This is a genomic window from Prevotella sp. 885 (assembly GCF_002265625.1).
In the GTDB taxonomy this organism is placed as follows: domain Bacteria; phylum Bacteroidota; class Bacteroidia; order Bacteroidales; family Bacteroidaceae; genus Prevotella.
The window spans coordinates 1-57,671 of record NZ_NOVE01000004.1 but is presented as its reverse complement, the minus strand read 5'-3'; the positions used below and the strand labels follow the sequence as shown (position 1 = coordinate 57,671).

At 51.5% G+C, this 57,671-nt stretch carries 38 protein-coding genes, 1 tRNA gene and 2 pseudogenes (1 of these 41 running past the window's edge); 14 read left to right on the top strand and 27 right to left on the bottom strand.

Annotated features, from left to right (window positions below; all coding sequences use genetic code 11):
- Positions 1-169, top strand: the end of a protein-coding gene (locus tag CHL74_RS02875; protein ID WP_094879618.1) for an ATP-binding protein. 1,121 nt of this gene lie to the left of the window's left edge; 169 of the gene's 1,290 nt are visible here — the last part of the coding sequence; the start codon falls outside the window, past its left edge; the stop codon is at positions 167-169.
- A 486-nt stretch (positions 170-655) separates the two neighbouring features.
- Here CHL74_RS02875 and CHL74_RS02870 read toward each other — a convergent pair whose 3' ends face one another.
- The 5 genes and pseudogenes from CHL74_RS02870 to CHL74_RS02850 all read right to left on the bottom strand — a co-directional run bounded on the left by CHL74_RS02870 (position 656) and on the right by CHL74_RS02850 (position 9,102).
- Complete coding sequence (locus CHL74_RS02870) at positions 656-3,130, bottom strand: TonB-dependent receptor domain-containing protein (RefSeq protein ID WP_094879617.1); 2,475 nt, start codon at positions 3,128-3,130, stop codon at positions 656-658.
- Positions 3,131-3,512: 382 nt separating this feature from the next.
- Positions 3,513-4,805, bottom strand: a complete 1,293-nt coding sequence (locus tag CHL74_RS02865) for an L-cysteine desulfidase family protein (RefSeq protein ID WP_094879616.1) — start codon at positions 4,803-4,805, stop codon at positions 3,513-3,515.
- Between the two features lie 233 nt (positions 4,806-5,038).
- Positions 5,039-7,056 (bottom strand): annotated as a pseudogene (locus tag CHL74_RS02860) (cytochrome c biogenesis protein CcdA).
- 45 nt (positions 7,057-7,101) lie between these two features.
- A tRNA-Arg gene (locus CHL74_RS02855) sits at positions 7,102-7,173 on the bottom strand.
- A 123-nt stretch (positions 7,174-7,296) separates the two neighbouring features.
- Positions 7,297-9,102 (bottom strand): RluA family pseudouridine synthase, encoded by a 1,806-nt coding sequence (locus tag CHL74_RS02850; protein ID WP_094879615.1) that lies wholly within the window; start codon positions 9,100-9,102, stop codon positions 7,297-7,299.
- A 198-nt stretch (positions 9,103-9,300) separates the two neighbouring features.
- Here CHL74_RS02850 and pyrE point away from each other — a divergent pair, with 198 nt between their 5' ends.
- The 3 genes from pyrE (at position 9,301) to CHL74_RS02835 (ending at position 11,103) form a co-directional block, all read left to right on the top strand.
- Positions 9,301-9,933: an orotate phosphoribosyltransferase gene (gene pyrE / locus CHL74_RS02845; RefSeq protein ID WP_094879614.1), complete on the top strand. Its 633-nt coding sequence runs from the start codon at positions 9,301-9,303 to the stop codon at positions 9,931-9,933.
- Positions 9,934-9,956: 23 nt separating this feature from the next.
- A complete protein-coding gene (locus tag CHL74_RS02840; protein ID WP_094879613.1) occupies positions 9,957-10,409 on the top strand; it encodes a polyketide cyclase in 453 nt (150 codons plus the stop codon).
- A gap of 76 nt (positions 10,410-10,485) precedes the next feature.
- A complete protein-coding gene (locus CHL74_RS02835) occupies positions 10,486-11,103 on the top strand; it encodes a hypothetical protein (RefSeq protein WP_141241215.1) in 618 nt (205 codons plus the stop codon).
- 267 nt (positions 11,104-11,370) lie between these two features.
- Here CHL74_RS02835 and CHL74_RS02830 read toward each other — a convergent pair whose 3' ends face one another.
- Positions 11,371-13,296 (bottom strand): DEAD/DEAH box helicase, encoded by a 1,926-nt coding sequence (locus CHL74_RS02830; protein ID WP_094879611.1) that lies wholly within the window; start codon positions 13,294-13,296, stop codon positions 11,371-11,373.
- A gap of 14 nt (positions 13,297-13,310) precedes the next feature.
- Complete coding sequence (locus tag CHL74_RS02825) at positions 13,311-14,183, bottom strand: PfkB family carbohydrate kinase (protein ID WP_094879610.1); 873 nt, start codon at positions 14,181-14,183, stop codon at positions 13,311-13,313.
- 159 nt (positions 14,184-14,342) lie between these two features.
- On the opposite strand from CHL74_RS02825, the gene CHL74_RS02820 reads away from it, so the two are divergent.
- The 3 genes from CHL74_RS02820 to CHL74_RS02810 all read left to right on the top strand — a co-directional run bounded on the left by CHL74_RS02820 (position 14,343) and on the right by CHL74_RS02810 (position 16,904).
- The gene (locus CHL74_RS02820) at positions 14,343-15,275 is read left to right on the top strand and encodes a carbohydrate kinase family protein (protein ID WP_094879609.1); all 933 of its coding nucleotides are present in this window, start codon (positions 14,343-14,345) and stop codon (positions 15,273-15,275) included.
- A 38-nt stretch (positions 15,276-15,313) separates the two neighbouring features.
- Positions 15,314-16,507, top strand: a complete 1,194-nt coding sequence (locus tag CHL74_RS02815; RefSeq protein ID WP_094879608.1) for an FprA family A-type flavoprotein — start codon at positions 15,314-15,316, stop codon at positions 16,505-16,507.
- Positions 16,508-16,583: 76 nt separating this feature from the next.
- Positions 16,584-16,904 (top strand): nucleotidyltransferase domain-containing protein, encoded by a 321-nt coding sequence (locus CHL74_RS02810; RefSeq protein ID WP_094879607.1) that lies wholly within the window; start codon positions 16,584-16,586, stop codon positions 16,902-16,904.
- Between the two features lie 550 nt (positions 16,905-17,454).
- Here the strand turns inward: CHL74_RS02810 and CHL74_RS02805 are convergent.
- The 3 genes from CHL74_RS02805 to CHL74_RS02795 all read right to left on the bottom strand — a co-directional run bounded on the left by CHL74_RS02805 (position 17,455) and on the right by CHL74_RS02795 (position 21,517).
- Positions 17,455-19,287, bottom strand: a complete 1,833-nt coding sequence (locus CHL74_RS02805) for a phosphoethanolamine transferase (protein ID WP_094879606.1) — start codon at positions 19,285-19,287, stop codon at positions 17,455-17,457.
- A 21-nt stretch (positions 19,288-19,308) separates the two neighbouring features.
- Entirely contained in the window at positions 19,309-20,352 is a 1,044-nt protein-coding gene (locus tag CHL74_RS02800; RefSeq protein ID WP_254923204.1) for a BamA/TamA family outer membrane protein, read from the bottom strand.
- Positions 20,353-20,551: 199 nt separating this feature from the next.
- Positions 20,552-21,517 carry a PCMD domain-containing protein gene (locus CHL74_RS02795; protein WP_441339032.1) on the bottom strand — a complete coding sequence of 322 codons (966 nt, stop codon included), beginning with the start codon at positions 21,515-21,517 and terminating at the stop codon, positions 20,552-20,554.
- Between the two features lie 262 nt (positions 21,518-21,779).
- Between CHL74_RS02795 and CHL74_RS02790 the strand changes: the two genes are divergently transcribed.
- On the top strand, positions 21,780-23,039 hold the full coding sequence (locus CHL74_RS02790) for a M16 family metallopeptidase (protein ID WP_094879604.1): 1,260 nt from the start codon (positions 21,780-21,782) through the stop codon (positions 23,037-23,039).
- Between the two features lie 66 nt (positions 23,040-23,105).
- On the opposite strand, the gene CHL74_RS02785 is transcribed toward CHL74_RS02790, so the two are convergent.
- Positions 23,106-27,527 carry a choice-of-anchor J domain-containing protein gene (locus tag CHL74_RS02785; RefSeq protein WP_141241214.1) on the bottom strand — a complete coding sequence of 1,474 codons (4,422 nt, stop codon included), beginning with the start codon at positions 27,525-27,527 and terminating at the stop codon, positions 23,106-23,108.
- A 187-nt stretch (positions 27,528-27,714) separates the two neighbouring features.
- Here CHL74_RS02785 and CHL74_RS02780 point away from each other — a divergent pair, with 187 nt between their 5' ends.
- A complete protein-coding gene (locus CHL74_RS02780) occupies positions 27,715-28,629 on the top strand; it encodes an Rpn family recombination-promoting nuclease/putative transposase (protein WP_094879602.1) in 915 nt (304 codons plus the stop codon).
- 110 nt (positions 28,630-28,739) lie between these two features.
- On the opposite strand, the gene CHL74_RS02775 is transcribed toward CHL74_RS02780, so the two are convergent.
- From CHL74_RS02775 to CHL74_RS02755, 5 genes are all read right to left on the bottom strand, one after another.
- Positions 28,740-29,291: a DUF3332 domain-containing protein gene (locus CHL74_RS02775; protein WP_094879601.1), complete on the bottom strand. Its 552-nt coding sequence runs from the start codon at positions 29,289-29,291 to the stop codon at positions 28,740-28,742.
- A gap of 149 nt (positions 29,292-29,440) precedes the next feature.
- The gene (locus tag CHL74_RS02770) at positions 29,441-30,736 is read right to left on the bottom strand and encodes a DUF2851 family protein (protein WP_094879600.1); all 1,296 of its coding nucleotides are present in this window, start codon (positions 30,734-30,736) and stop codon (positions 29,441-29,443) included.
- A gap of 29 nt (positions 30,737-30,765) precedes the next feature.
- Positions 30,766-31,800, bottom strand: coding sequence for a Holliday junction branch migration DNA helicase RuvB (gene ruvB / locus CHL74_RS02765; RefSeq protein WP_094879599.1), 1,035 nt, complete (start codon positions 31,798-31,800; stop codon positions 30,766-30,768).
- Between the two features lie 7 nt (positions 31,801-31,807).
- Positions 31,808-32,041: a DUF2442 domain-containing protein gene (locus tag CHL74_RS02760; protein WP_094879598.1), complete on the bottom strand. Its 234-nt coding sequence runs from the start codon at positions 32,039-32,041 to the stop codon at positions 31,808-31,810.
- Positions 32,031-32,285: a DUF4160 domain-containing protein gene (locus CHL74_RS02755; RefSeq protein WP_094879597.1), complete on the bottom strand. Its 255-nt coding sequence runs from the start codon at positions 32,283-32,285 to the stop codon at positions 32,031-32,033. The genes CHL74_RS02760 and CHL74_RS02755 overlap by 11 nt, the downstream gene beginning before the upstream one ends.
- Before the next feature lie 153 nt (positions 32,286-32,438).
- Between CHL74_RS02755 and CHL74_RS02750 the strand changes: the two genes are divergently transcribed.
- From CHL74_RS02750 to CHL74_RS02740, 3 genes are all read left to right on the top strand, one after another.
- The gene (locus CHL74_RS02750; RefSeq protein ID WP_094879596.1) at positions 32,439-33,989 is read left to right on the top strand and encodes a YifB family Mg chelatase-like AAA ATPase; all 1,551 of its coding nucleotides are present in this window, start codon (positions 32,439-32,441) and stop codon (positions 33,987-33,989) included.
- 36 nt (positions 33,990-34,025) lie between these two features.
- Positions 34,026-35,012 (top strand): virulence protein RhuM/Fic/DOC family protein, encoded by a 987-nt coding sequence (rhuM, locus tag CHL74_RS02745; RefSeq protein WP_094879595.1) that lies wholly within the window; start codon positions 34,026-34,028, stop codon positions 35,010-35,012.
- 249 nt (positions 35,013-35,261) lie between these two features.
- Positions 35,262-38,426 carry a glycoside hydrolase family 2 TIM barrel-domain containing protein gene (locus CHL74_RS02740; protein WP_094879594.1) on the top strand — a complete coding sequence of 1,055 codons (3,165 nt, stop codon included), beginning with the start codon at positions 35,262-35,264 and terminating at the stop codon, positions 38,424-38,426.
- Positions 38,427-38,526: 100 nt separating this feature from the next.
- Here the strand turns inward: CHL74_RS02740 and CHL74_RS02735 are convergent, their stop codons facing one another.
- Both CHL74_RS02735 and CHL74_RS02730 read right to left on the bottom strand, forming a co-directional pair.
- Positions 38,527-40,152, bottom strand: coding sequence for a flotillin family protein (locus CHL74_RS02735; RefSeq protein ID WP_094879593.1), 1,626 nt, complete (start codon positions 40,150-40,152; stop codon positions 38,527-38,529).
- Positions 40,153-40,197: 45 nt separating this feature from the next.
- The gene (locus CHL74_RS02730) at positions 40,198-40,713 is read right to left on the bottom strand and encodes a hypothetical protein (protein WP_094879592.1); all 516 of its coding nucleotides are present in this window, start codon (positions 40,711-40,713) and stop codon (positions 40,198-40,200) included.
- Between the two features lie 155 nt (positions 40,714-40,868).
- Between CHL74_RS02730 and CHL74_RS02725 the strand changes: the two genes are divergently transcribed.
- Positions 40,869-41,783 carry an Rpn family recombination-promoting nuclease/putative transposase gene (locus CHL74_RS02725; RefSeq protein WP_094879591.1) on the top strand — a complete coding sequence of 305 codons (915 nt, stop codon included), beginning with the start codon at positions 40,869-40,871 and terminating at the stop codon, positions 41,781-41,783.
- Positions 41,784-41,896: 113 nt separating this feature from the next.
- On the opposite strand, the gene CHL74_RS02720 is transcribed toward CHL74_RS02725, so the two are convergent.
- The 3 genes from CHL74_RS02720 to CHL74_RS02710 all read right to left on the bottom strand — a co-directional run bounded on the left by CHL74_RS02720 (position 41,897) and on the right by CHL74_RS02710 (position 47,632).
- Positions 41,897-43,204: a uracil-xanthine permease family protein gene (locus CHL74_RS02720; RefSeq protein ID WP_094879590.1), complete on the bottom strand. Its 1,308-nt coding sequence runs from the start codon at positions 43,202-43,204 to the stop codon at positions 41,897-41,899.
- Positions 43,205-43,450: 246 nt separating this feature from the next.
- Positions 43,451-43,861 carry an Hsp20/alpha crystallin family protein gene (locus CHL74_RS02715; protein ID WP_254923203.1) on the bottom strand — a complete coding sequence of 137 codons (411 nt, stop codon included), beginning with the start codon at positions 43,859-43,861 and terminating at the stop codon, positions 43,451-43,453.
- 414 nt (positions 43,862-44,275) lie between these two features.
- Positions 44,276-47,632, bottom strand: a complete 3,357-nt coding sequence (locus tag CHL74_RS02710; RefSeq protein ID WP_141241213.1) for a hypothetical protein — start codon at positions 47,630-47,632, stop codon at positions 44,276-44,278.
- A 430-nt stretch (positions 47,633-48,062) separates the two neighbouring features.
- On the opposite strand from CHL74_RS02710, the gene CHL74_RS02705 reads away from it, so the two are divergent.
- Complete coding sequence (locus CHL74_RS02705; RefSeq protein ID WP_094879587.1) at positions 48,063-49,427, top strand: ATP-binding protein; 1,365 nt, start codon at positions 48,063-48,065, stop codon at positions 49,425-49,427.
- Positions 49,428-49,796: 369 nt separating this feature from the next.
- On the opposite strand, the gene CHL74_RS02700 is transcribed toward CHL74_RS02705, so the two are convergent.
- The 6 genes and pseudogenes from CHL74_RS02700 to CHL74_RS16095 form a co-directional block, all read right to left on the bottom strand.
- Complete coding sequence (locus CHL74_RS02700; RefSeq protein ID WP_094879586.1) at positions 49,797-50,924, bottom strand: ATP-binding protein; 1,128 nt, start codon at positions 50,922-50,924, stop codon at positions 49,797-49,799.
- Positions 50,925-51,112: 188 nt separating this feature from the next.
- A complete protein-coding gene (locus tag CHL74_RS02695) occupies positions 51,113-52,288 on the bottom strand; it encodes a TolC family protein (protein ID WP_094879585.1) in 1,176 nt (391 codons plus the stop codon).
- A complete protein-coding gene (locus CHL74_RS02690) occupies positions 52,242-55,328 on the bottom strand; it encodes an efflux RND transporter permease subunit (protein ID WP_094879584.1) in 3,087 nt (1,028 codons plus the stop codon). The genes CHL74_RS02695 and CHL74_RS02690 overlap by 47 nt, the downstream gene beginning before the upstream one ends.
- Before the next feature lie 5 nt (positions 55,329-55,333).
- Positions 55,334-56,539, bottom strand: coding sequence for an efflux RND transporter periplasmic adaptor subunit (locus CHL74_RS02685; protein ID WP_254923202.1), 1,206 nt, complete (start codon positions 56,537-56,539; stop codon positions 55,334-55,336).
- A gap of 265 nt (positions 56,540-56,804) precedes the next feature.
- Complete coding sequence (locus CHL74_RS16100; RefSeq protein ID WP_254923207.1) at positions 56,805-57,122, bottom strand: HTH domain-containing protein; 318 nt, start codon at positions 57,120-57,122, stop codon at positions 56,805-56,807.
- A gap of 156 nt (positions 57,123-57,278) precedes the next feature.
- Positions 57,279-57,554 (bottom strand): annotated as a pseudogene (locus CHL74_RS16095) (Fic family protein); the annotation flags it as partial.
- Between the last annotated feature and the right edge of the window lie 117 nt (positions 57,555-57,671).

Below are 57,671 nucleotides of genomic sequence, written 5' to 3'. Positions count from 1 at the left end.
CATTGTGCCAATCGAAGCGAAGGCAGAAGAGAACCTGCGTTCTAAGTCTCTCTCAACGTTTGTGACCAACCATCCACAACTGCATGGTGTGCGCTTTTCGATGTCTGATTATAGGAAACAAGATTGGTTGACTAATATTCCATTATATGCTGCTTCTGTGTATTTTTAGACATAGCAGAGAGGTTCTGCCGAATACAATATTTGCATTTCTGATGCTCAATACTATGAGTCCGGCGCACAACAAAATCTTTGGAGCGAAATTCTTGAGTTTTGAGCGTTTGTAAGCAATGCGTTTATACACAGCGTGTTATGCGCTCTTCTGAGCAAAACGTTATGAAATCAGACCAGCAAAGTCCTACTTTTTTCTGCAATAGAGCCTCTTTGACACCCCAAAACAGTCGCTGTTGTCATACAATAAAGCCTCTTTTACACTCTGATAGTGCCACTATCAGAGTGTAAAAGAGGCTTTATCGTTAAGCGTTGATGCTGTCTGCACAGCAGAACACCGTAAAAACAGCAAACCTGAACTCTAGAATCATTTTTTATTTTGTAACATGTTTTTACTCTTTGGACAATATTTGCATGGTGGATAAGAAGATTTTTTCTAATGATTTGGGTTCAAAACTCAAAATTCCTAATTCGCGAAGCGCCGCGCTTACTCTTCCATTCCTCCTCCGTAGTTCATCTGTACGTCGGAGTCGCTGCCCTTCTTCATCTGATGGCGCTTTGCCTTCATGTTACCGAAGTTATACGTCACGGTCAGGTTCACCTTTCTGCCGCCGTGGCGGAAGATCTGATGGCGCGTGAAGTTTTCGCCGCTTGTGAAGGTCTCCCACTTGCGCGAGTCGAGCAGGTCACGGCAGTTGAGCGATACGGACAGAGCCTTATTGAAGAAGTTCTTCCTTGCTCCGAAGTCTATGCTGTAGCTTGGCTTGCGATAACCCTGCGTTATCACCGTGCGAGCCTCGTAACGACCCGTGGTCTGGATGGAGATGTCGTACGGGAGGATGAGGCTGGCTGTCATGCGAGCGTTCCATGCGAAGTTATGGTCCTCCTTGCCCGTCACCGTCTGACCGTCGATGTCGTACGAGAATCCGTGGAGCTTATAGTAATAAGCATTGGCGGAGGTGGTGAGGTCGAGGATGCGGAAGATATTGTTCTTCAATGTCAACTCCAGACCTGACGACAGACTCTTCGCCACGTTCATCGAAGTGGAATAGAACAGTCCGTCCGTGGAACTCTTGTAGGAGATGCGCTGGATGACGTCCGACGTGGGGCGATAATAGGCGGAGAGGAGCAGAGAATGTCTGTCCCACTGCTTCAGATAGTTGAGCGAGAACGAATTGCTGAACTCCGGCGTAAGATACGGGTTACCGAACGACACGGTGGTGGCGTCGCGCGTATCACGGAACGAATTGAGCTCGCCTCCCCAAGGACGACGCAGACGACGCGTATAGTTTACCTGCAGCTGCTGTGTGGGAGTCATCTGCCATGAGAGGAAGAGCGACGGGAAGAGCTGGAAGTAGTCCTTCTTGAAAGGCTTCTCACGCAACGACGGATCATGCTCCTGCTCCCACGTATAGCTCTCGGTGTTGACGCGCCAGTACTCGCCTCTCAGACCTCCCATGATGCCCACCGGTCCGAGCTTATAGCTGAGCGTGGTGTAGAAGGAGTGCTGGTCCTGGTTGTATATGAAGCGGTTGAAGTACTTGCGGTCTTCCTCAGCTGCTGCGCCGTCAAACGACGTGTTGTCAATATACGATTCCTGCGGCGTGTTCTCCCTTGAGAAGTTGGCTTGATAGCCAGCCTCAATCTTGAAGTCCTTCGTCACCTGATTCTCGTATTCCAGCTTTATCTCCTTGCGGTTATTGTTGATATGCTGCGGACGATACTGATAGTCGTAAGACGTGGCAATGCCGTCCACAACGGTGGAGTCCTGATACCAGTTGTCGCCGTCCATCTTCCATTTGCTGATATCCGCGGTGAAGTCGATGAAGTGCTTGTCAGAGAACGAGTGGCGGTACGTGAACTCGCCGTAATACATTCCCATGCCACTCTTTCCTCGGCTGAGACGGTCCATGCGATAGTCGTGCAAGCCATCGCCTACGGCTGTATAATAATAAGGTGTGAGGCTGTTGGAGCGGCGCTCGCCGTCCATAAGCATTCCGCTGAGCGTCAGCTCGTCCTTCTTCGTGGCGTGGAGCGTCACGCCGGCACGTGTGAAGAGATTGTTGCCCCAGTGGTCGTTGTCGGCACGATAGTCCTGATTGTAGGTGGAAGAAGTCTGATGGCTTTCGGCACGTCCCGTATTGGAGCGGTGGCGATAGCCGATGTTGGCGTAAGCATCAATGAGCGAACTGCTGTAGTTGATGTTAAAGCTGGTGTTGGCTCCGCGTCTGGTGTCGCCGCCAGCCTGCAGCGAACCATAATAGCCCGCCTTACGGTTCTTCTTGAGGACGATGTTGATGATGCCCACCGATCCTTCAGCGGAGAACTTTGCCGAAGGATTGTCAATGACCTCGATGCGGTCGATGCTCTCTGCGGGGAGCTGCTGCAGAATCTGCGCACGGTTGTCTGTTGTCAGACCCGAAGCCTTGCCGTTTATCCATACCTCCACACTGGAGTTGCCACGCAGCGACACGTTGCCGTCGTTGTCCACCTCCACGGAGGGCACGTTGTCGAGCACGTCAGACGCCGACTGTCCTGCATTGCTGATAAGCTGCGACACGTCGAAAGTCTTGCGGTCTACCTCCAGCTTCATCGCCGCCTTCTGTCCGGTTACGGTGACGCCCTGGAGCATCTTGGCGTCCTGCGCGAGATAGAGAATGTTATAGTGGACGTCGCGCTTCGGGGCGCCCACGGTGAACGAACGCTTCACCTCACGATATCCTATGTAGGACAGCGTGACGTTGTAAGAGCCGTCGTCAAGACCGCTGATATTAAAGTTGCCGTTTATATCTGTGGTTCCGCCAGCGACAAATTTGTCGTTGTCAGAGAGCGTAACCTTCACATTTACGAATCCAAGCGGTTCGGAGGTCTGCTTGTCAAGCACCTTTCCACGTACCGAACCTTGAGCCCATCCTGCCACTACAACTGTGCAGGTAAGGCATGACATTAAAAGACGTTTCATATCCATATCTTTATAGACGGAGCATAAGACAGGACGTTTAAGAAAAGAAGCGACTTTTGATTTTTTTAACAGGAAGACAAGGGGTATTTAGACAGGAAGACATGGCTATTTTAGACAAGAAGACAGGAAGACATGTTTTTAGGGAATGGGGCAAACATAGGAGGCTATGGCGTCTCGCCGTAGCCACGCACCCACATACACCTCCAGCTCCCACGCCTCCATGAATAGTTGGTTGAGCATCTTGAAAATTGTGCTATGGGAGGCTGCGTGGCTACGGCGAGACGCCATAGCCTCCTACAGTTTGCCTACAAGCTTAAAAAAACCTGTCTTCATGTCTTCATGTCAAAAACAACAAAACTCCAGACTCGGCACGCCGTGCCGCCTAGCAGCCCTTATGCGTCATGATGTCCAGCACCATTTCGTCGGTGCGGTTCATTGCTTCAGCACCGATGCTGGTGAGATTGCGGATGGAACGGTCTACGTCGTCGTCGATGATGCCTTCCACTGACGACACGCACTTGCCTTCCATTGAAAGGAGGGCAGAGAGGAGAGCGGTGGAAACGCCTGACGAAATCTTGAGGGCGCAGCTGGGCTTCGCACCGTCGCAGATCATACCCGTGATGTTGGCTATCATGTTCTTCACAGCAGAGCAGATATGCTGATAGTCGCCTCCCATGAGATAGGTGATGCCGCAGCTTGAACCTATACTTGCTACTACGCAACCGCAGAGGGCTGAGAGCTTGCCGAGGTTCTGCTTGATATAGATGGCGGTGAGGTGACTCAGGATAAGAGCGCGGATCTGTTCTTCCTCAGTATTCTCGTTCTCGTCAGCGTATACAGCCACGGGATTGGTGGCGCAGATGCCCTGATTGCCCGAGCCTGAATTGCTCATAACCGGAATCATGGCACCTCCCATACGTGCGTCGCAAGCCGATGCAGTCTTGGAGATGATGTGTGAGAAGATGGAATTGCCGAAGATGCCGTGGCTGAGAGGACGGTCGATGGTCTTGCCAAGGCAATGTCCGTAGTTGGCTTTCTTCGATTCTTCTGCAATGCGGAAGTTGTATTCGCGGGTCTTGAGGATAAATCGGATTTCGTCCAAGGGAGTGGTGGTGGCGAAATCATACACCAAGCGCATGTTGAGACGGATGTCGTTGTTGGCGGCTACGGCGCCAGCGGGCTTGCGATTGTCCATCAATACCTCACCGTCCTTCTCTTCATACACGAAGCGTGTGTGGTCGGTGGCGATGACGGCAACAGCCTCATGGCCGTCAGCCTTGCAGTGTATCTCCACATAGAGCTTCTCGGTGATGCCCTGCTTCAGGCAGATGTCGATGTGTTCGTTGGCTGCCACGTATGCCTTTCCCTCCTCAAGAGTGGTGGGTGTAAGGTCCTTGATTACCTCAAGACCATACTCTGACTTGCCTACGATGGCACCGAGTGCGATGGCGATGGGCAGACCAATCATTCCCGTACCGGGGATTCCCACGCCCATAGCGTTCTTAAGGATGTTTGCCGACAGATGTGCCTCTATCTTCTCCGGGCGGCATCCCAGGAGTTCTGTGGCACGTGCCACGCAGAGCGACACGCACATTGGTTCTGTACAACCGACAGCCGGCACTACCTCACGGTTGATGAGGCTGATTATCTGTTCACGAATGTTGTTGTCAAGCATTACAGTATATGTTGTTTTATGGTTAGTTTTGACTGCAAATTTATTAAATAAAATAATGACAAGCAAGAATTATCCTGCTTTTTCAATATCGAGTATAAACAAATCTCCTTGTCTACTTGTATCTTGTCTGCCCGCCTGCCAGTAAGCATACGAAAACAGGGACTTCCCTGCATTGCGTGCTGCAATACGGGGATAGTCCCTGCGTTATTCTTAGTTATGATATGTCATACTGTTTACTTCGACTCGCCGTACTTGTCAAGACCGGCATTGAGGAAGTCGATATATTCAGAGATGTTCTCGTCGTATGAGCGGCTGCCGGTGAGCGGCATGCCCTCGTTGTCGAGGAGGATGTACATCGGCTGGGTGTTAGAACCGAACTTGTGGCGCTGGAGATAGCTCCACTTGTCGCCTACGGTGCGGAGTGTACGCTTTGAACCGTCGGTGTCTGTCACCTCCATCTGCTGCGGCAGCGGAGTCTTGTCGTCCACGTAGAGCGAGATGAGCACGTACTTCTGGTTGAGCAGGTCAGCCACCTTGGCGTCTGTCCATACGGCTGCCTCCATCTTACGGCAGTTAACACAGCCGAAGCCAGTGAAGTCAACCATAACCGGCTTGCCCTCAAGACGAGCTGCTGCCATACCTGCCTCATAGTCTTTGAAGCGCGGATGAACCTCGTTCTTGTAGAGATTGAAGTCCTGAGTGTTCATTGGCGGTGCAAAAGCAGAGACTGCCTTAAGAGGTGCACCCCACAGACCAGGAATCATATAGAAGGCGAATGAAAGCGAAGCGAGAGCGAGGAAGAACTGCGGCACGTTGGTGCGGCGGCCTTCATCATCGTGCGGGAAGTTGAACATACCGAGGAGGTAGAGTCCCAGCAGAGAGAAGATGCCAATCCAGAGTGCGAGGAACGCCTCACGGTCGAGGATGTGCCAGCCGTAAGCGAGGTCGGCCACTGAGAGGAACTTCAGCGCGAAAGCCAGCTCGATGAAGCCGAGAACCACCTTCAGAACGTTCATCCAACCACCTGACTTAGGTGCTGACTTGAGCAGTGTGGGGAACATTGCGAAGAGAGCGAAGGGCACAGCCAGAGCGATGGCGAAGCCGAGCATACCGATGGTCGGAGCTACGATGCTGCCTTCTGACGATACTGCCACGAGGAGGAAGCCGATGATAGGACCGGTGCATGAGAAGCTCACGAGCGAAAGGGTGAACGCCATGAGGAAGATGCTGAGGATGCCGCTTGTCTGTTCTGACTTGGCGTCAATCTTATTGGTCCAAGATGCCGGCAGCGTAATCTCGAAAGCTCCGAAGAAGGAAGCTGCGAACACTACGAGCAAGAGGCAGAAGAGGATGTTGAAGATGGCGTTGGTGGAGAGGGCGTTAAGAGCGCTGGCTCCGAACAACATCGACACAATCAAACCGAGAGCCACGTAGATAACCACGATGCTCACACCGTAGGTGATGGCTTCACGGATGGCCTTCTTACGTTCCTTGTTACGCTTGAGGAAGAAGCTCACTGTCATCGGGATGATAGGCCATACGCACGGGGTGAAGAGTGCGAGGAATCCGCCTACGATACCTGCGAGGAAGATGTAGAGGAGTGAGTTGCTCACGGGCTTGTCATACTTGGCAAGCTCTGAGATAACCGGTGTCCAGAGCTTCTGGGCTTCTGACTTGTCGAGAACTGCGGGGGCAGCTGCGCTGTCAGCAGCGACTGCCGAATCAGCCTTTACAGTGTCGGCGGTCAGCCCTTGAGCCTCTTCCTTTGCCTCTTCGGCAGCTGCAGCAGCGTCTGTAGCGGGAGCCTTGCCCTGCTTGTGCAGCTCTACGGTTGTGGGAGGCATACACATCTCCTCGTTGCAAGCGCCGAACTCGAGGTAGCACTTGATGGAATATGTCGGCTTAGTGAATTTCACTTTCTGGACAAACTGGACGCTGTGCTCGAAGTAACGGAGCTTCATTCCGAACATTGGGTCCATCTCGAAATCTCACGACCGCGCGGTGTAAGTTTTCCGACCAGCTCGATACCGTCTTTTTTATCGACATGGAATGACGCCTCGACGGGGCCGTCGCTACCAAGATTGGTAGAATAGACGTGCCATCCCTTTTCGATCTTACCAGAGAAGATAATCTCGCCCTCAGCAGTATTGCCTGTCTTGAGCTGCGAGGTAAACTTCACGGGGTTTGCCATCTGCGCATTGCAGAACATTGCTACCATAAGCAGCAAGGCAAGTGAAATCGCTTTTCTCATAGAGTTTACTTGTGTGAATGTTAAAAGATTTTGAATTGTTTTATGTACTCCCACCGGGAATCGAACCCGGATCAAAGGTTTAGGAAACCTCCGTTCTATCCATTGAACTATAGGAGCATCTTCCTATCCTAATCAAAGAAAGATCGTTTGTTTGATTTATACGGCATAAGATTCTGCAAAATTATTGATTTTTTTCGGAACACCGAAATAAAAGAGGCGCTTTTATATGCAATAGATATATCAAATGCCGCTTTTTTCGTTGTTATCGGATTGTGATACAGCTGTTTCGAAATTGCTCGGACTGCTGAGTTGTATGGTTTCTCCGCTGACGGGATGGCGAAACTCTATGCTGGCAGCGTGCAAATACATGCGCTGACGGGTGGTGCTGCGACCGTAGAGAGGGTCGCCGAGGATGGGCGTAGCAAGACCTTCGGGGTGGGCGCAGTGGACGCGCAGCTGATGGGTGCGACCCGTATGCGGAGTGAGCAAGACGTGGGTGACGCCAGAGGGGAACACTCTCAGAACATGAAAGTCGGTGACGGCAGGCTTGCCGGTCTGATAATCCACCTGCTGACGGGGTCGGTCTGAGAGGTCGGGAGAGAGCGGAAGGGTGATGCGACCGTCACGTCCGTCGTCGCTCATGGTGCGGAACGGGGTGTCGGGGAGGCGTTCCGGGATGCCGTCGAGCAATGCCTCGTAACGCTTCTTCACCTCGCGGGAGGCAAACTGGCGCTGCATCTCGGTGTAGACAGCGTCGTTAAGGGCAAGGACAAGCAAACCGCTTGTGTCCATATCGAGGCGGTGAACAGCTTTTACCGTGACTGGTTTTTCCGTTATACTCTTTCCTTCTGCATGGCGACGTGCCAGCATTCGCTTTACATATTCCTCAACGTTAGCAGCCGAATGGTCCTCTGTCACCATCACTTCCTTGCCCGGAACAGAGAGCATGCCGGAGGGCTTGTCCACCACAATGATGGCTTCGTCCTCGAAGACGATGCGCGGTTCGCCTACGTTTCTCACGCATTGGAGCGGATTAGGTTCGACGTCCAGTCCGATAAGCATGTGCGTAAGGACGGGCAGACACTTCGAACGGCAGGCAGGATAGTAATGCAGATGGTGGCGAATCTCCTGACGCGGCGAGTCGCCCCACCAGAATTCAGCCATACATAGAGGTTGAAGTCCGTGACTGTAAGCATATTGCAGGAGTTTTGGAGCGCAGCAGTCGCCGGTTCCAGCGGGTGGCATCGTTCCGGTTTTCTCAAGGAAAATGTCGGTAATGTCGCGTATTTCGCCACAAGCGTTGAGCATGCGATATTGAGAGAAGAGCCATTTCTGCAGTTCGTCACTCATCTCGCTGCGACGATGGCGCAACGCTTCTATTCGCGAACGATGGTTTTCCACCTCCTCCGTCAGCGCCGCAAGCTTCAGTTCCGATTCTTTCTTGAAGCGTCGCAGCTCCGCTTTCATGTATTGGCTTTCCTTTATCATGGCAGCTTCCTCGTCCTTTGAGATCGGTCCGCTTGCCCTTCGCTCGTCACGTCGCGCCTTCGCTGTGGCAATATCCGCCTTGCGTTCTGCCATCTTATTGGCGTAAAGGGCTTTAGCGTCCGCCAGTCTTTGCTGCGCTTCCTTGTATTCCGGGGCTTTCTTGAGGGCCTCAACCTCATGGTTAAGAGCCGAAATCTCAGCCTCGGTGAGCTTGAAATGTCCGTCCGGACGCTGCGCATCGAAGACCGGAGGCACGAAGAAAGTCCAGTCATTGCGACCCGATAACAGACCGGAATAGGCGGCAAGGAAAGCGTAGGGCGCCACTTCCGCAGCCCCATCGCTCACCAATGGCTGACCGTCCGCAGCCTCATTCCTCACCACGAGCACTCCGAACATCTTTCCCCCACCCTCTCCGTCGCATACACCTGACGTACGGATGTAATGCTGCACAGCCTCAGCCGCCAACTCACACAGCGGATGAGGAGTATAGCAGAAGGGGAATGTGAACTGTTTCGGGGGCTGTATATCGGTATGAAGTGGATGTATGACGTTGCTCATAGTAAGTATGATGTATAATAAGAGGTGGGGAATAGACAAGGCAAAGTTAGTAAAAATCTTCGCCATATGCATAAATGCACAATATAATATATGATAATTCGATTATTTTGTCTACATTTGCATTGGCTCGAATGCCACTGGCATCGCACCTAACAGCCGAAAGCATACTTAAAGAATAACATAAAAACAGAAAACAAAATGAGTACACTGAAAAAAATGTTCGCCTCAAAGCTTCTTGAGGTAAAGGCCATCAAGCTTCAGCCCAACGATCCTTTCACATGGGCATCAGGATGGAAGTCGCCGATTTATACTGACAACCGCAAGACATTGGCTTATCCCGAGCTTCGTTCTTTCGTAAAGCAGGAGCTTGTACACCTCATCCATGAGGAGTTCCCCGAGGCTACAGCCGTTGCTGGTGTTGCCACTGGAGCCATCGCCCAGGGCGCTCTCGTTGCTGACGAGCTGCTTCTCCCCTACTGCTACGTTCGTCCGAAGCCGAAGGATCACGGCATGGGCAACCAGATTGAGGGCACCATTCCCGAGGGAGCAAAGGTTGTAGTGGTGGAGGACCTTATCTCTACCGGCGGCTCATCACTCAAGGCTGTTGACGCTCTGCGCAAGGCTGGCTTCGAGGTAGTGGGTATGGTGGCAAGCTATACTTACGGTTTCCCCGTTGCTGAGGAGGCATTCAAGGCTGCCAACGTTCGCCTCGTAACTCTCTCTGACTATGAGCACACCACAGCTATCGCCGCTGAGACCGGCTACATCAATAAGGAAGACCTCGAGGTTCTGGCTGAATGGCGCAAGGATCCGGCTAACTGGAAGAAATAACAAGAGCATACGAAAATAACGAAATGAGTACATTCGAAAGTACAATCCGCCAGATCAACTATCCCCAGCAGAGCGTCTACTCGAAGCTCAGCGACCTTAACAACCTTGAGAAGCTTAAGGAGCGCATGGAGCTGATGAAGGACAGCATGCCGGAGGAAGCTCGTCAGCAAGCGGAGAAAATCAAGGACCTCACATTCGACGCTGACTCGATGTCTGTGAATGTGCCACCGGTGGGTGCCATACGTCTGCGTATAGTAGACCGCGACGAGCCGAAGTGCATCAAGTTTGAGACGGAACAGAGTCCGATTCCCTTCAATTTCTGGATTCAGATTCTCCCCGTCACAACCATGACATCAAAGATGAAGCTCACGATAAAGGCTGACCTCAATCCCTTTATCAAGCAGATGGTGAAGAAGCCACTGCAGGAAGGAATAGAGAAAATAGCTGACGTGCTGCAGATGATTCAGTACGAATAACAGTTATAGTTGAGAGTTGGGAATTCTCAACTCTCAACTATAAATTATCAAATAGACAACTCTCAATTAACGAAACATGACACCGAGCAGAATCATTTCATTGTTCCTTAAGACGCGCACGTCATTTATCGTCACGTCGCTTAAGGCTTTCTTGCTGGCAGCACCGCTTCTCGTAGCCTGCTCAGCCGACTCATTCGACTTCTCCTCGCTACGCGCCTACTTCGTCTTCGACAATTCCGTACATCAGGACCCGACGCTTCAAAGCGCACTCAACCCGATGTCGGCGGGTGTGTTCTGCCGCATCCATGAGGGTTCGGAAGGCGGAGCGCTGTTCATTTACTTTGAGAGTAACCAGAGCAACAAGACCACAAAGGCAAAGGAGAACGCTGACGACCTGCGACGTACACGCGCCATCGGCGTATATAACAAGACGGGTGTTATAGTGGGTTACGGCAATCTTTCGTCTCCTGCCACGCTGTACGCCTACGACAGCCAGTGCCCGGAATGTTACGCCAAGACCAATATGGTGTCATACAAGCTCAGCATCAACTCCAAGGGATTTGCCACTTGCGCCAACTGCAAGCGCGAATACGACCTCAATAACAACGGCATCTGCAAGACGGGAGGCAAAAAACTAATCAAATACCGAGCCACTTCTACAGGCGCACTCGGCGTCCTCAGCATCAACAATTAAGCGAAGGCAGCAGGACGTAAAAGCTCAATTTTATAGCTAAAATCAGTTTAAAAAGGCACATTCCCTCATAAAATGTGTACGGAATGATGATTATTCCCTCATAAAATGTGTACGGAATGACGATTATTCCCCCTTAAAATGTGTATAAAAGTGCCAACATTCCCTCATAAAATGTGAGAGGATATCAGCAACCTACTTATTATCAACACATTAACATAATGGGCGCAGTCTGCATTGACTGCGCCCATTATTAGCGTTTATATTTTCTTACTTCTTCTTTGGTCTGCGGCGTGCCCATCCTTCCTCAGAGAAGTCGGGCTCTTCGCCTACGAGCTTGATGTCGGGATTGTCGATGAACTGGCGCCAGTCGTCCTGACGTCCGCTCTCAAAGCGTGCGGCTCCACGCTGCGAACGGCCTCGTCCTTCACCGTCGTTGCGACGCTTTGAGCGCTTCTCATACTGACTGCCATCGTCGCGACGTGACGAGCGGCGGTCACCTCTTGCTCCACGATCCGAACCTGAGCGGCGCTGCTGACGTCCGCCGTTGTTGTCAGAAGGCGTGTCGTCGGCGTCGTTACAGCGAACCGTGCGACCACGATAAGAGGCTCCGTTGAGAGCACGCATTACCTTCTGGGCGTCCTCCTCCGGCACTTCGATGTACGAGATGCGGGCGAGCAGGTCGATGTGGCCTACGTCCTGACGGCCGTGAACGTTGCGGTTGATAAACTGCATCACCTCGCCCGGATAGAATCCGTCGTCCTTTCCGAGATTGATGAAGAGGCGGCGGTAGCCCTTCTCAGGCATGCGCTTCTCGCGCTTCTTGCCGTCACGACCCTCACCACGCTCCTTGCGGTCATGCGATGTAGACGGCTTGACAATCTCAGGGGCGTTGGCGTAATACTTGAGGAAGCGGCCGAACTCCAGCGAAACAATCTTCTTGAGGATGTCCTCCTTGTCGAAGTATTCGAAGTGACGGTTGATATCCTCCATGAACGGAGCAATCTGATCCTCGTCCACGTCCACCTTCTCTATCTCGTCAATGGCCTTGAAGAGCTGCTTGGAGCAGATCTCCTGCGGTGTGGGCAGCGTTCCGTCCACAAATTCCTTGCCTATAACCTTCTCGATGGCTCTTACCTTGCCCTTCTCCTTGGTATGTATGATAGAGATGGACGTGCCCTTCTTGCCTGCACGACCGGTACGTCCTGAGCGGTGAGTATAGCTCTCTATGTCGCCGGGCATGCCGTAGTTGATGACATGCGTAAGGTCGTCCACGTCCAGTCCTCGCGCTGCCACGTCCGTAGCGACGAGCAACTGCGTGAGATGCTGGCGGAACTTCTGCATGGTGATGTCGCGCTGCTGCTGCGAGAGGTCGCCGTGCAGCGGCTCTGCGTTATATCCGTCGCGGATGAGCTTGTCTGCCACCTCCTGCGTTTCAGCCTTGGTGCGGCAGAATATGATGCCGTAGATACGGGGATAATAGTCGACGATGCGCTTCAATGCCAGGTATTTGTCCTTGGCATTCACCATATAATATATGTGGTTGACGTTCTCTGCGCCCTCATTGCGCGAGCCAACCACTATTTCCTTGTAGTCATGCAGGTAGCCACGCGCAATCTTCTCTATCTCCTTACTCATCGTAGCGGAGAAGAGCAGCGTATTGCGGTCCTGCGGAACATTCTCGAAAATCTCGTTGATACTGTCGGAGAATCCCATGTTGAGCATCTCGTCAGCCTCGTCAAGCACCACGTTGCGCACGGCTTCCAGCTTGGCAGCGCCGCGTCCTACGAGGTCGATGAGTCGTCCCGGTGTGGCTACGATAATCTGTGCGCCACGCTTCAGGGCATGCATCTGGTCGATAATGGATGTTCCTCCGTATACAGCCACTACATTGATGCCCTTTATATACTTTGCGAACGACTTGAGGTCGTCGGCAATCTGCAGACACAATTCACGTGTCGGCGAGATTACGATGGCTTGTGTGGCGCGGTTTGTGGGGTCTGTACGTTGCAGGAGCGGAATGCCGAAAGCGGCGGTCTTTCCAGTTCCTGTCTGTGCAAGGGCGATGACCTCGTTGCCATCGCCGAGCAAATAGGGTATTACTTCTTCCTGGACGGGCATCGGATGCTCAAATCCAAGTTCTTCAATGGCGCGGCGGATGTCGCCGTTTACGCCAAGTTCTTCAAATGTCTTCAATTGCTTTACTATGTTTACTTGTTTACAATCTCAAGCACATCCTCTATCGTACGGTCAAACGGACCTGTGTGCTCGAGCTTCAGTGTGCACATGGCAGCGGCGAATCGTCCCGACTCGTCATATCCTTTGCCCTGTGAACGACACCAGAGATAACCTGCTGAATATGTATCGCCACATCCCGTGGCGTCCACTATGTCGTGCGGTTCGTAAGCGGGAATCTCGTAGAACTTTCCTTCGGCGAGAATCAGAGAGCCGTAGCTTCCCAACGTCACCACCACTTCCTTCACGCCCCACTCTGCCAGTCTCTCGGCAGCCTTGCGCGGGTCGGTGAGTCCGGTTATCACCTCCATCTCGTGCTCGTTCACCTTTATGATGTCGGTATGAGCGAGAATCTGGAGCTTGTCAGCCCAGTCGATGGCAAAGACCTGCTCACCACGCACCTCACGAAGAAATCCCTGAGCGTCAATGGAGATGCGTCCTTTGGAAGAGAGATACTTTATCACCTCCGGCGAGAAGTCGTCGCTGAGCAACGAACCGAGATGGAACACCTTGGCATCAAGGGTGCTCATCTCCTCAATGGTGAAGGGGTCGGCACGCTCAAGCACTCGCTGTGTGCGTTCGTTCTGGTTCTCACCATACTTGTTCTCGAAGTAGACAGTGTGGCGGCTGGGGAAGGTCAGCACGTCAATGCCTACACGGCGCATTGCCTCTGCCGACTCCATCTCGCTTTCGCCGAGCTTTGTGACGAGCTGGAAAGAGGCGTCCTTCGGGAGATGATTGAACGCATAAGAGAAATAAAACGATGTGCCTCCTGCCATGTAGACAGTCTTGCGCGGAGTGATGATCTTATCTTTAGTGATATGACCGATACAACATATATCTTTCATTGTGGATTGACTTGTTTTAGTCATTAAAAATGGGGTTATCTAAGAATGTGCAAAGTTAGTGAAATTATTGCGCAAAACTTGCTTATTTCCATAATTTTTAAGAAATTTGCATCCTCATACATACATAGAGAATCATATCAATAACCAATATATTCCACCATGCGAAAAGTAATAGGTATCGGCGAGACAATGCTCGACATCATCTTCAAGAACGGCAAGCCCATCGAGGCTGTGCCGGGAGGCTCCACCTTTAACGGCATCGTATCGCTCGGAAGGGCGGGCGTCAAGACCGTGTTCGTCAGCGAGACGGGCAATGACAGAGTGGGCGAATACGTCCGTGATTTTCTCCGAGACAACAACGTCGACACATCTGCCATTAACGTATTTCAGGAAACTAAGTCGCCGGTGTCGCTCGCATTCCTCGACAAGGACAACAATGCTGACTATATATTCTATCGCGACCAGAAGCATGACCACATGGACTTTGCCTATCCTGACATCCAGAAGGACGACATCGTGGTGTTCGGATCGTTCTATGCCGTCAATCCGGCGCTGCGTCCGCAGGTTTCGGGACTGCTCGAATACGCCCGCCAGCGCGGTGCCATCATCTATTATGACGTCAACTTCCGCAAGGCTCACCAGGCTGACGTGATGAAGGTTACGCCTAATCTCATCGACAACCTTGAGTATGCTGACATCGTAAGAGGCTCGAAGGAGGACTTCGAGGTGCTCTATAAGAAGGACTCGGCTGAGCGCGTATATCGTGCCGAGACATCGTTCTACTGCAAGCGATTCATCTATACCGACGGACCAAATCCGGTGAGCGTATTCTCCAACAACGGCTTCCACAAGGAGTATGCCATGCCCAAGACCGAGACGGTGAGCACCATCGGAGCCGGCGACAACTTCAATGCTGGATTCATCTACGGCATGATAAAGTACGGCGTGACGCGCGACGACGTGGAGCAGGGCCTTTCCGAGGAGGTTTGGGACAAGCTCATCGCCACAGCCACGGCTTTCTCTGCCGACTGCTGCAAGGACATCTTCAACTATATCTCGAAGGAATTCGGTCAGCAGCTGCAGAATAAATAAATGACACTACTATTTAAACAACCCAAAACATATCAACAATGAAGACAGAAATCACTTCGTCCATCCATTACGTTGGCGTCAATGACCGCCACAAGACTCTCTTCGAGGGTCTCTGGCCTCTGCCTTACGGCGTGAGCTACAACTCGTACATAATCCTTGACGACAAGATTGCGCTTGTCGACACCGTGGAGGTGGACTTCTTCCCGCAATTCCTTGACAACATCCGCCGCGTCATCGGCGACCGTCAGATCGACTATATTATCGTGAACCACGTGGAGCCTGACCACAGCGGCAGCATCGCTCTCATCAAGAAGTATTATCCTGAGGCCGTAATCGTGGGCAACAAGAAGACCTTCGACATGCTCGGCGGCTATTACGGCGTGGGCAAGGCTGGCGACATCCTCGAGGTGAAGCAGGGCGATACGCTCTCGCTGGGACATCACGAGCTGGCGTTCACTATGGTGCCGATGGTGCATTGGCCCGAGACAATGGTGACGCTTGACACCACAGCTGCCACCCTCTTCTCTGGCGATGCTTTCGGATGCTTCGGCGCTCTCTCAGGTGCTGTGATTGACGAGGACATGTGCTGCGACGTCTTCTGGGACGAGATGCGCCGCTATTACTCTAACATCGTTGGCAAGTACGGCGTGCAGGTGCAGCAGGCGCTGAAGAAGCTCGCCGGCGTGAAGCTCGACTATATCTGCTCTACACACGGTCCGGTATGGCATAAGCACATCGAGCGCGTGGTAAGCATGTATGACAGCATGAGCCGTTACGAGGCAGAGCCGGGTCTGGTGGTCTGCTACGGCTCGATGTACGGCAACACGGAGCGTGCGGCAGAGATGATTGCAGCAGCCGCAAGCGAGGCTGGCGTCAAGAACATCGTCATGCACGACGTTTCGCGCGAGAACCACTCGTTCATCATCCGCGACATCTTCCGTTACAAGGCCATAGCCCTCGGCGCACCGACATACAACAACGAGATTTATCCGCCGATGGCATCATTGCTCTCCGAGCTTGCCGGACGCAACCTCAAGGACCGCTTCCTCTCTGTCTTCGGATCGTTCACATGGGCAGGTCAGACCGTGAAGAAGATTCTCGCATACAACGAAGAGAAGCTGAAGCTGGAGCTTGTGGGCAACACCGTGGAGATAAAGCAGAGCCTCAGCGAGGAGACTCGCCAGCAATGCGAACAGCTCGGAAAGGAGATAGCGAAGAAACTGGCAGAATAATATAGAAGTTTTAAGTCTGAAAACTTGTTTGGCATAATATAAATGCTTATTTTTGCGATAAGAAAAGCTTTAGAATATGTCAACAGACGAGAAAACCATCTTAAAGATAAGAGATATAGCAAAGACTGCTATCCCTACCGGAAGCAAGGCTATATTGTATGGATCAAGGGCGAGAGGAGATGCGCACAACGATTCAGACTGGGATATCCTTATCCTTTTGGACAAAGAAAAACTTGATCAGTCCGACTATGACAGAGTAAGCTATCCTTTCGTATTGTTAGGTTGCGATCTTGGTGCAGAAATCAATCCCATCCTCTATACAAAAAAAGAATGGGAGTCATACAATTTCACTCCGTTCTACGAGAATGTCAATAGAGACGGCATAACATTAGTGTAATATGGAAAAAGACAATCAAAAAATTTTGGTTAGTCTGCAAACAGAGAAAGCCATTTTGTCAAGACAATTATCAGCCTGATTGTCATCTAATAGCCCTACTATTGCTGAATAGTATCAACTGAAATGAAGGCTCGTACCAACTGGTGCGAGCCTTCATTTTTTGACGCGGGCAAAACCCTGCCTAATTCGTACAAGCATTCAGCTTGACACAATATTTGCATTTCTAATGCTCAATACTCCTCGTTCAGCGCACTAAGAAATCCTTGGTGCGAAATTTTCGAGTTTTGAGCGTGCAGCGATAGCATGCTGATATATAGCCGATTATGCGGTTAAGAAAAGAAGTGTGCAATGAATGGTGGAGCCAAACAAGCATCAATGGGATGCAATAGTGCCACTTTTACACTGCAATAGTGGCACTTTTATCATACAATAGCGCCACTTTTACACTCTAATAGTGGCACTATTGTATGATAAAAGTGGCTCTATTGTTAAGCATGGGTGCCGTTTGCACAGCAAAACACCGTAAAAACAGCAAACGGGAACTCTATAATCAATTTTTATTTTGTAACAAGTTTTTACTATTGGGACAATATTTGCATAGCGGACGGCAGCCATCGTCCTCCATCCCCCATTCCTTCATCTTCTCAAAGTCAAACTCATCCATTCCTGCCTGGCGCAATGTCACGGCGCGGTTATGGTCGTCGAGATAGAGGCGGTGGCGCGGGGCTTTATAGCCAGCGTCGGTCAGGGAGCGCGGCGTCAGAGCGACGGTGCGCGGCGATGAGATGCCAGCCATCGACATCAAGGTGGGGAAAAGGCTTACGCTGGTCTCCACGTCCTTGTCACGATTGGCGTGGAGGGCGGCGGTTATGGCGCTGTGGTCACGACTGTACTGCTCCGATGTCCATACGAGAAGCGGCACGTTGAGGTCGTAAGCTGAGGGCACGGGCGAGGCATGGAGGAAGCGTAGGCGCTGGTCGTCGAAGATGTTCTCGCCGTGGTCGGAGGTGTAAATCATAGCTGCGGCGCAACCACGATCACGCAACATACCGATGATGGAAGCCAGGATGCGGTCGGTCTGCAATATGGTGTTGTCATAAGCGTTTATGAGAGAAGGACGATTCTTCGCCTTTGCCTCCGTCGGAGTGTCGGGAAGGAAGCGGGCTTCGCTCTGCGGATAACGGTCGCGATAGTTGAAGTGCGAACCGTATGTGTGGAGCACGATGAGTTCCTTGGTGCGCTTCTTTGCCAGTATACGCTTCACGTAAGGCAGGAGTTGCTCGTCGCTCGTGGCTTTCACCACATCCTCTGAACCTTCCTTTGCCTCCGTCTCGTCCTCACGAATGAAGATACAGTCGTCCGCTTCGCTGCCGAAGAAGTCGATGTAAGAATGGTTGGGCAACTGATTAGAGACGAACGTGGTGTGGAATCCAGCCTCACGAAACGCCGTAATGATGCTCTTCTCGTCGTACAACCTATCGTGGTCGGCAGCGGAAGCGGCAGAGAGAAGCATAGGAACACTCTTGTGAGTGGTGTTCGACTGTGACATGGTATGCGAGAAAACCGTCAGTCCGTCCGTGCGTGAAAGCAACGGATTGGTGGGTCTGTGATAGCCGTAGAGCTGGAAGTTGGCGGCACGTGCGGTCTCGCCGATGACGAGGACATACACTTCGGCTGAGTCGGCTGGATGGTCTGACTTGGCGTCGAAGCGGAAGTCAGCCACACGTTCCTTATAGTTGGCAGACAGACTGCTCTGCTCCACGGCAAGTCCGAGATTATAAAACACGTTGACGGGGAACATGTGGTCTTCTGCACGATATGTGAAAGGACGGTCTTCACCCTTCGGATACATCACGTAAGAGAGTCCTGCCACCACGGCTCCAGCCGCCATACACCACAGCGCAGCACGGCGCATGGAACGGCAGAACGCCGTCTCTGCCTTGAGATGACGCGCCCATGAGAAGGAGGCAAGGATGAGGAGAGGCACGTAAAGCACCACAACACCAGCCACGGCAGGCACCAGATTGTCAAGCAGTTCGAGCATCTCGCCGGGATTGGACGTCACAAGATTAAGGAACATGTCCACGGCTATCACTCCACGTCCGTAAAGATAAATAAGCACCAGCTGGAAGGCGGCGAAGAAGATAAGCAGAAAGACGCGCCACACCTGACAGCCCGTCTTACGCGACAGCGCCATCAGCCCGCCGTAAACACCCAACGGCAGCAGCACGTTGGCAAGGCAAGCCATGAACGGCATGCGCTCCGTGAAGCACAGCGCCACGTTGGGCACGGCAAGGGAGAGCACCGCATAGAAATAAAGAAAGCGGGGCGAAAGCAGACGACGGAGAAAGGTCGTGAGCCTGTTATTATGAGAGTTGGTCATACTATTTGAAAGTTGAAAGCCCTAAAAAGCCTCGTTGATATTGAATATGAATCCTTTCTGTCCGTGCTTTCCGAATCCGTAGTCGAGTCGGACATTCACGTTCTTCTTGAATTCCCAACGATAGCCCACACCGAAGTTGGGCAGGACATGCTTCATTCTGAGGTCGGCAAACTTGGGGAACACCGTACCTGCTCCAGCCCACGCCACGACGCCGTTGCGTCGCCATACGTGCTGACGGAGTTCGATGGTTGCCTCTATCTTGTTCTTGTCGCGATAACGTCCCTCGTAATAGCCTCGCATTGAATAGCTGTTGCCGAGGAGAGCCATCATTCCCCACGAAGGATTGCCGATGTTGATGGTGGCGCGGCAGTCGGCAGCGAGCGTAACTCCCTTCCACACGGGTATGTATCCGCTTGCACGGAGGTCGGTGGTGGAGAAGGCATAATGATTGCCGAGGAAATGCGGACGCGCCAACTCCATAAGCGAGAGATAAACTCCCGAATGTGGAGCCGTGAGATTGTCACGCGTATCGTAGAGGAGCGTCACGCCCACACCCAGATTGAACGTCTTCGTGCGCTGGCCTTCTAACAGCTCGGGGCGCTCTATGTTTCTGCCTTCGATGTAGTCGATGGAGAGCGTCGGACCTATAAACAGCCGGTCGGCGGTCTGGAACAGCCAGCTCGCCTTCATCTGCGCCTGCCATCGTTTCATGTCGCTGCAGTTGTCATCGTTGTCGCCGTTGGCATACCCCATTCCCCAGAAGTCGGTGGGGAAGGAATAGAAGTAAGTGGTGTAGTCGATGCGCTGCTTGTCGCCGGGGAAGATATGCGTGCCACGGATGCCGAGCATATAGAATCCGACGGTAGACACGTCGCCGAAGAGCGACACGTTGCTTGGCGGCTGGAGCGTGTCCTGCGGGTTGGAACGATAGAGTCCGGCGGCCACCAGACCTATGCCAAGCTTGGTGTCCGTGCTGTAATGCGGTCCGCCGATAATACTGAAGTCGAACCGACGGTTCTTCTTCTCCTTGTTGGCGTCGTTGAAATAGTCGAGAAATCGAGTCATCAGACTGCGCTTCTTCTGCGGCAGCTGGTCAGCTGCGGACTGCGCATGCACGACTGTATCGGCTGCGGCAAGCGTCATGGGCGTTGCCGTAGCCATAGTGTCGACGTGTATGTCTTTCTGCTGCGCCGACATTCCCGTTGGGAAAAGCAGGGAGAGAAGCAGGGGTATGATTGGCTTCATTGTCTAAAGAATAGTTTAGTTAATACACCAGTCCTACGTTGTCCACCCAGAAGGTGTTGCCCACGGTGCCGACATAGGCTCCGCCGTGGCTGGAAGAGAACTGCAATACGAGGTGTGAGGGCGTCTCGCCAGCGTCAGCCCAGCCCGTTTCTCTCACAAGAACGCTCTTGCCCTTGGAGTTTCGGGCGTAGTCTACGGAACGCAGACCCATGGTGGAGGCGTCGTAGAAAGGCTTGTGCGTGATGTTGCCGTAATGTATTTCGTACGTGGCACCGTCTATCCACTTGCCCGTGGTCTTGCTATACTTCACGACAAGCGTTCCGACTCGCTTGGCTGTGATGTTGCCATGGGCGTCCTCGTGGCGCTTCTGGAGGAAGAGCACGGTTATGCAGCAGTCCTTTCCTGCCACCGTAGTTGGCTTGGAGAAGCCTGTCTGCTTCACGCGGTTGGCGTTTCCGGGCACCTGAACACGATAGTCATAGCGCAGCGCCTTAGGACGATGCGTGAAGGGAATGCCGAAGTTGAGCGCCTTGGGACCGTCCTTCGTTCCTGTGATAGGCTCTTTCATGTCGCCGAGGAATATGCTTCCAGCCGCCAACACCTTGATGTTCATCATGCCGAGGACGCGGCAAGTCTCGATGTGCGTCATCATCTTGGCGCAATGTCCCGAGCCGTGATGGTCGCGATAAACGGAGTTGTTGGTCTTCACAACGCCCATAACCTTAGCCATGACGTTGCTGGTTCCCCACGGCGAACCGCCGAGATTGGTGTACGGATTGTTGCCGGTAAGGGCGCGTGAGGGGCCAATCTCGTAGAGCGTCTTCTTGTTTCCGCCTATCACAGCCGACTCATGTATCTGACGTGTTACCCATGTGTCGAAGTTGCCGTACTTGAAAAGCACGAAGTTGCCGTCTGCACTTGCCGTCAGCGGCATGAGCAATAAGGCGATGGCTGCAATGGCAGCCTTTCTTATTAGTGTCATCATCTTAATACTATTTTTTAATAATAATTACATGTTGTCGATGGCGCAAAGTTATATAAAAAATGCGGTTGCGAAACTTTTTAGAACACTAAAGTTTCCTGTATTTAGACATTAATAAGACAATATATCTTAAATATGACTTATTGACCAAAAATGGGTAAATACGTAACATCAAACAACAATCAAGTTGAGAATTGAGAGATGAAAGTTGATAAAACTGCATAACCCTTGCTCGGGTGTCTACCGAAAAGTGTAACTTTGCAGCATGACGAAATACAATACACACACGCTGGCGTCTGGTCTGCGTGTAATACATCTTCCAAGCAGCTCACCCGTGGTCTACTGCGGGTATGCCGTGGCAGCCGGAACGCGCGACGAAATGGCGGGACGGGAGGAGGGAATGGCGCACTTCTGCGAACACATGACCTTCAAGGGCACCGAGCGACGTGGCTCGATGAAGATTCTCGGCTATCTGGATAGTGTGGGCGGCGACCTCAACGCCTTCACCAACAAGGAGGAGACGGTCTATCATGCCGCCGTGCTTAAGGACGACATCGACCGTGCCGTGGACCTGCTTACCGACATCGTCTTTAACAGTACGTATCCTCAAGCGGAGATTGACAAGGAGGTGGAGGTGATAATCGACGAGATTGAGAGTTATAACGACTCGCCTTCCGAACTCGTCTACGACCTCTTCGAGAACGCCATATACAAAGGACATCCCCTCGGACACAACATTCTGGGGTCGGCTGACCAGCTGCGAACTTACACTACGGCGGACGCAAAGCGCTTCACCGAGCGTTATTACCGCCCGGAGAACTGCGTGTTCTTCGCGTATGGCGACGTAGACTTCGGTCGGCTGGTGAAGCTGTTGGAACGTGCCTGCCCATTGCCGGCGGGCACAGCACCGGTGTTGCCCATCGTGGAACGCCGCATAAAGGAGGCTGCCGAGGGTGCCACACTCCCACCCTACGTGGCGCAAACCTTGGAGAAGCACATGGACACGCACCTCGCTCACGTGATGCTCGGCACCCGTTCGTACGGCATCAGGGACAAGCGCCGCATAGCTCTCTACTTCCTTAACAACATCCTCGGCGGACCGGGCATGACGGCAAGGCTGAACGTATCGCTGCGAGAGAGAAACGCCTTAGTCTATACGGTGGAGAGCATGACGCAGAGCTATTCGGACACCGGACTGTGGGCAGTCTACTTCGGTTGCGATCCGAAGAACGTCAACCGCTGTCTGCGCCTTGTCCGCCGCGAGCTTGACAAGGTGATGGAGAAGCCGCTGAGCAACGCTGTGCTGAGAGCTGCGAAGAAGCAGATACGCGGACAGATTGGTATAGCGTGTGATTCGAGGGAGGCTTTCGCGCTCGACTTTGCCAAGACATTCCTCCATTACGGCTGGCTGAAGGACGTGACGGCGCTCTGCGAACGCATCGACACGCTCACGGCAGAGGAGATTCAGGCTGTGGCAAGGGAAACTTTCAGCGAGGAAAACCTTACGAGAATGATGATCAGATAGAACAAGAAAACGCCTGCAAAACCCATTTGGCTTTGCAGGCGTTTTCTTATAATGAGTTAGTTAAGGCTATTTCTTTACAACCTTCTTGCCGTTCACTACGTAGATGCCCTTCGGGAGCTGTGCGAGTGATGTGGCGTTCTTGCGTACGATACGTCCGTCCACTGTGTAGACATCGGCAGGATGCTGGGCGTCGATGGTGACGTTATGGATGTCGGTCTGGCAAGCGTCGTCGTATGCTGCAGTCGACTCTCCACCTGCGTATACGGCAGAAACGCTGTAACGTGTAGCCTCAGCATTGGGGTCGAAGGTCACGGTTGTGGATGTGGCATCGGCAGGAAGCGTAGCCACCAACTCGTCGTTGCGATATACATTATATCCCTTCAGCTTGCCGTATCCGGCATAATAATATACGTCGTCAAGGAGCATACAGAATGCGTCAGCCTCCTTCGTGGTGCAGCGGATGGCGAAGTAGTTGGCACCGTCGGGGAGTTCGGCTGTGAACGAGTTCCACTTACCGCCTGACTGCGTGAACGTAGACACCTTCTGGAAGTCGGCGTGGTCAGCTGTCTTGTCCGAATAGAGCACCTCTATGGTCTGCGGATAGCGGATGTTCATCATGTCAGGCTGAGCGTTGTTGGCCCAGAAGAGAATGGTCTGTGCCTCACCTGAAAGCATCGGAGAAATCAGCCAGTCGTCAGTATCGTAATAGGTTCTGCCATCACGGCTATACATAGACATCAGGCACTTCTCGCCACTGCGGGGAGCGATGGACGAGTTCTGCGAAGTGATGCCCGGCTGGATGGCCTCAGGATTGAATACGATGTACGTATAGTTCTCACCCTCGTGCGGGAACGGCATACCGTATGTTGCCCACCAACCGCCCGTGGTGTTGCCCTTCTTGCCGGTGTATGTGGTCCAATCGCCGAACTGATTGATGGCCCAGCTGTCGTACTGCTCGAAGTCTTCTGTCACGCGCTTGTTGACAGCCTTCGGAGTGCTCCATGTCATAGTGAGCTTGTTGGCAGCCTCATCCTTTGACGAGCTGAACGATGCAGGCATAGGCACATCGGAATCAATGACCTTCGCATCGGCGTATGCCGTGTTGTCAGCCTTATACTCGTCAGCATCGTAGGTAACAGTGGCCTTGAGATTCATCTTCTCAGAACGGCTTGTCACCGGACTGACGATGTCTGCCTTGAATGTCTTCTCAGCAAGAGGCTGCAATGCCGCGCTTACCTTCTGCGAGAACAGCTCCTTGTTGCCTGAAGTCAGGGTGACGGTGTAACCTGAAGCAGCCTTTTCGCCGCTGTTGGTGACGGTCACGCTAACCGGAGTCTTCACGCCACGATGGATTTCTGAAGGTGCAGAGAGAGCCACGGAGAGGTCGTTGGTGTAAGTATTGCGCACGCAAACGTCGTCCAACTTGAGAATGCCGTAGAGGGAAGCGGTGGCCTTGAAGGTGATGATGACGTAAGGCTCTGACGCCATTGCAGCAGGAATGCCGAATGATGTGCGGTGCCAATCGTCTGCCTTACCGGATACATTGTTATAGTCAACGGTTCCGAGGAGCGTCTGTGTGCCGTCGGGTGTGGCAGCATAAACGTCGAGAACGATGTCCTTGTCGGCTGTTCCGCTGTGATTGAACGTCACGATGGGCTTTGCAACACCACCGAGAGCAATCTTGCCTGAGCTGATATCGGCTGTACCTCCGTTCTTGTATGACGTGAAAGCGAGGCAGTTGTTGTCGCCGTCAGAAGATGTCTGCGTGTTCTGAAGGAATCCCAAGCCGTTCTCTTCGTCAGCGGTAAGCGACCACCAGAGCGGTGCGCCTTCTTCTGTGGTGAAGCCAGAACGGAACGGAAGCTGGTAAGCTGCGCCGGTGATGACAGCCGGTGAGAGAACCGGTGTGCTCTCGCCCTTGTCGTTCTTTGCAGAGACAGCATAGAGACGGAGCTGCTGAGCGCCCTCCGTTGTGGAGATGTTGTCGCTGTAGGTGTTGTCCTTCGGCGAATGGAGGAGCTGCAGGTTGGTCACGCCACCGTTGGAGCGAGCACGATAAACATTGAACGTTACGTCGTCCGTAATGACTGCGCCACCGTTGGTGCCGCGTGCGGAAGCCTTGTCCCAAGTGAGGTTTACGGAGCTTTGCTTGTCGTTAACCTTCAGTCCGGTGGGCACAGCGGGAACGTCAAGACCGACGTACTGCGAAACAATCTTAGGTGTGCCGGCTCCTGCGGATGTGTATGCTGTAACGGTGTAGTTGTTGAATCCGGCTACGGGCGATGCATCCTCGCACGTTAGAGTCTGACCAGCCTTGCCAGCACCGAACTCCTTAACGGTCTTGCCGTCGCGTGTTACGATGGTCTTGGTGATGGCGCCGACGGTGTTGCCAGCCACGTTCTTCTCAGGGAGACGGAACGAAACGGTGGCGCGGAGCGCTGCGTTCGGGTCGGGAGTGACGGTGAAGTCCTCCACGGCAGCAGGTCCGTTGAGCACGCCGTTGTCGAGTATCTCTATATCGTCAACGAAGATCTTGCCGGTTCCAGCCTTGCTGATGGCGTGGATGCCGAGATAGAATATCTGGTCCTTTGACACGTTGAACGTTGTCTCCAGCGTCTTTGCGTTGTTGCTGTCTGTGAGCTTTGTCTCAGGAGCCACCACGTTGGTCATTCCTGCCACAGTTGCCGCATTGCCCCACTTGGCCTCAACATACTCTGCATAGAGCGACATTGAGTTGCGTGCCTTGAAGCGGACGGTGTAAGAATGGTTGGCACGCAGCTGTACGGGAGGAGTGAAGAGCCAGTCGTCGGCTGTCTTCTTGGCGTCGGTCGACTCGTACTGTGCGCACATATTCTTCTCGTGCCATGACCAAGTGTATTTGTCGCTGTTGGCATCAAGGACAGTATAGAGGTCGAAGTCGTTCTCCGTGTCGAACGATTCGTGGTAAGGAGGCTCGATGTTGTCGCCGAAACGCACGGCAGGAGTGCGGCGTTCCTCACCGCGCTTCGTACCGTTGACGGGCGTAATGCCGTAATAGTAGTTGCGCAGCTGACGGTCTGTAAAGGTCTCAGAGAATGTCGTGGCGCTTGTTCCGCTTGCCACAGTCGTGCCGTCAGGATAGCGAACGACGTCATACTTGAGCGTTCCGAGATAACCACCGTTGAGTGTTCCGCTGGGCGCTCCCCAAGTAACTGTGGACTTGCCCGTCGATTCGTCAATCTTGAGACGTGCGAACGACACCTGCTTGGGCTGGTCGTAGCCCACGAATACGGACGTGGAAGCCTTCTTGCTCTTGCCTGCGGCGTTAGAGAGCGTCACGGTGATGTAGTTCATGCCCTCCGGCACGGTGATGTCATACGAGGATGTCGATCCTGCCTTCATAGTTCCGTTGAGAACCTGCTGTGTGCCGGCGTGAACCACGTAGTCCACATTGCCCGTAAGTGCAGATCCGCCGTATGTCTTGGAAGGAGCCACGATGGATATCTGTCCGGTCGTGGAAGCGCCGTTAAAGCTTACAGAGATGGTAGGTGCGGCAGGTGCTGCTGCATCCGGGGTGGCTTCTGGAACAGCCAGACCGTAGAACAGCTCGTTGTGAGGGAAGTCTGCCACGAGTGTGGCAAGTCCGGTCTTGAGGTCGACGGTGTAGAGAGCGCCGTGCTTATTGGCGTCGAACGAAGCCCAATAGAAGGTGTCGTCGTCCTGATCAATCTCGCCACTCTGTCCGAAACTCTTCTCTGACGAAGGCGCTACGTAGACTCCGGTGGGACCTATCTTGGTCTCCTCGCCAGTCTTGGTGTCTATCTCGTAAAGGAATCCGTCTGTTGCGACGCCGTAAACGCGCTCCTCCGAGCTGACGCCCATAGCCACATACTTGTGTGTGGACGGCGCAATGGCGGTGCGCTCCATCTTATCATAATCGATTACGCCGAACTCGAAGCTGCTCATGTCGTTGGTGTAGAACTGTCCGTACACCTTTCCCGTCAGCTGGCTTGTGGCTGTCTCCGTGGCAAGAAGCGACATTGACGTCACTTCCTCGGGAGCGAATTCAGAATGCCACTTGCTCTCGGTGTTGAGGCAATAGTGAGTGATTCGGAGCGAATTGCCGTTCTTCTTGTAGTTGATAAGATTATACTTACCGTTATAGAGAGAAGAACCTCCGTTAGGAAGCATGTTGCGTTCCTCTTCTGTACGCAGGTCGCGGAAGTTGGAAGCTGTTGCAGCATCAAATGCCATGAATCCGTACTCCTGACTTGCCGTAGGCCAAGCATTGGCATAATACATATAGCCCCATAGGTCGCGCGATGCGGCGCGTGCCGCAGCCTTCAACGGACTGAGGAAGTTTGCCGTGGCAGTCCGTGCGGCATTAGCGTCCAGCGGTGCCATTCCCGGCTTGCTTACGGACGTTGCTGCCTGCGCATTTCCTGCTGTCATCGCAACGGCGAGGGCAACAACGGAAGAGTGCAGCATGTGTAGATGTTTTTTTGTCATAAATAAAAATGATAAGAATAATTATTCAATGATTTGTGATAGTGTTAGCTAAACAATTAGGCTTTAACGGCTTATGTCGTATTTCTGAATGCAAACTTACACAAAAAAGACGAATTATATGGATGTTTTCTAAACTATTTTATGTAAGTTTGCAGAAGAAACTCTGAACATAACATATATATGAGATATGGGTACACTGAATGATAAATACATACGCTTTGACTGGGCTATCAAACGCCTACTACGACAAAAGGCCAACTTCGACGTACTCGAAGGATTTCTTACCGTGTTCCTGAACGAGAAGGTGGAGATACTGGAGATTCTCGAAAGCGAAGGCAACCAGAAGGCTGAGGACGACAAGTTCAACCGCGTGGATATCAAAGCAAAGAACTCAAAGGGCGAGATTATAATCGTGGAGGTACAGAACACGAGCGAGCTTTATTATTTAGAGCGAATACTCTACGGGGTGGCAAAGGCCATCACGGAGCATATAAATCTCGGAGATACATACAAGGAGGTGAAGAAGGTCTACTCCATCAGCATTCTATATTTCGACCTCGGAAAGGGTGCTGACTATCTGTACGTCGGACAAAACAAGTTTATCGGCGTACATACACACGACCAGCTGATGGTGAGCAGTAAGGAGAAAGGAACCATCGTGAGAAAAAGTCCTTCGGAAATCTTCCCTGAGTATATCCTCGTACGCGTAAATGAATTTAACAAGGTGGCTGTTACACCACTCGAGGAATGGGTGGCGTATCTGAAGAATGGCATCATAAAAGACGACACCACCGCACCCGGACTGCAGGAAGCAAGAAAGAAACTACTATACTACTCGATGACAGACGCAGAACGCTATGCCTATGACGAGCATATCAACGCCGTGATGATACAAAATGACGTGCTCGGTAATGCACGCGATGAAGGAATGAGACTTGGACTGGAACAAGGAATAGAACAAGGAATAGAACAAGGAAAAGCGCAAGGTGTTAACGAAGAAAGACAACGCCTCGCTAAGACGATGCTCGGAATGGGAGAGTCTGTTGACAAGATAGCCACTTACACCGGACTTTCTAAAGAAGAAATAGAGAAGCTGGGCTGATAAAAGATTGGACTAATAAGAAAAAAATTAGGGTGTATCAAGACTGAAGCTACTTCAATCATGATACACCCTAATTATATATTAACGAATATAGTTGGCAAACTAAGAAATTATCGCATTGCATAGAAAGAGGCACCGTACTGTGCCATGTTCACCTCGAAGAGACCTGCCTCATCGGGTGTTACTGTGATGTGGCGTCCGTCCTGGAGGTTGGCTTGGATGGTGCCGTCATCGTTGAAGCGGAAAATCTCCGTCTTCTTGCCGTTCTGCACCTGCGACCACGAATCCGTTTCCTGATCATAGAGGAACTTCACCACTTCTCCCTTCGGACTCTTCACCTCGTAACCGTCCTTCAATGTTGTGACAGCATAGATGAGACCGTCCTTGCCGGTGACGTTCTGAGTCTTGCCGATGTTCTGTGCCATCGGATTGCTACCCGACCAGAACTCTATGGTATTGAGCACAAGGGCGTCTGCCACGCAGCATACTGCATAGGCGGGCGAGATGATGATAAAGATGATTTCGTTGAGGAACTTCGAACCAGTGGCATGAGTATTCCATTTCGCCAGTCTGTTGAAAAGCGAGAACGAACCTACACACGAGCTGGTGAGTAACGTAGCGGCGAGTAACATCACCGACACTTTGAGATACTTGATTTTCATAATAGTCGTGGTTTAGATTGTTAGTAATAATGCAAAAGTAGCTTTTTTATTTTATTTATGCCTATATCTATCCACTTTTTTCTATTATTTCGTTACTTTATTGTCAAATTGACCACAACTCCTAATTCCTAACTCCTAATTCCTAACTCTCATATCCTCTTCATGCTATAATATCCGAACCTGCATCTGAGGCAGTCCTTGCGCTCGCAATAGCGGTTGTGGAGCTGTATGAGCGACTGCGTGTCGGCTGCGTTGTCGGCAGAAATGCCGCACTCGCGCCATAGACGGATGTGGGTGTTGTCCTCTGGGGGCAGCGCTTCGAGAAACTCTGCGGCACGCGCTATGAGCCGTTCGTCCTGACGATGGCGTCCGTAGGCATGGAGCATCGACACCACGGCATTGATGATTATGACGTCTATGGAAGATGACGAGAGACGCTTGGCTGACTCGGCGCTCTCCTTTCCGAAGGTGTAATGCGTGCGCCAGTAGTCGCCGGCTTCGGTCTGCAGCGCCTTGCGAACATCGTCAAGCGTTGTACAAGCCACGATGTTGCTCAGGTCGGCACGCCGCGAACAATAGAGCGTGGCGAGCTGGGAAAGGCGGATGTAAGGGAAGTTCTGAGGACGCAGACGCATGAAGCGCCACGTATGGCGGGTCATGGAGACGAGATGAAACTTATGTGCAAGGTATTTCCATTCGCGTTGCAGACGGACGAAGTAAGGGTCGGCAAGCGCCAAAGCACGCTGCTTGTCGTTCATGGCGTCGTCGTCAAGCAGTCCTGCATAGCCAAGGAAGAGGGCTTCCACCTGAAACGGATCGTCTCGATGGTGCGCCACCTGCATGAACGGCAAGCCGGAAGCCCACAGCTCGAAAGCTTCGCTGTTGACTCCGAAACCGAATCCGCGGGCTATAGTGGCGAAGAACGCCTGCTCCCACGACCCGCCCGCAGCCTTTACGCGCTGATCAATGGCATCACACTTGCTGCTGAGACGTTCGGCTCCGAGCGCACTCATCCATGAATGGACGGCAAGCGAAGGCAGCTGCATGACGGTGTCGCGGCACGGCGGATAGCGGTCGTCAGCCAGAAGGCGCTGATAATTCTGCATCACATGCGGCGGAACCTGCAGCTCCATCTGGGGCGGACGGCTGCCGTCGGCGGTCGTCACGTCCATGTCTATAGTAGAAGCAATATGCAGCACCACATTGTTGTAAGCCGGATCCTGGTCGTGTCCGTGCAGAAACCAGTCGGCAGAGCGCTCGTGTATCTCCACATTGCCCACCCATAACGTGCCGTCAAGCCGAATCTTGGCATTGAAGAAGTCGGGACCAGAGTGATGGTTATGCAGACCGGGATCGATTATCTCCACGAGTCGTCCGTCCGTAGTGCGGAGCTCGTGGAGAGGCAGTATGCGGTGCTTCCAGATATAATGCAGGAGTTGTTCCATAAGGGTGTAGTGATAATGAGGTGTAAGATTTAGTCGAACAGCGTCGGTTCGGCGGCGTTGCAGCCCGTCATCGGTCGTCCGAGATGCTGATATGCAAGCGGCGTCACCATACGTCCACGCTGCGTGCGCTTGATGAATCCCTCCATAATAAGGTACGGCTCGTAGACTTCCTCCACGGTGCCGGTGTCCTCGCCGATGGCTGTAGCGATGGTTGAGATGCCCACGGGACCGCCACGAAACTTGTCGATGATGGTGAGCAGGATCTTGTTGTCAATCTCGTCCAGTCCGTACTGGTCGATGTTGAGCGCCGAAAGCGAAAGCCTTGCGATGTCGCGGTCGATGCGTCCGTTGCCCTTCACCTGGGCAAAGTCGCGCACTCGGCGCAACAATGCGTTGGCAATACGAGGCGTACCGCGCGAGCGACGGGCTATCTCAATGGCTGCATCGTCGTCGATGGGCACCTTCATGATGGCAGAAGAGCGCTTGATGATGCGCTGCAAGGTCTCCGGTCCGTAATACTCAAGGTGCAGATTGATGCCGAAACGGGCACGCAAAGGAGCCGTAAGCAGACCGCTTCGCGTGGTTGCACCGACGAGCGTGAAGGGATTGAGGTCAATCTGAATGGAACGTGCAGACGGTCCTTTGTCAATCATAATGTCAATGCGATAGTCCTCCATCGCCGAGTAGAGGTATTCCTCCACCACGGGCGATAGGCGGTGAATCTCGTCAATGAAGAGCACGTCACGCGGCTCAAGCGACGTAAGGATGCCGGCAAGGTCGCCGGGCTTGTCAAGCACGGGTCCGCTCGTAATCTTAAATCCCACGCCAAGCTCGTTGGCAATGATGTTGCTGAGCGTGGTCTTGCCCAGTCCTGGAGGGCCGTGCAGGAGCGTGTGGTCAAGCGGTTCGCCGCGATACTTGGCAGCTTCCACGAACACCTCAAGATTCTCCACCACCTTCTGCTGTCCACTGAAGTCGCCGAAGCGCAGCGGACGCAGGGCGTTCTCGAAGTCTTTCTCTCCTTTCGCAGCCTGCTCCTGTCGTATATCGAAATCTTCTTCCATTACTATATTATATTCTGTCCAATTCGTTACGTTTGATTAAAAGAGGATAACGTTCGGGATGTTTCAGACTCTCAATCTCTAAATCCACATCAAGATTAGGCCATTCTATAGCATTTCTTCCGCTCATCTGGACATTCAATGCATCTGCAATACTCGCATTACGCATCCATGGAATACGGTTGTAAGACAGAAAATAATCCTGCCCCTGCACAGAAATCATAAGTCCCTTGTCATTTATCATCAAGACGCATACCGATGTGTCTTGTGAACTTGACCTTAAAGTCGTCTCCATATTCTGTAAGTATTTTCTCTATAAAACTAAGTTCTTTACTATTAAAGCCAAAATTCTCAGCAAGTTCTATATCTGGCTCAAGCCAATATTTAGCCTCCTTTTCAGCTTTTATTATATGAATATGTATTCGGGCTTCCTCATTTGAATAGATCTTGAACACATATCCATTTTGCTCTTTAAATTTTGGACTCATAGATAAATATATAATATGTCTTTTGCAAAGATAGCGATTTTTATTCAGCTATTCATTTATTATGATTATATATTCTGTCATTTTATTTGTTCAATCCATCCAAAACCGCTACTTTTGTCTTTATATACTAACCCTCTAAACCTTCCAACCATTATGCTCGTAAAGACTTATTCTGCTGCTGTAAACGGCCTTGATGTCACCACTGTAAGAGTGGAGGTCAACATCGTGCCGGGCGTCATGTATCACCTTACCGGACTGGGCGACACCGCCGTACGCGAGGGTCGCGACCGCATTGCATCCGCTCTACAGTTCAACGGATATAAGTTTCCGCACGGCGACATCACCATAAACCTTGCTCCTGCTGACCTTCGAAAGGAGGGAAGCTCCTTCGACCTGCCGCTTGCCATTGCCATACTGGCGGCAAGCGGAGCCATTGTCAGCAACTCGCTCGACCAATATATGATGGTGGGCGAACTGGGACTGGACGGTACGCTGCAACCTATAAAGGGTGCGCTCCCGATAGCCATAAAGGCGAGAGCGGAGAAACTGAAGGGACTGATTGTGCCGAAGCAGAACGAGCGCGAGGCGGCTGTGGTAAACAATCTGGAGGTGTATGGCATGAACAACATCATGGACGTCATCAAGCTTATAACGGGTGCAGCTGAATACGAGCCGACCTTCGTCGACACACGGCGCGAATTCTACGAGCAGCAGTACAGCTTCGACCTCGACTTTGCCGACGTGCGTGGTCAGGAGAGTGTCAGACGCGCGCTGGAAGTGGCGGCAGCGGGCGGACACAACCTCATCATGGTGGGCCCTCCGGGTTCAGGCAAGTCGATGATGGCGAAGCGTCTGCCTTCCATCCTTCCCCCGTTGTCGCTCGCCGAAAGCCTCGAGACCACACAGATACACAGCGTGGCGGGCAAGCTGCAGCGCGGCACATCGCTCATATCGCAGCGCCCGTTCCGCGCTCCACACCACACCATCAGCGAAGTGGCGTTGGTCGGCGGCGGCATCAATCCGCAGCCCGGCGAAATATCGCTGGCTCACAACGGCGTGCTCTTCGCAGACGAACTGCCCGAGTTCAACAAGAAGACGCTCGAAGTGTTGCGTCAGCCGCTCGAAGACCACAAGATAACCATCTCGCGCTCCAAGTACACCGTAGAGTTCCCCTGCTCCTTCATGTTCATCGCCTCCATGAATCCATGCCCGTGCGGCTACTTCAACGACCCTACGCACAACTGCTGCTGTTCCACGGGGCAGATTCAGCGCTACATGAACAAGATATCAGGACCGCTGCTCGACCGCATTGACATCCAGTGCGAGATAACACCCGTACCCTTCAAGGACATCTCGAAGTCAGAGCCGGGCGAACCGAGCGCAGCCATCCGTGAGCGCGTCATCAAGGCACGCGACATCCAGACGGCACGCTTCAAGGAATATCGCGGCATCCACTGCAACGCGCAGATGACGGAGCGCATGATTCATCAATTTGCCGAACCAGACGAACAGTCCATCGCTCTCCTGCGCACAGCCATGGAGAAGTTCTCGCTCTCCGCCCGCGCCTATAACCGCATCCTGAAAGTGGCACGCACCATCGCCGACCTCGCCGGAGCTGAAAACGTACAGTCGCAACACATAGCCGAAGCCATAGGTTACCGCAATCTGGACCGCGGCGACTGGGCAGAACGCAGAATATACTAACATAAAGCAATAAAGACAATTAACCATATCGACAATATGAACAATTCAATAGAAATATACCGTTCGCAAGACGGAAGCGTCCAGCTGAATGTGAAGCTGGAGAATGAGACAGTGTGGCTGACACAGAGCCAGATGGCTGAGCTGTTTGGAGTAGATAGAACTTCAATAGTTCGTCATATTCGCAATATATATAAGTCAGAAGAACTGGAAGAATTTTCAACCTGTGCAAAAAATGCACAGGTTCGAATTGAAGGTGAACGACAGATAGTTCGTGAGATTCCATACTACAATCTTGATATGATTATTTCCGTGGGATATAGAGTGAACAGCAAAAATGCTACGGCATTCCGTCGTTGGGCCACAACAGTCCTCAAGCAATACCTCATCAAGGGATACGTCATCAATCAGCAGATAAAGCTCGACCGATATAACGAGCTTAAGGACGTGGTGCGGCTCATGGCACGTGCCATCGGCATGCAGGAGAAAGTAACGAATGACGAATACGGCGGACTGTTCAATGTCATCTCAGACTATGTCTACGCCCTCGACACTCTCGACCATTACGACTATCAGTCGCTCTCCATCCAGCAGACCACCAAGGAAGAGCCGTTCCGCGCCACATACGACAATGCTATGGAAGCCATAAACGCTCTCAAGGATAAGTTCGGCGGAAGCCAATGGTTTGCCAATGAAAAAGACGACTCGTTCAAGAGCAGCATAGGACAAATCTATCAGACCTTCGGCGGCGAAGAACTCTATCCGTCCGTAGAGGAGAAAGCAGCTATGCTACTCTATCTTGTTGTCAAGAACCATTCGTTCAGCGACGGCAACAAGCGCATTGCCGCCATGCTCTTCCTATGGTTCCTCAACAACAACCGCGTGCTCTATGCCGAGGACGGACACAAGCGCATAGCCGACAACACGTTGGTTGCCCTCACGTTGATGATTGCAGAGAGCCGCACCGAGGAGAAAGATGTTATGGTGAAAGTTGTGGTGAATCTCATCAACAAGGAGAATCAATAACACAAAAGCATTAACAAGCTTGTTTCGCAAAACTGCACCAACTGATACGAACCCTCATCCCGATTGTCACAAGCCCTCGTTTCGGATGTTACGAGAGCTCGCTACAATCGGGATGAGCCATATATAAAGGGACAATAATACAATTCTTAACTATGCATCAGACCATCATTCCGACTATTTTGCGTATCTTTGCAGGATATATCGCTAATAAACTTTAAACCGAATATTCAACTAACAACATATTCTGAAATGAAACAACTGTTACTTACTCTCGCCGTGGCAGGCATGTCACCATGCTTCATCTACGCGGCGCAGACTACCAAAACAGCCGTGCAACCCACTTTCACAGAGTGGCACGACACGTACGTGAACAACGTAAACCGTTTCCCTATCCGCACTTCATTCTTCGCTTACGAATCTCGCGACGCTGCCCTCAAGGCAGACCGCAAGGCTTCCGCAAACTATCTCTCCATCGAGGGCGACTGGAGATTCAACTGGGTGGCTAATGCCGACCAGTGTCCTACCGACTTCTTCAAGGAAGGATACGACGACTCGAAGTGGAACACCATGAAGGTGCCCGGCATCTGGGAGGTCAACGGATACGGCGACGCGGAATACGTGAACGTAGGATTCGCATGGCGCGGACACTTCAAGGACAACCCGCCTGAAGTGCCCGTGAAGGACAACCACGTGGGATCATACCGCCGCACCATCAACATTCCCGACTCTTGGGACGGTCGTCAGGTGATTGCACATTTCGGAAGCGTAACATCCAACATCTATCTCTGGGTGAACGGCAAGTTCGTAGGTTATGCAGAGGACTCGAAGTCGGCAGCCGAATTTGACATCACCCCATACCTAAAGAAGGGCGACAACCTCTTCGCTTTCCAGACATTCCGCTGGTGCGACGGATCGTACTCGGAGGACCAGGACTTCTGGCGTCTCTCAGGCGTGGCTCGCGACTGCTTCCTCTACTCACGTTCACAGACTGCCCACATTGACGACGTACGCGTAACGCCGGACCTCGACGCACAGTATAAGAACGGCACACTTGCCGTAAACGTAAAGGGTAAGGGCAACGCCAAATTCGTCATTGACCTCATCGCTCCCAACGGCGACATCGTAAGCCGCAAGATTCTCAACACCACGAAGGTGAAGAAGAAGGCTGGCAAGAAGGTTGCAGAGATAAATGCCACCGTCAAGTTTGACGTGGAGAACCCGCTGAAGTGGACTGCCGAGACTCCGAACCTCTACAAGGTGGTGGTTACTGTGCAGCAGAACGGCAAGGACGTAGAGTCTGTACCCGTACGCACGGGCTTCCGCAAGGTGGAGATAAAGAACCGTCAGATTCTCGTCAACGGACAGCCGGTGCTCATCAAGGGCGCTAACCGTCACGAAATCGATCCCGACGGAGGATACGTAATCTCACGTGAGCGCATGGTGGAGGACGTTAAGCTCATGAAGCAATTCAACGTCAACGCTGTCCGCACATGTCACTATCCTGACGATCCTTACTTCTATGACCTCTGCGACGAGTACGGACTGTACGTATGCGCAGAGGCAAACCAGGAGAGCCACGGCTTCTTCTACGACAAGGACGCCATCACCACCACCCCACTCTTCGCCACACCGATAATGGAACGAAACGTGCACAACGTGCACAACCAGTATAACCATCCGTCGGTAATCTACTGGTCGATGGGTAACGAGACTGCCGACTCGAAGAACTTCTCAGACGTAAAGAAGTGGATTAACGAGTTCGACCCCACCCGTCCCGTACATTGGGAGCGTGCCATCCTCGGCGACAACACCGACATCTACGCCGAGATGTATATTACACCAGAGGCTGCAGAAAAGTATGCCAAGGACCCGAAATACACCAAGCCGATGATTCATTGCGAGTATGCTCACGCTATGGGCAACTCTTGCGGCGTCATGAAGGACTATTGGGACATCATACGCAAGTATCCTACATATCAGGGCGGCTTTATCTGGGACTTCGTCGATCAGGGACTGAGAGGCAAGGACAAGGACGGCAACATGATTTACAACTACGGCGGCGACTTCAACTCATACGACCCGTCGGACAACAACTTCAACTGCAACGGATTTATCTCGCCGGACCGCAAGCCGAATCCCGAGGCTTACGAGGTGGGCTACGTCTATCAGAACATCTGGACTTCTCCGAAGGACCTCACCGGAGAGAAGAAGGTGAGCGTGTATAACGAGAACTTCTTCCGTGCACTTGACAACGTATCGCTCTCTTGGGCAATCGTAGCCGACGGCGTGGAGCGTCAGAACGGCACCATCGCTGATCTCCCGAACATCAAGCCGCAGACCTCAGCAGACGTGGTTCTGCCGTACAACCTCAAGGAATATAGTGACGCCAAGGACATCCAGCTCAACGTGGAGTATCGTCTTAAGAAGGACGAGGGACTGCAGAAGGCTGGCGACATCGTGGCTTACCAACAGCTGCCCATCCGCGAATTCAAGGGCACTGACCTTGCTGTAACAGCCGCAGAGACCAAGGCTGTGAAGCTGACGGACAAGAAGAAGGAAGCCAATGTGACGCTCGCTGCCGAGAACTTCACGCTGGCGTTCGACCGTGCAACGGGCTTCATCACCAAGTATGAGGTGGGAGGAAAGTCATTGCTCGGCAACGGCGGCTCTCTGAAGCCTAACTTCTGGCGTGCCGTGACGGACAACGACATGGGCGCTAACGTCCAGGAAAAGTTCGCTGCATGGCGCGATCCGCAGATGAAGCTCACATCGCTGCAGGTGGACAAGAAGGCAAAGACCGTTACTGCCACATACAACCTGCCGGAGGTGAAGGCTGATCTGACCATCGCTTACCGCGCTACAGAGAACGGTACGCTCAACGTAACACAGTCGCTGAAGACCACACCGGGAGCTGAAATGCCTGAGATGATGCGCTTCGGTATGGTTATGAACCTGCCTTACGCTATGGACCAGGCAGAATGGTACGGTCGCGGACCGGTGGAGAACTATTCTGACCGCAAGCTCTCGCAGAACGTCGGCATCTATAAAGCCACAGCTGACCAGCTGTTCTATCCGTACGTTCGTCCGCAGGAAACGGGTACGATGAGCGACCTCAGATGGTGGAACATCAAGGACAACAACGGCTTCGGATTGCGCATCGAGAGCGACGCGCTCTTCTCTGCTTCTGCCCTCCACTACGACCTCTACACGCTGGACGAGGGTAAGGAAAAGAATCAGCGCCACTCACAGTCGCTGCCCAAGTCGCAGTACACCAACCTCTTCGTCGACCTCGTGCAGGCTGGTGTCGGCGGTGTAGACTCATGGAGCGATTGGGGACGCGCCCGCAAGGGTCATCGTGTGGAATATAAGGACTACACCTTCTCATTCCGCATCTCTCCCAAGACGCTCTACTAAGAACTACGATATAAGTAGATAAACAGAAAAACGGCAATTACGTGAAGCCTTGACTTCGTGTAATTGCCGTTTTTATTATGTCTTGCTTACGCAAGCAATGTTATTTCTTCTCCGTCTTGTCGTCTTCCTTCTTCTCTGGATGGATGATTTTCTTTACGGTTTCGCCGATAGGAAGCTGGTCAAGAACGCCGAGACTCGGCGCTACGGTCTTCACCAACGAGTTGAGGAAGTTGCTTGTTGCGCCGTCGCCACCGTCGAAAACGGTGACATTGCCGAGCTGCATCTTCTCGAATGCCTTGACCTGCTCGCCTGCAATCTCCTTCCACTGGTCCACCATCTTGTACTGGATGGCGATGGCAGGATTAGATTCAGCAGCCTTCACCATAGCCTGGAAACCGTCAGCCTCAGCAAGGAGCGACATTTTCTTACCCTCTGCCTCAGCCTCAAGCTTCATGCGGATGGCCTTTGCTTCAGCCTCTGCCTGGGCGAGAGTGGCCTTAGCCTTAGCCTCTGCCTCACGTATAACCTTCTCTGCCACGGCGTCAGCCTGAAGTATGGCCTCCTGCTTTGCCACCTCTGCAGGCACAATCTTCTCCGCCTTAAGAGAAGATTCCACCTTCATTGCCTTGGCTTCCTCCACCTCCTTCTGGGCCTTCTCACGTGCCGTCTGTACGGCTGCCTCTGAGCGAGCCGAAGCCTCACCGGCCTCCTTGTCGGCATTGGCCTGCGTTACCGAAAGCTGAGCATTGGAGAGAGCTATCTCCTTCTGAGCCTCATTGCGTCCTATGGCAGCCTTCTTCTTAGCCTCAGCCTGCTTTATCTCCATATCGGAATTAAGCTCTGCTATGCGGCTTTCCTTGGCAGTATTGGCTTGCTCCACATTGATGTTCTTCTCCGCTTCGGCACGAGCCACCTGCGATTCCTTCTCGGCATTGGCCTGAGCCACCTGCGAAACGCGCTCCTTATCGGTCTGAGCCACACTGATTTCCTGCTCCTTACGCGTAGCGGCGATAGCCACTTCCTGGTCCTTGCGGGTTTCAGCCACGCGTGTCTCGCGCTCCTTTATCTGGTTGGCAATCTTGATTGCACCTAACTTCTCCTGCTCCTCGATGTTGGCTTGAGCCTCGTTCTGCGCCTTCGATTCTGCCTCCTTACCAAGGTTTACGATATAGTTGGCGGCATCGCGGATGTCGCTGATGTTGATGTTCATCAGATACAGACCGAACTTGCGCAGCTCCGTATCAATATTGTCCTTCACCTTTGCAAGGAACTTGTCGCGGTCAGAATTGAGTTCCTCAATGGTCATATCGGCGATTACAAGACGCATCTGACCGTATACCACGTCGGTAATGAGATTCTGCTTGTCGTCCATTGAGAGTCCGAGCATACGCTCTGCGGCGTTCTGCATAACCTCCGGGTCGGTGCTGATGGCTACGGTGATGGTAGTCGGAACGTCCACACGGATGTTCTGGGCAGAGATGGCGCCCGTAAGCTTACAGTCTATCTGCATCGGCTTCATCGAAAGGAAGTCGTAGCCCTGAATGATAGGCCACACGAAAGCAGCGCCACCATGATAGAGTTTGGCGGATTTAGTGCCGCCGGTCTTACCGTAAACGACGAGCACCTCGTCAGATTTACACTTACGATAGCGCGATAACACGCCAATTATGCCAAGCAGTACCACCACTACGAGTACCGCGGCAAGAATAAGAACGTTTGTTTCCATGTTATAGAAATAATGTATTTAAGAATTATGTATTATCTTGTCGTGTCAATCTATGAAGTACTTGTTGTCCCTGTATTCCTTTACCGTAACCACCTCGTCGGTCTTATAGTCCGTACGTCCCGACTCGGATACCACGTCAAGTTCGCGTTCGGCTCCGTCACGATTTACAAAAACAGTATAGCGTCCGTCGCCCTGATTGATGTAGATGCGCCCTGCCCTACCCACTATGCTCACGGGCGGTTCGGGCTTGCGCAGGTTCTGCAAGCGGAAAGCAAGCATGTAGGTATAGAACAGCACCAGCATAAACACCATTCCTACCACCACAGCCAATGCGTACGTATACCATGCGTCGCCGACGAACAGCACCTTTGTCCATCCGAAGCCGATAAGAAAGTGGATTAGACCCTTGAAGGAAAACAGACTGCCAAGGTCGAAGTCGACGTTTGTGTCGCCGTCAACGTCGATGTCAAGCCCTCCGAAGAAGATGGAAATGACAAACTGAAGGAGGAATATTCCCGTAGACACAAGTGCCAAGAGCATGAATATTTCGGATGTTGCCATAAGGTTGTAAGGTTTTAGTTTTATTAATATAGCAAATTTACATAATTAATCCGATATACGTAACAAATAAAAGATAAATTTAAGAAAAACATATCTGACATTCAAGTATTTTGTGTAAGTTTGCAAAGTAAAGTCTTAACTCAACATTTAGCGATATGAATTCATTGAAAGATAGATGCATACGATTTGACTGGGCCATTAAGCGACTGTTGCGTCAGAAGGCCAACTTCGACGTGCTGGAGGGTTTTCTTACCGTCTTCCTCAACGAAAAGGTAAAAATAATGGAGATTCTCGAAAGCGAAGGCAATCAGGTATCTGCCGACGACAAGTTCAACCGCGTGGATATCAAAGCCAAAAACTCGAAGGGAGAGATAATCATTGTGGAGGTGCAGAATACGAGCGAGCTTTATTATCTCGAACGTATCCTCTACGGCGTGGCTAAAGCAATAACCGAACACATAAAGCTCGGCAATACTTATCAGGAGGTGAAGAAGGTCTACTCCATCAGCATTCTCTACTTCGACCTCGGTCGTGGCTCCGATTATCTGTACATCGGACAGAACAATTTCGTTGGTGTCCATACCAAGGACCACCTTGTCATCAGCACTAAAGAGGAGGGTGTCATCAAGCCTAAATACCCGGCAGAGATATTCCCCACATACTATCTTGTGCGTGTGAACAACTTCAACGAAGTGGCAAAGTCACCGCTTGAAGAATGGATGCGTTATCTCAAGGAAGGAGTGATTAACGAAAAGACCACAGCCCCGGGTCTGCGCGAAGCACGCGAGAAACTCCAATACTACTCTATGAGCGATGCCGAACGCTACGCATACGACGAGCATGTCAATGCCGTAATGATTCAGAACGACGTGCTCGGAAACGCCCGTGCGGAGGGACTTGAACAAGGACGAGCGGAGGGACGAGCAGAAGGACGAGCCGAAGGACGTGCGGAAGGCGAGCATAACAAGGCTATGGACATAGCCAAAAATCTGAAGAAGATTGGTATACCGGTTGAGCAGATAATCAATGCAACTGGATTGACCAAAGACGAAATCGACGCTATAATGTAAGCGTAACAATACAAGAGGGTGTGCTTTCCGTGTTACTTTGCTTTTATTTCCTGCAAAGAAAACATGGAATGCACACCCTCTTAAGCTTTTATTATTCTATCTATTTGCTTTTCTTATTCCACCAAATCCTTCTTGGGCAATACCAGATTGAGTATTACGGCGAGGAGGAACACCACTGCTACGCAGTTTTCGGCGAAGACGGTGCGGATGATCTCAGGGAAGATGGCAAACATGCCGGTGGCTTGTGTGAAGCCAAGACCGATGCTGAGCGACAGACTTACTATAACCATGTTGCGCTGAGAGAAGCCTGCACGTGCCATCATGCCGAATCCGGCGAAGAGAATGCTACCGAACATCATGATGGTGCAACCGCCGAGAACTGCCTGCGGGATGGTGGTGAGGGCGTATCCAACTACTGGGAACACGCCACCGAGAATCATAACGACGGCTCCAATGGCGATGGTAAAGCGGTTTACGACGCCCGAAATGGCTGCAAGACCTACGTTCTGGCTGAACGATGTGATTGGCGTACAACCGAAAATGCCCGACACCGAACTTACGAAACCGTCACAACAGATGGCTGATCCCATCTCTTTTGTCTCAGGATCGCGGTGCAAAGCACTGTTGCAAAGGGCGGAAGTATCGCCGATGGTCTCAGTTGCAGAAACAAGATAGACAGCCACTACGGAAAGAATGGCGCCGATATTAAACTCCGGTGTGAAGGGAAGGAGACGAGGCAAGGCGATGATTGACTGACCTGCAATGCCACTGAAGTCGACCATTCCCAGGCAACAAGCCAAAACATAGCCCACCAAAAGACCTACAAGAACGGAGAGAGAACGGAGAAATCCCTTTGCGAAAACCTGGCAAAGGAGGCAGGCAAGGAGCGTAACGCTACCCACAATCCAGTTGTTAAGGCTGCCGAAGTCGGCTGCACCCACTCCACCGGCAAACGAATTGGCACCAATGGGAAGCAGCGAGAAGCCGATGGCTGTCACCACTGTGGCTGAAACTACGTGCGGAATAAGCTTTATCCAGTACTTGACGAAGAGTCCGAGGAAGCCTTCCACAAGACCGCCGATGATGACAGCGCCGATAAGCGTGCCCATACCGTAAGCGCCGGCAAGGCTGATGGCGAGCGAAAGGAACGTGAAGGAGATGCCCATGACGATGGGAAGGCGCGAGCCGATACGCCAGACGGGATAAAGCTGCACAAGCGTACCGATACCGGCTATCACCATACAGTTCTGAATAAGGGCGGCACTGACTGCGCTGTCCAGTCCCACGGCTCCCGCAAGAATCATGATTGGCGTAATGTTGCTGACGAACATCGCCAGCACGTGCTGCAGACCGAACGGGAGAGCTTTCCCGATGGGCACTCTACCGTCAAGCTGATAGAGATTGTCGATTGAATTTTTCATATCGCTAAATGATGTAAAATTTGTGTATGGCTGCAAAATTACAAAAAAAAGACCACAAAAACTGTACGTTCTTGTGGTCTATTGCGTTTGTCGTTGTAAAAACAAACCCTACCTATTATTATTCAACCTTATCTGCTTATACAATCTTAACTCATTCAGCTATCTATGTCTATACATTCCTAACCGACCACGGTTATTTGTGTCTATACATTTCCTGCCGAAGCAGGGTCTGTTTTCGCATTGCGGTTATTTCACCTCAATCTGACGTGAAGCCTTCTCTTCCTTCTTCTCAATCTTCGGAAGGTCGATGGTGAGCACACCGTCGCTGACGTTGGCTGCAATCTTCTCCTTGTCTACATCGTCAGGAAGCAGAAGAGTCTGCTCGAACTTTGAGTATGAGAACTCGCGACGGAGATAATGTTCTTTCTTGTTCTCGTCCTTCTTCTCATCCTTATGCTCCATCTTGATGTGAAGGTTGCCATCGGCGTCGACGTTAATGTTGAAGTCGCCCTTCTTCATTCCTGCGGCTGCAAGCTCTACAGTGTAGTCGTGCTCAGTCTCTTTAACGTTGATGGCTGGTGCGGTGGCATTTGTACGCGGCATGAAGTCGGTATCAAAAAAGTCATTGAAAACTTCAGGCATCCAAGTATTTCTCATTACTGGTAACATATCAAAAACCTCCAATTATATTTTAGTTATTTTATCTTTTCTTTGCTCCCCTCGGGCTTCCGCCTTCGGTTTGCACTATCTCTAATGCAACTTGCATGCCAACGTCACAACCGTAGGGCTTTGGTATTAAACAGTAAAGCGAAATATCAAACAAATAGACAAATAGTCAGATTATTCAGACAATCAGTCACAAAACATTGACAAATAGTCAGAAACAAAAGATAATCAATAAGCTTGCGTTCGTGGGTGCGTGGCTACGGCGAGACGCCATAGCCTCCTATGTTTGTTTCTGACCTGGTGTAATAAAAAAATCCCGGCTCCTTCTTTCGGAACCGGGATTTCCCTTTATGTTATGTTCTGCGGATGTGCCGTCAAAGGGTCACACCTACCGAACCGTGTCATTTACTTGATGACAACCTTCTTCACCTTGCCGTCAGCAGTGCGAACGATGTTCAGACCCTTCTGCAGCTTGCTGATCTTAACGCCGTCAACAGTGAAGAGCTCTGCCTTGGCAGTCTCAGCGTTGATGCTGTCGATGCCGTTGGTAACGTCCTTAACCACGAGAGTAGCGTCGTAGATGCCACCACCGTTGTTGAGGATATTGTTGCCAGAAACAACGCAACCACCAGCGTCTACGCTGTTCCAGTCTACCTTGAAGCGGATGCGGTATGTACCCTCCTCTGCAGGAGCTGTGAACGAAGGCAGCGGGTTAACGTTGCAGTTGTTGCTTACTGTCTCGCCCTTAGAGTTGAGACCGGTTGAACCATTAGAAGCGCTGTAGAAGCTGTAAGATACAACCTCAGTGCCAGTCTGGTCGTCGCTGTCAGCGTTGAATGAGAACTGCTTGTCGTTGTTGAGGTCTACGTATACGTAACCGTGCATCCACTCGCCTACATAACCGATAGCCGGAGTTACCTCAGCACCCGGAGTTACGGTGAAGCTCTGTGCTGTAAGATCCTCGTAGCCGTTCATTGTCTTGCCGAACTCGATGGTCTGTGCCTGACCGTTAACGGTGAGCGATACAGATGTAGAGTAGCGGCTGGCGTGAGTCTGCTTAGCGTCCTTCTCGAAGTTGATAGCATAATCCTCCTTCGGCTCCTCAGGCTGATCATAGTTGAACTCGCCGTCATACATGAATGTATTGCCAGAGATGTTGAGAGCCATCTTGATTTCGTTCTCAGAAACGTTAACGATCTGGAAGGTAGCCTCGATTTCCTCACCCTCGCCACCGAGGAACTCCTCTGTAGCAGCATCAGGCTTAGCAACAATCATAGTCTCCTCTGTCTCTACAGTGCCTCCCTCGTCCCACGGAGTAGCTGTATTCTCAGTACCGTTGAATACGAGGTCAACAGTCTGCTCGTTGAGAGTGATCTGCTTGAGAGTGATCTTGTATGACTCGTCGCTGTACTTAACTACGTTTACAGTAGCCTCGTCAGCCTGGAAGAGGTTCTCCTCGCTCTCTGACTCAGAATCGTAGATGCGGAGGTTGCTGGTGTAGTCCTTGTTAGAAACCTCTGTTACCGTCGGAGCGTCCGGATTAGTACCGATTACGTAGTTGAATTCAGCACCCTCAGCTACCATGTAGAGCTTCTCTACTGTGCCATCTGCATAAACAAGAGCAGTTACGTCGAAAGCAGCGTCAATGTTGATCTTACCTGTGTAGGTAGTGCGGTTCTTCTCTGTGTCAACAGTCTTTGTGAAACCAGAAGCTGTATACTCAGCACCCTCCTGACCAACAATAGCAACAGTCATGCTGATAGTCTCGTCAGACATCTCCTTGATAGTAACCTTAGCCTGACCTACTTCCTCTGAAATATCGCCAGCAACCATAGAGATTGCGTCAGTGAAACTCTTCTCTTCCTTAACTGTTGGCTCTGTCGGTTCTGTTGGCTCTGTCCAGTCGAGAGAAACCACCTTAATGTAGTTGTAGAATGCCTGGCTGAACTTAGGAGACTCGCCGCTACCGATAAGAACAGTGTTGCTTGCGAAGAGCTCTTCAAGAGCCTCAGGAGTCATCTTAACCACACCGTTAACCTTCAGACCCTCAGCCTTAGAGATTTCGAACTTAGCGAGGCAGTCGGCAACGTCAAAGCGACCAGTGTTGTTGTTACCAGCACCGCTCTTTGCGAAGAAGCCAGACATCTGCTTTACAGACTGATTGCAGTACCAGTGCATTGTGCGGTATGTGCTTGTCTGGAATGCAGCGAAGCTCTCGCCAGTAGTCATAGCAAGGATATCCTTGTCGTCACCACCGTTAGAGAAGTCGATAGAAGCAACGATCTTCTGCTTGTCCCAGTCGATAGTAGCTGTCTTAGAGAAGCCATTGCCATCAGCCTGATATTTCTCCCAGAGTGTTACGTCTACAGGCTCGGGCTGAGGAGCCACGTAGTCAGGATCAGAACCTACAGTGAACGTAGCGCCAGTGGTGGTGGCAGTAAGATAAATCTTCTCCTCGTTGTTGTCGTTGGTATAGACAACAGCGTTTACCTGATATTCCTGCTCGCCCATGTTGAAAGTGCAAGCGTATGTGGTGCGGTCCTTTTCGTCAGTGCCCTTCACTACGTTCTCAGCTTCAACAGTGTTTTCGCCGATAACGAGAGACATGTTGTATGTGCCATCAGACATCTCCTTTACGGTAACAGTGCTGGTGCCAAGCTCTGAAGGCTGGCCACCTGCCATAGTCATGAAGAGCTTGTCTGTGTATTCCTTAGAGTCTACGACAGTAGCAGGCTCTGTCCAGTCAAGACCTACCACCTCTACATACTTATATGTAGCGTAGCTGCGGTTTTCGCCCTGTGTCGATCCGAATACGAGGTCGTTATAAGTGAGAAGCTTAGCATAGTCGCTTGCCTCGAATGCCAATGTGCCGTCGATATAAACGCCATCCTGACGAAGCTCAACGCGAACGTTAGAAGGATCATTTACCTGAACGTACTTTGTCGGAGTTTCGCCGAGTTTGTCGCTGTTGCGGAACTGGATGCAGAAGGTATTTGTAAGTTTCTGCCAACCAGTTGCTGTCCAAACATCAGCGTCCTTTGTGTAGTAGAAGTGGAGGACAGCGCCGTTAGCAACATTCCACTCGCCGAGGTTAGCTGCGTTGTTAGCGAATGAGAAGATGGTCTCATTAACGCCCTGACAGTTAGTAAGATCCAGCTTAGCTACAATCTTGTGTGTGTCCCAGTTGATGGTGAAGGGCTTGGCTTCGATTGTTGCGCCGTTAGCAGCAAAACCTGCCTCAACGAGCGGACCCTCTGTAGTCTCAACTGTGCCACCAGTCTCGCCACCGCCTTCTGTGCCACCACCGGTAGAACCGAAGTCGTCAGTACCGAAGGTGTACTGGAAGGGATACTTCTTTAAAGCGTTCAAGGCTAACTGACCATTAAAGGTAGCATAAGCCTTTGTATCGTTGAACTTAACGACAAGCTTACTGTCACTCAAAGCATAGCTTGATTGTGTGAGATAGCAATAAGGATTGCTAACCTCGATGGTTGTCAAGCCGCTTGCATCTGTTGTGCCAGCAACTTCTTCACATACAAACTCGCCCCAGTTGCCCATTTCATATTGGGTGAAATCGCAACCTTCGGCTGTAACATTGTACGTGCCGTCTACGCGTTTCTCAATGGTGAGAGTACCATTTGGCAAATCTACAGCCTTAGCACCCATAAGATTCACCTCAAAATGAAGTGCATCTGAATAGGAACCAGCAAATGCCATAACGGTAATCATCAACATTGAAAGAAGGGATAGAATCTTTTTCATAATCCTTTTCTTTTAATTGATAGTTAGTTGATATTGATAAAGTGAATAAAAAAATAGACTTGTTTTAATTTTAATCGTTTTTAGGTCACTATGGTTTAAGTGGTCTGTCGTGCTTCTTTGCACGCAAGTTATAGTATATTGATGCTAATTATATGTATTCGTTGCAAAATTAATAAAAAAAATATGTAGCAACAAATTTTTGAACTTTTTTGTTTAAAGATATGCAGTTAAGCCAATAAATAGGGTTAATTGGAGCAAACAAGAAAACAAGCAGTTGGTTTGGATTTGATCAGGTTTTTGGAAATGTTGGTTTGGATTTGCTCAGGTTTTCAAGCAAAGTTGGTTTGGATTTGATTAAGATTTCGCTCATTTTTGGTTTGGATTTGAATATTATTATGTATCTTTGTCACTGATATATAACCATTTAGATATGTTCAAACGAATAGCACTCAATTATCTTCGCAAATGGGCGAAGAAGGACGAACGAAAGCCTTTGGTCTTGCGTGGCGCACGTCAGGTGGGCAAGACCACGCTTGTAAGAATGTTTGCCGAGGAATTCAGCAACTATATTTACCTTAATCTTGAGGAAAAAGAGAACGCTGCATTGTTTGCTGCCGACTACTCTTTCGACGACTTGCTGTCCGGCATTTTCTTCAAAGCCAATGTACGCCAGGACAACAAACGCACACTGATATTCATCGACGAGATACAGAACGAGCCTAAGGCTGTGCAGACGCTGCGCTTTTTCTACGAGAAACGTCCCGACATTTATGTCATCGCCGCAGGTTCACTATTGGAAAGCCTTATGGACAGACATATCTCGTTTCCCGTAGGAAGAGTGGAATACATGGCTCTACACCCCTGCACGTTCGTGGAGTTTCTTTCTGCCATAGGAGAAGAGATGCTTGCTGAGAAGGTGGAGGCGGTGGACGTGCCGCAGTCACTGCACAGCTATGCGCTGGAACTCTTCAAGAAATACATGATAATAGGAGGACTGCCGGAGGTGGTGGCTAACTATGCTCAGCATCGCGACATGGTAAGACTCGGAGGCATATTCAACGCCTTGCTTTCGGGATATCGCGACGATGTGGAGAAGTATGCCAGTAAACCGAAGGAGCAGGACTCCATACGCTATATTCTCAACTACGGCTGGACATCCGCCGCCCACCGCATACAGTTCGCAAAGTTCACCAATTCATCATTCAAGTCGGCTGATGTCAGCAATGCCTTCCGTACGCTTGAGAAGACTCTGCTTCTGGAACTGGTTTATCCTCTTACGTCTACAGCCTTGCCGATACTGCCCGATCTGAAGAAAAGCCCCAAGCTATTGTGGCTTGACACGGGGCTGGTGAATTATGTGGCAGGAATGCAGGAGGAACTGCTCTTCTCCACTGACAGCGACGAACTGTGGAACGGCGACATCGCCGAACATATCGTAGCGCAGGAACTGCTTGGAGCGACGACGACGTTCGGCGAGAAACGGATGTTCTGGGTGCGCGACGCACGCAACTCTCAGGCTGAGGTAGACTTCGTAATCCGACATAAGTCGCATCTGTTGCCGATAGAAGTGAAGACCGGCAACAACTCGAAGCTACGCTCCTTACATCAGTTTATGGAGGATTCGAAGGAACGAATAGCCCTTAGAATATGGAACGGACCGATGACATCGGACGTAATAACACGAAGCAACGGCTGTCCGTTCACTCTCTATAACATTCCGTTGTATTATGCAGGGCAACTGGAAAGGTTTCTGGAAGGAAGACATGAAGACATGCAAATATCGTCTAAAGAGTAAAATTCTGTTACAAAACAAAAATTGATTCTAGAGATTTAGATTGCTGTTTTTATGGTGTTTTGCGGTGCTAACGGCACCCATGCTTAACAATAGCGCACTTTTACAGTCCAATAGTGCCACTATTAGAGTGTAAAAGTGGCGCTATTGCATGATAAAAGTGGCGCTATTGGAGGGTAAAAGTGGCGCTATGACAACTCTATGATGCGTGTATTCATTGCACACTTCTTTCTCTATCTGCGTAATCAGCTGTGTGTCAATAAACTATCGCTGCACGCTCAAAACTCAAGAATTTCGCACCAAAGATTTTGTTGTGCGCTGAACGAGGAGTATTGAGCGTTAGAAATGCAAATATTGTACATGCCGAGCGCATCAAACCACCCACTCCATCCAGTTGTCGGGAGTAACAACAGCCGTCTGCTTCACGTCATAAGCCGTAAGGAATGAAGAGGGAAACTGGGTGTTGGCGCGGCGCGGATTCCATTTCATCTCAAAGACCGTAAACTGTCCGTCGCACTCTTCTATATAGTCAATCTCCTGCTGCTGGGTGGTGCGCCAGAAATAACTGTTGGCATAACGACCAGAATAATGGTTGGCTTTAATTCGCTCACTTATGATGAAGTTCTCCCACAAAGCCCCTGTGTCTTGACGCAACGACAACGGCGAAAAGTTCTGAAGAATGGCGTTGCGTATGCCATTATCGTAAAAGTATATCTTTTTTCCCTTCTTCAATTCTGTGCGCAGATTGCGATTGAACCCGTTTAATCTAAAGATAATATAACACTTCTCGAGCAAATCAATGTATTTCTCCACGGTCTTGTTGTCGGTGCCTACGGTCTGTGCAAGTTCGTTATACGACACTTCACTGCACACCTGCAAGGCAAGAGCCGTGAGAAGCTTGCCGAGCAGAACCGGGCGGCGCACGCTCTCAAGCGAAAGCAAATCCTTATAGAGATAGCTGCCTGCAAGATTGGTAAGCAACTCTTTTGCATCGTCAGCATGATTTATGATGTCGGGATACGATCCAAAGATGAGGCGTTGTTCAAGGGTTTGCTTCACACCCAACAGTCCCTGACTGTTCAGTATCTCTGACGTTGATATAGGATAGAGATAATACTCAAACTTGCGACCGGTAAGAGGCTCGTTGAGACGATCTTGCAACTCAAATGATGACGAACCGGTAACAAGCAACTGCACCGTGGGAAAATTATCGGTGATTCGCTTTAAGGTCATACCTATATTTTCCACTCGCTGTGCCTCGTCAATGACCACTATCTTGTTGTCGGCAATGAGAAGACGCAATTCCGGGGTGTTGATATTGGTAAGCATATCCTTTACTTCCGGCTCATCACAATTCAACTGCAAAGCCTTGCAGTCCTGCTTCTCAAGAATCATTCTGAAAAGCGTGCTTTTGCCTACCTGTCGCGCTCCTATAACGATGATTGCCTTTCCTGCAAACATACGCGACTCTATCTTTTTATGTAACTCTCGTTCTATCATTAGCGTACATATTGTTTATAGAGGCAAAGATAAGGAAAAAATAGCCTAATCCCAAAACTTATACTAACTTTTGGGATTACAATCCCAAAATTCATACTAACTTTTGGGATTAGGAACATAAATTGCTAAAAAACAAACTGTAATAGATACGGGCTGAAATGCCCGCATCTATTACAGTTTGCCTTGCTTTACAGCTCGTTCTTATGCAGCTCTGCCAGCAGCTTCACGCTCTGCGAATGGAGGTCGATGTGGCGTTGCAGCTTCTCGTAGATGCCGTTTATCTCCTCGTAATACACGAGGGCTGTTATCTCGCCCTGCTGCAGAGCCTTTGCGAAGAGGGAGAGCGACTCCTGCATGAGCTTCACGTCGCTATGACTGATGACCTGCTGGAGGCCCTGCAACTGATCGTAGCTGGTGCGCAGCGACGACTCAGCCTCATGCTGTGCCTGCGTCACCTGCAGCTCTGCACTCTGACGGCGCTCACGGGCAGCCTTGACGTTGGAGCTGTTGCTGTAGAGCGGAAAGCTGACGCCTACCTGGAAGCCGTTGATGCCTTCGCCCTGCTCCGTGTTGCGACGATAACCGAAGGAGATGCTGGGAAGCCACTCGTTCTTCTGCACCTTCAGATTCATGTCGGCGGCGCGGAGGGCGGTCTGAGCCACTGCCACGTCAGCGTCGGCAGCAAGGGCAAGCGTGCGATACTCCTCGAAGTTCGTTATCTGCGGATAGACGGGCAGCTCCGTGTCTGTCACGTCCAGCGGCTTGCCACCGTTGAGCTGGCGGAGCTGCTGCACGAGGGCTGTGCGCTCGCCCTGCGTCTCGCTGACGAGGGTGCGCACCTCCATGCAGTCGAGCTTCACCTTGTTAAGCTCAAGAGCGTTGGCGTCGCCTGCCTCCATGCGCTTCTCATACATCTGGAGGAGCGTCTCGCTGTTGGCAAGGCGCTCACGCAGCATGGTGAGGGTCTGATTGAGGCGGATAAGGTCGATGCAGACCAGCTGAGCCTGAAGCAGGATGTCGCGGCGCTGCTTGGCAAGGAGCTGGTCGCCCACGGTCTGCTGCATCTGAGCCTGCTTGTTGCGGGCGGCATACTTCGTGGGGAAATCAATCTCCTGGCTTACCACAAGCTCGCTCTCCGCCACGCCGGAGTAAGCCTTCGTGAAGAACGGGCTGTACTCCACGGACGGTCCGGCGAGGGCGTTGCCAGCCTTTATTTCAAGCACATCGGCTTGGCAGTCGTGAGCGAGCGACTGCAGGGTGAGGTTGTTGGCTGCCACCTGCTTGAGCACGTCGCCGACGGTGTCGGCAAGGGCTGCGCTATACGCGCTGAACGCCACTATTGTTGCTATTAGATATCTTTTCATATATGATAGGTACGATGAATGCGTTGAGTAATGTTGAGCTGATGAGTCCGCCGAGTATCACCTTTGCCATCGGCGACTGAATCTCGTTGCCGGGCAGGTCGCCGCCGAGTGCCAGCGGCACGAGGGCAAGGGCGGAGGTGAGCGCGGTCATGAGGATGGGGTTGAGACGCGAGAGCGATCCTTCCACGATGGCGTCACGGACGGTCTTGCCTTCCTCCGTGCGCAGACGCTTATACTCGGTGATGAGCAGCATGCCGTTGCGCGTGGCGATGCCGAAGAGCGAGATGAAGCCGATGACGGCAGGGATGCTCACTTCTCCGGTGGTCAGCACGATGGCGAAGATGCCGCCGATGAGCGCCAAGGGCAGATTGAGGAGGATTACGCCAGCCTCCATAGCGTTGCGGAACTGCATGAAGAGGAGGAAGAAGATGACGACGATGGCGAGAATGCAGGTGAGATAGAGCACGCGGCTGGCGCTCTCCTGACTCTCAAACTGTCCGCCGTACTCCACATGGTAGCCCTCAGGCAGCTGCACTTCTTCGCCTACAGCTTTCTTGATGTCTGCCACGACGTCGCTCAATGCCCGTCCGCTGGTGTTGGCAGAGATGACTATCTTGCGCTGTACGTTCTCACGGTTGATGGTGTTGGGACCTGCGCTGGAGATGATGTCTGCCACGTCGCTGAGCGGCACCTTGCGTCCGTCCTGCGTGTCGATGATGAGGTCTTTTATGTCGTCGTACTTGTCGGCTTTCACCACAAGATTGAATGCGCGTCCGGCTTCATACACCTGCGACACGGTTTCGCCGGCAAGATTGACAGCGAGGAACTCGTTGAACTCGGGGAGCGTGATGCCGTTGCGGACAAGCAGCTCACGACGCGGAACAATCTTGAGCTCGGGACGCTCTATCTGCTGCTCCACATTGAGGTCGGCGATGCCTTCGATGTCCTGGCAGGCGCTCTTTATCTGATTGCCGATGGTGAACATGCGGTTGAGGTCGGTGCCGAAGAGCTTGATGGCGATGCTTGCCTGCGTGCCGGAGAGCATGGCGTCAATGCGGTGTGAGATGGGCTGGCCTATCTCGATGTTGGCTCCGGCAAGCACGGAGAGACGCTTGCGCACGTCATTGAGCACTTCCTCATGGCTGCGGTCTTTCAACTCAAACGGAGCTTCTATCTCGCTGACGTTGACGCCAAGGGCATGTTCGTCAAGCTCGGCGCGTCCGGTCTTGCGTGCCACGGTCTTTATTTCGGGCACCTGAAGGAGCAGTCGCTCGGCACGGGCGCCGATGGAATCGCTCTCTTCGAGCGAAATGCCGGGGAGAGAGGAGATGTTGATGGTGAACGATCCTTCGTTGAACTTGGGCAGGAAGCTGCTGCCTAAGCAGAAGAACACGCCGATGGCTACGGCGAATAATGCAACCGTGCCGATGATGACCTTACGTGTATTGGCGAGCACCCAGAGCAGAGCACGCTCATAATATTTCTTCAGCCAGACTGCCACGAAGGCTTCCTTCGGCATCTCGCCATTGCTCTTGCCGAGCAGATAGCTGCAGAGCACGGGGGTGAGCGTGAGGGCTACGAGGGTGGAGGCGAAGAGAGCTGTAACGAAGGCGATGCCGAGGGGGATGAGCATGCGACCTTCCATGCCGCTGAGGAAGAACAGCGGAGCGAAGCTCACTACGATTATCAACGTGGAATTGAGAATCGGCATGCGCACTTCACGCGAAGCATTGAAGACAAGCTCGATGATGGGCACGCGCTCCGGCTCGGGCAATGCGCGGTTCTGGCGTATGTGCTTGTAGACGTTCTCCACGTCCACAATGGCGTCGTCGACGAGCGAACCGATGGCAATGGCAAGACCGCCGAGGGTCATGGTGTTGATGCTGATGCCAAGGGCATTGAGCACTATCATCGCCACGAGGAACGATATGGGGATGGTGACGAGCGAGATGACCGTGGTGCGCACGTTGGCGAGGAAGAGCATAAGGATGATGACGACGAAGATGGCGCCTTCGATGAGCGACTTCTGTACGTTGTCGATGCTGCTCTCGATGAAATCGGACTGACGGAAGATGTCCGTTGAGATATGCACGTCCTCGGGAAGGGTCTTGTGAAGGTCTTCGAGGGCGAGGTCGAGGTGCTTGGTGAGGTCGATGGTGCTGGTGTTTGGCTGCTTTGTCACGGTGAGAAGCACGGCAGGACGGGCTCTTTCGCTGCCGACGCCGAGCTTGGGCGACTGGTTGCCCACCTTTATATCGGCTACGTCGGCGAGGGTGATGACGCTCTCACCGTTCTTCTTTACGATGCACGTGCCGAGCTTCTCGGCGTCATTGGTGGAGGTGATGCCGCGGATGATGTATTCGTTGCCATACTCATAGCGTACGCCACCGTTGGTATTGACGTTCATGTTGCGGGTGGAAGCCATGACGTCTGAGAGCGAAACACCGAAATGCTTCATCTTGCCCGGGCTTATGAGTATCTGATATTCCTTGATGTCGCCACCATGGACGCTGACCTGAGCCACGCCACCGGTGGAGAGCAGACGCGGACGTATCACCCAGTCAGCATACGTACGCAGGTCTTGCTGCGAAGTGTGCTTGCTGGTGAGGCTCACGATGAGCACCTCGCCAAGGATGGACGACTGCGGACCGAGCACCGGAGCGCTTACTCCTGCAGGCATCTGTTCGCCCACGGCAGCAAGTTTTTCGCTTACTATCTGGCGGGCAAGATAGATGTCGGTGCCCCAATCAAATTCCACCCATACTACGGAGAAGCCGTTGGTGGACTGCGAGCGGACACGACGTACGCCGGTACTGCCGTTGACAGCGGTCTCAATGGGGAAGGTGACGAGTTGCTCCACTTCCTCTGTGGCCATGCCACCAGCCTCGGTCATGATGACCACGGTGGGCGCATTGAGGTCAGGGAACACGTCGACATCTGTCTTGCTGGTGGAATAGAGTCCGGCGATGACAAGCAGTACGGACGCCACCAGCACAAGTATTCTGTTCTCAAGCGAGAAGCGTATTATCTTATTCAGCATAGCTATTAATGATTATGGTTATGCGCTGGGATGGCGTTGGCAGCCGATGCCAGTCTTACCTGGACTGCGCCCTTGGTAACGACGCGGTCGCCCTTCTTCACTCCTGTAAGTATCTCCACACGCTCGCCGTCGCTCTCGCCAAGCGTCACTTCCTGCTTACGATAGCCTTCGGCGTCAATCTGGATATAGACAAAGTGGACGCCCTGCTCCTCGGTGAGGGCGGTGAGGGGCAGCGTGATGACGTTGGGACGGTCCTGCGTGATGAGATAAATCTCGGCGTACGAGCCCTGCACAACGTCGCCGGTGTTGTTGAACTCGAAGATTACGGGGATATACGAATTGTTTACCTCTGCCGAACGACCGTAAGACTGGATGTGTCCGCCCATATCGGTGATGTCGTAGAGACGGTTGCTGTAGCTGGTGCGGAACTTTGCGCAACGTATCTTGTTAAGCTCGTTGAAGTGGCGCTCCGGTATTTCGGCACGCAGATAGAGGTGCTTGTTCTGGGTGATTACGGCAAGGGGCTGACCAGCTTCCACGTAGTCGCCGCCATTGACCATACATTGCTTGATGTAGCCGCCGCGAGGAGCTGTAACCGTCACACCGCCGGCGCTGCGTGTGCGCTGCATGCTGGTGTAGGTGAGCTTGGCAGCCTCATATTCAGCCTTGGCTACGGCGAGGTCTTTCTCGCTTATTATCTTGTCCTTGATGAGTGTTTTCGCACGTGTATAGTCGCGCTCGGCACGCTCGTAGTCGATACGTGCACGCTGTACGGGGTCGCCGTCAGCCATCTGCATTCCTGCGGAAGTTATGGAGAAGAGCGTGGTTCCGGCAGCCACCTTCAGTCCTTCACTCACGTGGTTCTTATACTGCACTCGTCCGCTGATGGTGGCAACAACGGCAGTCTCGTCGCATGATGCCGACATCACCTTGCCACTGGTGTGGATGACGCCATGGAACATGCCTGGCTTCACTTCCTCCACCTTCACTCCGGCTGCACGAGCCTTCTCAGGCGAGAGGATTATCTCGTCGGTATGGGCGCCTTTAGCCTCATGACCTTCCTCTTCGGAATCGTGGTCGTGATGCTCGGTTTCCTCGGCATGCTCATGGTCATGGTCGTGATCGAGATGGTCATGGGACTTGCCTCCGCAAGCGACCATTCCCGCCACGAAGACTACAGATAATAAGTAATAAGTGATTCGTCTAAGCATATTTCATTAAGTGTTTATTAATAAGAAGCTAAAAAAAGTCAGTTGCAAAGATAAGGAATAAGATATGCAACTATGTTGCAAAAGCGAAGATTATACGCATAAATAGGAACACGCGTACATATTAATATATACGTAAGATAATAAAAGAGAAACAAATTAGGGGAAATTCTCCTCTAATTTCCCCTAAATTCCCCTATTAGGACATAAAAGAAGGCAGGACGAGACATTTATGGATACAAGTTTTACAGCTTTTTCTTGTAAAACACTATATAAACTCTTTTAATTTATCCTCAAAGCCATCAGCTCTTACATATCCAACCATTCTCTTGTTTATTGGCGACTCACACAGCAATCCTTGTTTTACAAGTTGCTGCAAATCACAACGAATTGTCTTTACATTTACAGAAAAACGTGTAATCAGCGATTTGGCTGTAAAAATAGCATTTGGTGAGTCACAATACAAGCGTATTATTTGAGCCTGACGTTCGGTTAACAGTCCATTTCCTCTGAAAGCAACAAAATCCTGCTGTTCCTTAATCTTTCTTTGCAGATACAGTTTAAGTTCATCGTATGCTGTCTTCATTGCCGACAAGTTATACATTATGAAATATGTAATGTCAAGACCGTCAAATTCAGTATACAAGAAAGCCTTTTCGTATCTGGCTTTACTGCGATATATGACACGCGATATGGATAGATATTCCGTAAGCCAATAGCCATTCTTTAGCAGATACCAATATATCAAAGAACGCGCCGTGCGTCCATTACCGTCCACAAAAGGATGAATATATGCAAGCATGAAATGTATTATTATCCCTTTTATTATAGGATGTATGAACGGTCCGTCGCTATTGCCATTGGCAAAGCTACAGAGAGAAACTATAAGGGGACCACTGGAAAAAGTGTGTGGATATCGTAGTACAATAAAAACACTATATTGTCCGTTTATAAAGTCAAAGAACGGATAAATATGGAAAAGTATAGACTCCTTGCAGAATGTCTTTTGCCCGAACACATGCTGGATTGGTTCGACCTTAAAGACGTGTTTGTAGAGCAAAAGAAAGAAACAAAGCTTGTTCACATATACCTTGACGAAAACGAGCTGAGACCAGGTGACAGAACCGATATTCGT

Excerpts from the sequence above, each read along its gene's own strand:
- CHL74_RS02870 (WP_094879617.1), bottom strand. The coding sequence starts at position 3,130 with ATGAAACGTCTTTTAATGTCATGCCTTACCTGCACAGTTGTAGTGGCA.
- CHL74_RS02865 (WP_094879616.1), bottom strand. The coding sequence starts at position 4,805 with ATGCTTGACAACAACATTCGTGAACAGATAATCAGCCTCATCAACCGT.
- CHL74_RS02850 (WP_094879615.1), bottom strand. The coding sequence starts at position 9,102 with ATGAGCAACGTCATACATCCACTTCATACCGATATACAGCCCCCGAAA.
- pyrE (WP_094879614.1), top strand. The coding sequence starts at position 9,301 with ATGAGTACACTGAAAAAAATGTTCGCCTCAAAGCTTCTTGAGGTAAAG.
- CHL74_RS02840 (WP_094879613.1), top strand. The coding sequence starts at position 9,957 with ATGAGTACATTCGAAAGTACAATCCGCCAGATCAACTATCCCCAGCAG.
- CHL74_RS02835 (WP_141241215.1), top strand. The coding sequence starts at position 10,486 with ATGACACCGAGCAGAATCATTTCATTGTTCCTTAAGACGCGCACGTCA.
- CHL74_RS02825 (WP_094879610.1), bottom strand. The coding sequence starts at position 14,183 with ATGAAAGATATATGTTGTATCGGTCATATCACTAAAGATAAGATCATC.
- CHL74_RS02820 (WP_094879609.1), top strand. The coding sequence starts at position 14,343 with ATGCGAAAAGTAATAGGTATCGGCGAGACAATGCTCGACATCATCTTC.
- CHL74_RS02815 (WP_094879608.1), top strand. The coding sequence starts at position 15,314 with ATGAAGACAGAAATCACTTCGTCCATCCATTACGTTGGCGTCAATGAC.
- CHL74_RS02810 (WP_094879607.1), top strand. The coding sequence starts at position 16,584 with ATGTCAACAGACGAGAAAACCATCTTAAAGATAAGAGATATAGCAAAG.
- CHL74_RS02805 (WP_094879606.1), bottom strand. The coding sequence starts at position 19,287 with ATGACCAACTCTCATAATAACAGGCTCACGACCTTTCTCCGTCGTCTG.
- CHL74_RS02800 (WP_254923204.1), bottom strand. The coding sequence starts at position 20,352 with ATGACTCGATTTCTCGACTATTTCAACGACGCCAACAAGGAGAAGAAG.
- CHL74_RS02795 (WP_441339032.1), bottom strand. The coding sequence starts at position 21,517 with ATGATGACACTAATAAGAAAGGCTGCCATTGCAGCCATCGCCTTATTG.
- CHL74_RS02790 (WP_094879604.1), top strand. The coding sequence starts at position 21,780 with ATGACGAAATACAATACACACACGCTGGCGTCTGGTCTGCGTGTAATA.
- CHL74_RS02785 (WP_141241214.1), bottom strand. The coding sequence starts at position 27,527 with ATGACAAAAAAACATCTACACATGCTGCACTCTTCCGTTGTTGCCCTC.
- CHL74_RS02780 (WP_094879602.1), top strand. The coding sequence starts at position 27,715 with ATGGGTACACTGAATGATAAATACATACGCTTTGACTGGGCTATCAAA.
- CHL74_RS02775 (WP_094879601.1), bottom strand. The coding sequence starts at position 29,291 with ATGAAAATCAAGTATCTCAAAGTGTCGGTGATGTTACTCGCCGCTACG.
- CHL74_RS02770 (WP_094879600.1), bottom strand. The coding sequence starts at position 30,736 with ATGGAACAACTCCTGCATTATATCTGGAAGCACCGCATACTGCCTCTC.
- ruvB (WP_094879599.1), bottom strand. The coding sequence starts at position 31,800 with ATGGAAGAAGATTTCGATATACGACAGGAGCAGGCTGCGAAAGGAGAG.
- CHL74_RS02760 (WP_094879598.1), bottom strand. The coding sequence starts at position 32,041 with ATGATAAATGACAAGGGACTTATGATTTCTGTGCAGGGGCAGGATTAT.
- CHL74_RS02755 (WP_094879597.1), bottom strand. The coding sequence starts at position 32,285 with ATGAGTCCAAAATTTAAAGAGCAAAATGGATATGTGTTCAAGATCTAT.
- CHL74_RS02750 (WP_094879596.1), top strand. The coding sequence starts at position 32,439 with ATGCTCGTAAAGACTTATTCTGCTGCTGTAAACGGCCTTGATGTCACC.
- rhuM (WP_094879595.1), top strand. The coding sequence starts at position 34,026 with ATGAACAATTCAATAGAAATATACCGTTCGCAAGACGGAAGCGTCCAG.
- CHL74_RS02740 (WP_094879594.1), top strand. The coding sequence starts at position 35,262 with ATGAAACAACTGTTACTTACTCTCGCCGTGGCAGGCATGTCACCATGC.
- CHL74_RS02735 (WP_094879593.1), bottom strand. The coding sequence starts at position 40,152 with ATGGAAACAAACGTTCTTATTCTTGCCGCGGTACTCGTAGTGGTGGTA.
- CHL74_RS02730 (WP_094879592.1), bottom strand. The coding sequence starts at position 40,713 with ATGGCAACATCCGAAATATTCATGCTCTTGGCACTTGTGTCTACGGGA.
- CHL74_RS02725 (WP_094879591.1), top strand. The coding sequence starts at position 40,869 with ATGAATTCATTGAAAGATAGATGCATACGATTTGACTGGGCCATTAAG.
- CHL74_RS02720 (WP_094879590.1), bottom strand. The coding sequence starts at position 43,204 with ATGAAAAATTCAATCGACAATCTCTATCAGCTTGACGGTAGAGTGCCC.
- CHL74_RS02715 (WP_254923203.1), bottom strand. The coding sequence starts at position 43,861 with ATGAGAAATACTTGGATGCCTGAAGTTTTCAATGACTTTTTTGATACC.
- CHL74_RS02710 (WP_141241213.1), bottom strand. The coding sequence starts at position 47,632 with ATGAAAAAGATTCTATCCCTTCTTTCAATGTTGATGATTACCGTTATG.
- CHL74_RS02705 (WP_094879587.1), top strand. The coding sequence starts at position 48,063 with ATGTTCAAACGAATAGCACTCAATTATCTTCGCAAATGGGCGAAGAAG.
- CHL74_RS02700 (WP_094879586.1), bottom strand. The coding sequence starts at position 50,924 with ATGATAGAACGAGAGTTACATAAAAAGATAGAGTCGCGTATGTTTGCA.
- CHL74_RS02695 (WP_094879585.1), bottom strand. The coding sequence starts at position 52,288 with ATGAAAAGATATCTAATAGCAACAATAGTGGCGTTCAGCGCGTATAGC.
- CHL74_RS02690 (WP_094879584.1), bottom strand. The coding sequence starts at position 55,328 with ATGCTGAATAAGATAATACGCTTCTCGCTTGAGAACAGAATACTTGTG.
- CHL74_RS02685 (WP_254923202.1), bottom strand. The coding sequence starts at position 56,539 with ATGCTTAGACGAATCACTTATTACTTATTATCTGTAGTCTTCGTGGCG.
- CHL74_RS16100 (WP_254923207.1), bottom strand. The coding sequence starts at position 57,122 with ATGAAGACAGCATACGATGAACTTAAACTGTATCTGCAAAGAAAGATT.